The organism is Arenibacter arenosicollis (assembly GCF_014397245.1).
In the GTDB taxonomy this organism is placed as follows: domain Bacteria; phylum Bacteroidota; class Bacteroidia; order Flavobacteriales; family Flavobacteriaceae; genus Arenibacter; species Arenibacter arenosicollis.
Genome location: NZ_JACLHY010000018.1, coordinates 1 through 57,671, shown reverse-complemented (window position 1 = coordinate 57,671; position 57,671 = coordinate 1). Strand labels below are relative to the sequence as shown.

Annotated in this window: 60 protein-coding genes (1 of these 60 running past the window's edge); 33 read left to right on the top strand and 27 right to left on the bottom strand. The window is 38.7% G+C overall.

Annotated features, from left to right (window positions below; all coding sequences use genetic code 11):
• On the bottom strand, nt 1-117 hold the 5' portion of the coding sequence (locus H4O18_RS15890; protein WP_187586340.1) for a DUF6503 family protein. 630 nt of this gene lie to the left of the window's left edge; the window shows 117 of its 747 coding nt (coding positions 1-117); its start codon is at nt 115-117; its stop codon lies beyond the left edge, outside the window.
• Between the two features lie 137 nt (nt 118-254).
• Between H4O18_RS15890 and smpB the strand changes: the two genes are divergently transcribed.
• Entirely contained in the window at nt 255-716 is a 462-nt protein-coding gene (gene smpB / locus H4O18_RS15885; protein WP_187586338.1) for an SsrA-binding protein SmpB, read from the top strand.
• An 8-nt stretch (nt 717-724) separates the two neighbouring features.
• Here smpB and H4O18_RS15880 read toward each other — a convergent pair whose 3' ends face one another.
• A complete protein-coding gene (locus tag H4O18_RS15880) occupies nt 725-1,366 on the bottom strand; it encodes a protein-L-isoaspartate(D-aspartate) O-methyltransferase (RefSeq protein WP_187586336.1) in 642 nt (213 codons plus the stop codon).
• A 282-nt stretch (nt 1,367-1,648) separates the two neighbouring features.
• Here H4O18_RS15880 and H4O18_RS15875 point away from each other — a divergent pair, with 282 nt between their 5' ends.
• The 7 genes from H4O18_RS15875 (at nt 1,649) to H4O18_RS15845 (ending at nt 8,013) form a co-directional block, all read left to right on the top strand.
• Nucleotides 1,649-2,617: a Gfo/Idh/MocA family protein gene (locus H4O18_RS15875; protein WP_187586334.1), complete on the top strand. Its 969-nt coding sequence runs from the start codon at nt 1,649-1,651 to the stop codon at nt 2,615-2,617.
• A gap of 78 nt (nt 2,618-2,695) precedes the next feature.
• Nucleotides 2,696-3,583, top strand: coding sequence for a 3-hydroxybutyryl-CoA dehydrogenase (locus tag H4O18_RS15870; protein ID WP_187586332.1), 888 nt, complete (start codon nt 2,696-2,698; stop codon nt 3,581-3,583).
• Between the two features lie 83 nt (nt 3,584-3,666).
• Nucleotides 3,667-4,320: a YggS family pyridoxal phosphate-dependent enzyme gene (locus tag H4O18_RS15865; protein WP_187586330.1), complete on the top strand. Its 654-nt coding sequence runs from the start codon at nt 3,667-3,669 to the stop codon at nt 4,318-4,320.
• Between the two features lie 71 nt (nt 4,321-4,391).
• Entirely contained in the window at nt 4,392-5,759 is a 1,368-nt protein-coding gene (locus H4O18_RS15860; protein ID WP_187586328.1) for an exonuclease domain-containing protein, read from the top strand.
• A gap of 3 nt (nt 5,760-5,762) precedes the next feature.
• Complete coding sequence (locus tag H4O18_RS15855) at nt 5,763-6,590, top strand: ion transporter (RefSeq protein WP_187586326.1); 828 nt, start codon at nt 5,763-5,765, stop codon at nt 6,588-6,590.
• On the top strand, nt 6,590-7,504 hold the full coding sequence (gene miaA, locus H4O18_RS15850; protein ID WP_187586324.1) for a tRNA (adenosine(37)-N6)-dimethylallyltransferase MiaA: 915 nt from the start codon (nt 6,590-6,592) through the stop codon (nt 7,502-7,504). The genes H4O18_RS15855 and miaA overlap by 1 nt, the downstream gene beginning before the upstream one ends.
• A complete protein-coding gene (locus tag H4O18_RS15845) occupies nt 7,501-8,013 on the top strand; it encodes a gluconokinase (RefSeq protein ID WP_187586323.1) in 513 nt (170 codons plus the stop codon). The genes miaA and H4O18_RS15845 overlap by 4 nt, the downstream gene beginning before the upstream one ends.
• Before the next feature lie 196 nt (nt 8,014-8,209).
• Here H4O18_RS15845 and H4O18_RS15840 read toward each other — a convergent pair whose 3' ends face one another.
• The 13 genes from H4O18_RS15840 to H4O18_RS15780 all read right to left on the bottom strand — a co-directional run bounded on the left by H4O18_RS15840 (nt 8,210) and on the right by H4O18_RS15780 (nt 20,930).
• Nucleotides 8,210-8,917, bottom strand: a complete 708-nt coding sequence (locus tag H4O18_RS15840; RefSeq protein ID WP_187586321.1) for a response regulator transcription factor — start codon at nt 8,915-8,917, stop codon at nt 8,210-8,212.
• 7 nt (nt 8,918-8,924) lie between these two features.
• Nucleotides 8,925-10,499, bottom strand: a complete 1,575-nt coding sequence (locus H4O18_RS15835) for a sensor histidine kinase (protein ID WP_187586319.1) — start codon at nt 10,497-10,499, stop codon at nt 8,925-8,927.
• 80 nt (nt 10,500-10,579) lie between these two features.
• Complete coding sequence (coaE, locus tag H4O18_RS15830) at nt 10,580-11,167, bottom strand: dephospho-CoA kinase (RefSeq protein WP_187586317.1); 588 nt, start codon at nt 11,165-11,167, stop codon at nt 10,580-10,582.
• Nucleotides 11,164-12,120 (bottom strand): CdaR family protein, encoded by a 957-nt coding sequence (locus H4O18_RS15825; RefSeq protein WP_187586315.1) that lies wholly within the window; start codon nt 12,118-12,120, stop codon nt 11,164-11,166. Before H4O18_RS15825 ends, coaE begins: the two co-directional genes overlap by 4 nt.
• A gap of 2 nt (nt 12,121-12,122) precedes the next feature.
• Nucleotides 12,123-13,130, bottom strand: a complete 1,008-nt coding sequence (locus H4O18_RS15820; protein WP_187586313.1) for a glycosyltransferase family 2 protein — start codon at nt 13,128-13,130, stop codon at nt 12,123-12,125.
• A gap of 160 nt (nt 13,131-13,290) precedes the next feature.
• The gene (locus tag H4O18_RS15815) at nt 13,291-14,103 is read right to left on the bottom strand and encodes an enoyl-ACP reductase FabI (protein ID WP_187586311.1); all 813 of its coding nucleotides are present in this window, start codon (nt 14,101-14,103) and stop codon (nt 13,291-13,293) included.
• Nucleotides 14,104-14,316: 213 nt separating this feature from the next.
• Nucleotides 14,317-15,969 (bottom strand): DNA repair protein RecN, encoded by a 1,653-nt coding sequence (gene recN, locus H4O18_RS15810; protein WP_187586309.1) that lies wholly within the window; start codon nt 15,967-15,969, stop codon nt 14,317-14,319.
• A 130-nt stretch (nt 15,970-16,099) separates the two neighbouring features.
• Nucleotides 16,100-16,990, bottom strand: coding sequence for a type IX secretion system protein PorD (porD, locus tag H4O18_RS15805; RefSeq protein WP_187586415.1), 891 nt, complete (start codon nt 16,988-16,990; stop codon nt 16,100-16,102).
• Entirely contained in the window at nt 16,983-18,188 is a 1,206-nt protein-coding gene (gene coaBC / locus H4O18_RS15800; RefSeq protein ID WP_187586307.1) for a bifunctional phosphopantothenoylcysteine decarboxylase/phosphopantothenate--cysteine ligase CoaBC, read from the bottom strand. The genes porD and coaBC overlap by 8 nt, the downstream gene beginning before the upstream one ends.
• 3 nt (nt 18,189-18,191) lie before the next feature.
• Complete coding sequence (locus tag H4O18_RS15795) at nt 18,192-18,524, bottom strand: DNA-directed RNA polymerase subunit omega (protein WP_103441015.1); 333 nt, start codon at nt 18,522-18,524, stop codon at nt 18,192-18,194.
• Between the two features lie 15 nt (nt 18,525-18,539).
• Nucleotides 18,540-19,361, bottom strand: coding sequence for an outer membrane protein assembly factor BamD (locus H4O18_RS15790; protein WP_187586305.1), 822 nt, complete (start codon nt 19,359-19,361; stop codon nt 18,540-18,542).
• Between the two features lie 142 nt (nt 19,362-19,503).
• Nucleotides 19,504-20,394, bottom strand: coding sequence for a 4-hydroxy-tetrahydrodipicolinate synthase (gene dapA / locus H4O18_RS15785; RefSeq protein ID WP_187586303.1), 891 nt, complete (start codon nt 20,392-20,394; stop codon nt 19,504-19,506).
• Nucleotides 20,394-20,930 (bottom strand): DUF6913 domain-containing protein, encoded by a 537-nt coding sequence (locus H4O18_RS15780; protein WP_187586301.1) that lies wholly within the window; start codon nt 20,928-20,930, stop codon nt 20,394-20,396. Before H4O18_RS15780 ends, dapA begins: the two co-directional genes overlap by 1 nt.
• A gap of 71 nt (nt 20,931-21,001) precedes the next feature.
• Here H4O18_RS15780 and H4O18_RS15775 point away from each other — a divergent pair, with 71 nt between their 5' ends.
• From H4O18_RS15775 to H4O18_RS15745, 7 genes are all read left to right on the top strand, one after another.
• A complete protein-coding gene (locus H4O18_RS15775; protein ID WP_187586299.1) occupies nt 21,002-21,766 on the top strand; it encodes a 5'-nucleotidase C-terminal domain-containing protein in 765 nt (254 codons plus the stop codon).
• Nucleotides 21,767-21,768: 2 nt separating this feature from the next.
• A complete protein-coding gene (locus tag H4O18_RS15770; RefSeq protein WP_187586297.1) occupies nt 21,769-22,680 on the top strand; it encodes a bifunctional metallophosphatase/5'-nucleotidase in 912 nt (303 codons plus the stop codon).
• 10 nt (nt 22,681-22,690) lie between these two features.
• Nucleotides 22,691-23,524 (top strand): formate dehydrogenase accessory sulfurtransferase FdhD, encoded by an 834-nt coding sequence (fdhD, locus tag H4O18_RS15765; protein ID WP_187586295.1) that lies wholly within the window; start codon nt 22,691-22,693, stop codon nt 23,522-23,524.
• Between the two features lie 68 nt (nt 23,525-23,592).
• A complete protein-coding gene (locus H4O18_RS15760; protein WP_187586293.1) occupies nt 23,593-23,967 on the top strand; it encodes a DUF7009 family protein in 375 nt (124 codons plus the stop codon).
• Entirely contained in the window at nt 23,967-26,276 is a 2,310-nt protein-coding gene (locus tag H4O18_RS15755; protein ID WP_187586291.1) for an FdhF/YdeP family oxidoreductase, read from the top strand. Before H4O18_RS15760 ends, H4O18_RS15755 begins: the two co-directional genes overlap by 1 nt.
• 58 nt (nt 26,277-26,334) lie before the next feature.
• A complete protein-coding gene (locus tag H4O18_RS15750; RefSeq protein ID WP_187586289.1) occupies nt 26,335-26,784 on the top strand; it encodes a GNAT family N-acetyltransferase in 450 nt (149 codons plus the stop codon).
• A 68-nt stretch (nt 26,785-26,852) separates the two neighbouring features.
• Entirely contained in the window at nt 26,853-27,629 is a 777-nt protein-coding gene (locus tag H4O18_RS15745) for an NIPSNAP family protein (RefSeq protein ID WP_187586287.1), read from the top strand.
• Nucleotides 27,630-27,789: 160 nt separating this feature from the next.
• On the opposite strand, the gene H4O18_RS15740 is transcribed toward H4O18_RS15745, so the two are convergent.
• The 7 genes from H4O18_RS15740 to H4O18_RS15710 form a co-directional block, all read right to left on the bottom strand.
• Nucleotides 27,790-28,092, bottom strand: coding sequence for a hypothetical protein (locus tag H4O18_RS15740; RefSeq protein WP_187586285.1), 303 nt, complete (start codon nt 28,090-28,092; stop codon nt 27,790-27,792).
• A gap of 23 nt (nt 28,093-28,115) precedes the next feature.
• Nucleotides 28,116-28,949, bottom strand: coding sequence for a fumarylacetoacetate hydrolase family protein (locus tag H4O18_RS15735; RefSeq protein ID WP_187586284.1), 834 nt, complete (start codon nt 28,947-28,949; stop codon nt 28,116-28,118).
• A 10-nt stretch (nt 28,950-28,959) separates the two neighbouring features.
• Nucleotides 28,960-30,294 carry a GntP family permease gene (locus tag H4O18_RS15730; RefSeq protein WP_187586282.1) on the bottom strand — a complete coding sequence of 445 codons (1,335 nt, stop codon included), beginning with the start codon at nt 30,292-30,294 and terminating at the stop codon, nt 28,960-28,962.
• Between the two features lie 94 nt (nt 30,295-30,388).
• Nucleotides 30,389-32,383 carry an NAD-dependent DNA ligase LigA gene (gene ligA, locus H4O18_RS15725; protein ID WP_187586280.1) on the bottom strand — a complete coding sequence of 665 codons (1,995 nt, stop codon included), beginning with the start codon at nt 32,381-32,383 and terminating at the stop codon, nt 30,389-30,391.
• A complete protein-coding gene (locus H4O18_RS15720; RefSeq protein ID WP_187586277.1) occupies nt 32,384-32,965 on the bottom strand; it encodes an LOG family protein in 582 nt (193 codons plus the stop codon).
• A 100-nt stretch (nt 32,966-33,065) separates the two neighbouring features.
• Nucleotides 33,066-33,926 carry a peptide chain release factor N(5)-glutamine methyltransferase gene (gene prmC / locus H4O18_RS15715; RefSeq protein ID WP_187586275.1) on the bottom strand — a complete coding sequence of 287 codons (861 nt, stop codon included), beginning with the start codon at nt 33,924-33,926 and terminating at the stop codon, nt 33,066-33,068.
• A 68-nt stretch (nt 33,927-33,994) separates the two neighbouring features.
• Complete coding sequence (locus H4O18_RS15710; protein ID WP_187586273.1) at nt 33,995-34,480, bottom strand: GNAT family N-acetyltransferase; 486 nt, start codon at nt 34,478-34,480, stop codon at nt 33,995-33,997.
• 42 nt (nt 34,481-34,522) lie between these two features.
• Between H4O18_RS15710 and ribD the strand changes: the two genes are divergently transcribed.
• The 4 genes from ribD to H4O18_RS15690 are packed head-to-tail and all read left to right on the top strand — an operon-like array spanning nt 34,523 to nt 37,653.
• A complete protein-coding gene (gene ribD, locus H4O18_RS15705) occupies nt 34,523-35,632 on the top strand; it encodes a bifunctional diaminohydroxyphosphoribosylaminopyrimidine deaminase/5-amino-6-(5-phosphoribosylamino)uracil reductase RibD (protein ID WP_187586413.1) in 1,110 nt (369 codons plus the stop codon).
• On the top strand, nt 35,565-36,167 hold the full coding sequence (locus H4O18_RS15700; RefSeq protein WP_187586271.1) for an HAD family hydrolase: 603 nt from the start codon (nt 35,565-35,567) through the stop codon (nt 36,165-36,167). The genes ribD and H4O18_RS15700 overlap by 68 nt, the downstream gene beginning before the upstream one ends.
• Before the next feature lies 1 nt (nt 36,168).
• The gene (locus H4O18_RS15695; RefSeq protein WP_187586268.1) at nt 36,169-37,032 is read left to right on the top strand and encodes a DMT family transporter; all 864 of its coding nucleotides are present in this window, start codon (nt 36,169-36,171) and stop codon (nt 37,030-37,032) included.
• Nucleotides 37,033-37,041: 9 nt separating this feature from the next.
• Nucleotides 37,042-37,653 (top strand): IMPACT family protein, encoded by a 612-nt coding sequence (locus H4O18_RS15690; RefSeq protein ID WP_187586266.1) that lies wholly within the window; start codon nt 37,042-37,044, stop codon nt 37,651-37,653.
• On the opposite strand, the gene H4O18_RS15685 is transcribed toward H4O18_RS15690, so the two are convergent.
• The gene (locus tag H4O18_RS15685) at nt 37,642-38,040 is read right to left on the bottom strand and encodes an acyl-CoA thioesterase (RefSeq protein WP_187586264.1); all 399 of its coding nucleotides are present in this window, start codon (nt 38,038-38,040) and stop codon (nt 37,642-37,644) included. The genes H4O18_RS15690 and H4O18_RS15685 overlap by 12 nt on opposite strands.
• A 199-nt stretch (nt 38,041-38,239) precedes the next feature.
• Here H4O18_RS15685 and dnaA point away from each other — a divergent pair, with 199 nt between their 5' ends.
• The 3 genes from dnaA to H4O18_RS15670 are packed head-to-tail and all read left to right on the top strand — an operon-like array spanning nt 38,240 to nt 40,871.
• Entirely contained in the window at nt 38,240-39,664 is a 1,425-nt protein-coding gene (dnaA, locus tag H4O18_RS15680; protein ID WP_103440993.1) for a chromosomal replication initiator protein DnaA, read from the top strand.
• A gap of 15 nt (nt 39,665-39,679) precedes the next feature.
• Nucleotides 39,680-40,138, top strand: a complete 459-nt coding sequence (locus tag H4O18_RS15675) for a low molecular weight protein-tyrosine-phosphatase (RefSeq protein ID WP_187586262.1) — start codon at nt 39,680-39,682, stop codon at nt 40,136-40,138.
• A gap of 10 nt (nt 40,139-40,148) precedes the next feature.
• Nucleotides 40,149-40,871, top strand: coding sequence for an SAM-dependent methyltransferase (locus tag H4O18_RS15670; RefSeq protein ID WP_187586260.1), 723 nt, complete (start codon nt 40,149-40,151; stop codon nt 40,869-40,871).
• A 53-nt stretch (nt 40,872-40,924) separates the two neighbouring features.
• Here the strand turns inward: H4O18_RS15670 and H4O18_RS15665 are convergent, their stop codons facing one another.
• The 4 genes from H4O18_RS15665 to dapF all read right to left on the bottom strand — a co-directional run bounded on the left by H4O18_RS15665 (nt 40,925) and on the right by dapF (nt 44,048).
• On the bottom strand, nt 40,925-41,554 hold the full coding sequence (locus tag H4O18_RS15665) for a hypothetical protein (RefSeq protein WP_187586258.1): 630 nt from the start codon (nt 41,552-41,554) through the stop codon (nt 40,925-40,927).
• 157 nt (nt 41,555-41,711) lie between these two features.
• Nucleotides 41,712-42,755, bottom strand: coding sequence for an endolytic transglycosylase MltG (gene mltG, locus H4O18_RS15660; RefSeq protein ID WP_187586256.1), 1,044 nt, complete (start codon nt 42,753-42,755; stop codon nt 41,712-41,714).
• Complete coding sequence (locus tag H4O18_RS15655) at nt 42,755-43,279, bottom strand: GNAT family N-acetyltransferase (protein ID WP_187586254.1); 525 nt, start codon at nt 43,277-43,279, stop codon at nt 42,755-42,757. The genes mltG and H4O18_RS15655 overlap by 1 nt, the downstream gene beginning before the upstream one ends.
• Nucleotides 43,266-44,048, bottom strand: coding sequence for a diaminopimelate epimerase (gene dapF, locus H4O18_RS15650; RefSeq protein WP_187586252.1), 783 nt, complete (start codon nt 44,046-44,048; stop codon nt 43,266-43,268). The genes H4O18_RS15655 and dapF overlap by 14 nt, the downstream gene beginning before the upstream one ends.
• 126 nt (nt 44,049-44,174) lie before the next feature.
• Between dapF and H4O18_RS15645 the strand changes: the two genes are divergently transcribed.
• The 11 genes from H4O18_RS15645 to H4O18_RS15595 all read left to right on the top strand — a co-directional run.
• Complete coding sequence (locus H4O18_RS15645) at nt 44,175-45,569, top strand: S1C family serine protease (RefSeq protein ID WP_187586250.1); 1,395 nt, start codon at nt 44,175-44,177, stop codon at nt 45,567-45,569.
• A gap of 115 nt (nt 45,570-45,684) precedes the next feature.
• A complete protein-coding gene (locus H4O18_RS15640) occupies nt 45,685-47,133 on the top strand; it encodes a glyceraldehyde-3-phosphate dehydrogenase (RefSeq protein ID WP_187586248.1) in 1,449 nt (482 codons plus the stop codon).
• A gap of 145 nt (nt 47,134-47,278) precedes the next feature.
• Nucleotides 47,279-47,899, top strand: a complete 621-nt coding sequence (locus tag H4O18_RS15635; protein WP_187586247.1) for a tRNA (guanine-N1)-methyltransferase — start codon at nt 47,279-47,281, stop codon at nt 47,897-47,899.
• A 346-nt stretch (nt 47,900-48,245) separates the two neighbouring features.
• Nucleotides 48,246-48,923 carry a tRNA (guanosine(37)-N1)-methyltransferase TrmD gene (gene trmD, locus H4O18_RS15630; RefSeq protein ID WP_187586245.1) on the top strand — a complete coding sequence of 226 codons (678 nt, stop codon included), beginning with the start codon at nt 48,246-48,248 and terminating at the stop codon, nt 48,921-48,923.
• Between the two features lie 232 nt (nt 48,924-49,155).
• Nucleotides 49,156-49,506, top strand: a complete 351-nt coding sequence (gene rplS, locus H4O18_RS15625) for a 50S ribosomal protein L19 (RefSeq protein ID WP_103440983.1) — start codon at nt 49,156-49,158, stop codon at nt 49,504-49,506.
• Between the two features lie 687 nt (nt 49,507-50,193).
• The gene (locus H4O18_RS15620) at nt 50,194-52,413 is read left to right on the top strand and encodes an NADP-dependent isocitrate dehydrogenase (protein ID WP_187586243.1); all 2,220 of its coding nucleotides are present in this window, start codon (nt 50,194-50,196) and stop codon (nt 52,411-52,413) included.
• A gap of 121 nt (nt 52,414-52,534) precedes the next feature.
• Entirely contained in the window at nt 52,535-54,910 is a 2,376-nt protein-coding gene (locus H4O18_RS15615) for a TonB-dependent receptor (RefSeq protein ID WP_187586241.1), read from the top strand.
• 4 nt (nt 54,911-54,914) lie between these two features.
• A complete protein-coding gene (locus H4O18_RS15610) occupies nt 54,915-55,748 on the top strand; it encodes a DUF4249 family protein (protein ID WP_187586239.1) in 834 nt (277 codons plus the stop codon).
• A gap of 36 nt (nt 55,749-55,784) precedes the next feature.
• Nucleotides 55,785-56,021 (top strand): DUF6095 family protein, encoded by a 237-nt coding sequence (locus tag H4O18_RS15605; RefSeq protein ID WP_187586237.1) that lies wholly within the window; start codon nt 55,785-55,787, stop codon nt 56,019-56,021.
• A 199-nt stretch (nt 56,022-56,220) separates the two neighbouring features.
• Nucleotides 56,221-56,742 (top strand): 5' nucleotidase, NT5C type, encoded by a 522-nt coding sequence (locus H4O18_RS15600; RefSeq protein WP_187586235.1) that lies wholly within the window; start codon nt 56,221-56,223, stop codon nt 56,740-56,742.
• A 139-nt stretch (nt 56,743-56,881) separates the two neighbouring features.
• A partial coding sequence (locus H4O18_RS15595; protein ID WP_187586233.1) for a hypothetical protein occupies nt 56,882-57,671 on the top strand: 790 nt, incomplete at its 3' end.

Sequence of the window (57,671 nt, the reverse complement as noted above, 5' to 3'; positions counted from 1 at the left end):
CCCGCCACTTGCCAAAATTGACCTATCAACTATTTCCTGGGCAGTTATAGAAGTTTTCGTTTTCTCCTTACACGAAATAATTAATAAAATCAAAACCAAAGGGTATACTATTCTCATCTCAATAATTTTTAAGATTAATCGCAAAGAGGTTACATTCATTACAAAAAATCAACCATGTATCCGATCACAAACGCAAAATCTCTGTGTAAGCGTTAATTGCCAATCGGATAATTGTTGTTATTTTTGTCAAACATATGCAGAAAAAAATAAACATAAAAAATAAAAGGGCTAGGTTCGATTACGAGTTGTTGGACACCTATACAGCAGGTATAGTTTTATCCGGAACCGAAATTAAATCGATTCGGGAGAGTAAGGCTTCCATTTCGGAAAGTTTTTGTGAATTTAATGATCTAGGCGAATTATTTGTCATTAACATGCAGGTTGATGAATATTCCCATGGAACCCATTATAACCATTTGCCAAAAGCAGAACGAAAACTTTTATTGAACCGTGGTGAGCTTAAAAAACTGGAAAAAGAAGTAAAAAATTCGGGCCTTACCATAATCCCTTTAAACCTTTTCCTGAATGACAGGGGTTTGGCCAAAATAAACATAGCACTGGCAAAGGGTAAAAAACTTTATGATAAGCGCGAATCCATCAAGGACCGTGACAACAAGAAAAACCTGGACAGAATTAAAAAAAGTTTTAATAATTAGTAATTTAACTAATTTTTATCCTCCAACAAGGGCACAAATCTAAAAGATCCCAATTCCTTTTTCTCAAATTCCTTGGCCGACTTCCTAACAAACAAAGTCATTATTTGTTCATCCAGCCCCACAGGTATCACCAACCTGCCTCCAACCTTAAGTTGCGCCAACAAAGGATTGGGCACAAATGGAGCCCCGGCAGTTACTATGATACTATCAAAAGGCGCCTCTTCTGGCAACCCCTTATAGCCATCCCCGAAAATTACTTTTTTGGGTCTATACCCCATTTTTTTAAAAAAGAGATTCGTCTTTTTAAATAGCTCCAATTGGCGCTCAATGGTGTATACTTTGGCCATAAGCTTTAACAAAACCGCGGTTTGGTACCCACTACCCGTCCCTATTTCCAAGATTTTATGATTTGGTTTTACCTGTAAAAGTTCTGACTGGAAGGCCACTGTATAGGGCTGGGAGATAGTTTGCTCCGCTCCAATTGGAAAAGCTTTATCCTGGTAAGCGTGGTCTTCAAAACTACTATCCAAAAACAGGTGTCTGGGCACTTCGCGGATGGCATTTAGGACGGCATTATCGGCAATTCCCTTTTCTGCAAGAATGTCCGCCAATTTGTTGCGCATTCCCCGATGTTTTAATGTATCTTTCAATTGATTGGTTTTGGTCTGTAAAGTTAAAAAAACGAAAAACTTAAAATGGAAAAATTGGATAAATTACATACTGCAATCTAACTTATTCTGCTATCTGCTGTTAATTTAAACCCAGATTTATTTTTAATTTACCAAACCAAAGTGCCATTGTCCCCGAATAATTTTTCATCAATTTCCTTTGAAATATACGATCACATAAAAGAAGGTGTACAAAACCTAACTTTTAATTTTTAAGCCCTTAAACTTGCAAACTATCCTTATTTTTGAAGAAAATAAATAAATATGCTTAATGTTGGCGTCCTCGGAGCAGGACATTTAGGAAAAATTCATCTTAGATTACTCAATGAGTCCCAAAAATACAATTTAGTAGGATTTTACGACCCGGATGTTATCAATGGCAAAAAGGTGGAAGCGGAATTCGGATATACTTTTTACGAAAACATCAACAAACTAATAGATGCGGTTGATGTCATAGATATTGTTACCCCTACCCTTTCCCACTTTGATTGCGCCAAAAAGGCTATGAAAAAAGGTAAACATGTATTCATTGAGAAACCCATCACCAATACAATTGAAGAAGCTGACGAATTGTTGCTGTTGGAGAAAAAATATCAGGTAAAAGGACAGGTTGGCCATGTGGAGAGATTTAATCCTGCTTTTATGGCGGTAAAAGAGAACATTAATAACCCTATGTTCATTGAAACCCATAGATTGGCAGAATTTAACCCAAGAGGCACAGATGTACCAGTTGTTCTGGATTTGATGATCCATGATATCGATGCCATACTTAGTGTGGTAAAGTCCGAGGTTAAACAAATTAACGCCAGCGGTGTATCGGTTATCAGTAATTCCCCGGATATTGCAAATGCCAGAATCGAGTTTGAAAATGGCTGTGTAGCCAACCTTACAGCAAGTAGAATTTCCTTGAAAAACATGCGCAAGTCCCGTTTTTTCCAAAGGGATGCATATATCGCAGTGGATTTTCTGGAGAAAAAAGTGGAAGTGGTCAAAATGAAGGACGCCCCGGAAAAACCAGGAGATTTTGATATGATCTTGCAGAATGCCGAAGGCGTAAAAAAACAGATTTATTTTGAAAACCCCGACATAGCTTCAAACAATGCTATTCTTGACGAACTGGAAACCTTTGCCGATGCAATAAACCACAATACCGTCCCCGTAGTAACCTTGGAACAAGGCACCCGCGCATTAAGGGTTGCCTTGGAAGTCATTAAATCATTTCAAAAGAAATAGAAACACAGGTTAATTGTTATAAAACAAGGAGCGCTAGTAAGCAATAAAGGATAAAATCCTAGGTAAAAACACATACCAATGAAAAACATAGCAGTCATAGGAGCAGGAACAATGGGCAATGGTATTGCACATGTATTTGCACAAAATGGATACAAAACAAACCTTATAGATATCTCCCAAGATTCTTTGGACAAAGGCTTGGCCACCATTGGTAAAAACCTAGATCGAATGGTAGCCAAAGAGCTCATCACCGAGAATGACAAGAAATCCACCTTGGAAATCATAACTTCCTATACCAACCTAGCTGATGGGGTCAAAAAAGCCGACCTGGTAATAGAGGCCGCCACGGAAAACAGGGCCCTAAAGCTTAAAATTTTCAAAGAATTGGATACCATCTGCGAATCGGGCACCATTTTGGCAACCAACACCTCATCCATTTCCATAACACAGATAGCAGCCGCCACCAATAGGGCCGATAAGGTAATTGGAATGCATTTTATGAATCCCGTACCCATTATGCAGTTGGTAGAAGTTATCCGTGGTTACAGCACTTCAGATGCCGTGACAAAGATTATAATGGACCTTTCCATAGACCTTGGAAAAACCCCTACAGAAGTTAATGACTACCCGGGTTTTGTAGCCAACCGCATATTAATGCCAATGATCAATGAAGCCATAGAAACCCTGTACAATAAGGTTGCCGGGGTTGCTGAAATAGATACCGTCATGAAATTGGGTATGGCACACCCAATGGGTCCCTTACAACTGGCAGATTTTATTGGTTTGGATATCTGTCTGTCCATCCTAAATGTAATGTATGACGGATTTAAAAATCCTAAATATGCTCCTTGCCCCTTATTGGTAAATATGGTAACGGCAGGAAAATTAGGTGTTAAATCCGGTGAAGGGTTTTATGATTATTCCCAATCCCGAAAAGCCGAAACGGTTTCCAAACAGTTTAACTAGCAGTTAATTGAGTCGTTACATTTAAATTATAAGTTTTATCGTTTAAAATGCCCCACAAAAGATTAAAGCAAAAAAATAAGTGAATGTCCATTAAAGAAAATTTAAAGAAAATCAAGGAATCGCTTCCGTCCCACGTTAAACTGGTAGCGGTTTCCAAAACCAAACCTCTAGCCGACATTATGGATGCCTATGAGGCAGGACAAAGAATTTTTGGTGAAAACAAAATTCAGGAAATGACGCAGAAATGGGAAATTCTTCCTAAGGATATACAATGGCATATGATTGGTCATATACAGCGCAATAAAGTTAAGTATATGGCCGAGTATGTATCCTTGATCCATGGGGTGGACACCCTAAAGCTGCTGAAGGAAATAAATAAACAGGCCAAAAAGCACCAACGCATCATACCCTGCCTGCTACAAATTCACATCGCCGAGGAAGACACCAAATTTGGTTTTGATGAGAATGAGTTGAATGAAATAATTACCTCAAATGACATTCAACAACTAGCTAACATAAAGATAGTTGGTTTAATGGGGATGGCGACATTTACTAATGACATCCCGCAAATTAGAAAAGAATTTAAACAGCTTAAAAGTTTGTTTGAAAAGACCAAAACAGTACTCCCGGATCTATCGGAACTATCCATGGGAATGAGTGGCGATTACGAGATTGCCATAGCGGAAGGAAGTACTATGATACGAGTTGGAAGTAGCATTTTTGGAGCCAGAAATTAGCCGCTAATCTTGCTATTTCTTTGACAACAGAATATGTATCTTTGTTTACCAATCCGAATTAGAAATAATACATGTACGTCATATTAGATATTGAAACCACAGGAGGAAAATACAATGAAGAGGGGGTTACTGAAATTGCTATCCACAGGTTTGACGGGCATAAAGTGGTGGATCAATTTATCAGCCTGGTAAACCCGGAAAAGGAAATTCAGCCATTTGTAGTCAATCTTACGGGCATTAACAATAATATGTTACGTACAGCTCCGAAATTTTATGAGGTAGCCAAGCGCATAGTCGAAATTACGGAAGATGCTGTAATTGTAGCCCATAACGCCCAGTTCGACTACCGCATATTGCGAACCGAATTCAGGCGGTTGGGATTTAATTTTGAACGCAAGACACTATGCACCGTTGAACTCGCCAAGCAATTACTACCTGATGCCGAATCCTACAGTCTTGGCAAATTGGTTCGTTCCTTGGGAATCCCCGTAAGTGATCGCCATAGAGCTAATGGGGATGCACTTGCAACTTTACAGCTATTTAAACTATTACTTTCAAAAGACCTGGATAAAACCATTGTTAGAAGTGTTTTAAGAAGTGAAACGCAAGGTGAACTATCGCCCAGACAGCTGGATATGGTAGACGAATTACCTTCGGAAACAGGAGTCTATTATTTACACAATAAGGATGGAGATATTATTTTATTGGGCAAAAGCAGCAACATAAAAAAAAGGGTAAATCAGCATTTTACCAATAATAGTCCAAAGGCCAGAAAAATTCAAAAAGAGACTAAACGGGTTTCTTATGAAAAGACAGGCAATGAATTGGCAGCCCTATTAAAGGAAAATGCGGAATTATTACGGAACAAGCCCAAATACAATTCCTATTACAAAAGAAGGCTATTTTCCCATGGACTATACCAATCTGTTGACGGGAATGGATATATTGCACTGACCGCAGAGACCATTGACCCTAAAAAAAGACCGGTGGCCACTTTCAACAGCCTTCAAGGTGCCGAGAATTTTCTACATAAAATTAGAGAGGAGTTTCAATTGTGCAATAAAATAAATGGGCTCTCTCAAGCAAAAACGCACTGTTCCCATTACGAGGACAACAGTTGCCTTGGAGGCTGCATTAAACAAGAGCCTACAGAAGCCTATAATGAAAGAGCCAGGCAGGCAATTGAAAAATACAGTTTTTCAAAAAAGAGCATTCTGATCATGGACAAGGGTAGGGAAATTGGCGAACGTTGCGGAATCGAAATCAAAGACGGTGTTTTTAAAGGCTTTGGATATTTTAATTTAAACCATCAGATAAATAATATTCATATCTTGGAATCCATAATAACACCTATGGAAGGAAATGAAAACACGACCCACATCATTTCTTCCTATCTAAGAAAAAAAAAGGTCTTAAAAATTCTAGAACTAAAACACTAAACTTTGAAAGTTAACAAAAGTTGGAGACATAAGATTCACGAAATAATTTACGGGACCCATACTCCCGCTGGAAAATTTTTCGACATCATATTACTTGTAGTAATCGTCTATAGTGTAATAATCGTAATGCTCGAGAGCATACCTACCTTCGATGAAAAGCACCATAAATTTTTAAACTATTCGGAATGGACGGTCACAATACTTTTTTCCATTGAATACATTTTGAGAATAGTTTCCATCAACCGGCCCAAAAAGTATATTTTTAGTTTCTTTGGTATTGTTGATCTACTATCCACTATTCCCAAATACCTTTCGCTATTTCTGATTGGTTCGCAATACCTTACGGCTTTTCGGATTTTAAGACTATTAAGGGTTTTTAGAATATTAAAGTTGGTGCGCTTTGTAGGGGAGTCCAACAACCTGGTCAGGGCACTGCATGCCAGCAGAACTAAAATATTTGTTTTCGTTTTCTTTATCATAATCATATCCGTTTTATTGGGAACAGTAATGTATATCGTTGAAGGGCCCTCCCACGGCTTCACCAGTATCCCCCACAGCGTTTATTGGACCATTGTTACCCTAACTACCGTTGGATATGGGGATATCTCCCCTGAAACCCCCTTGGGACAATTTCTCGCTACAGTAATTATGATTATTGGTTATGGGGTAATTGCAGTACCCACGGGTATTGTCTCTGCCGAATATGCTTCAGGAATATCTAAAAAGACTACTGAAAATCCCGGAAAAGCCTGCCCGGACTGTGGCACGGAGATTATGCGCGTAGATGCCCATTACTGCAGGCAATGCGGACATAGATTAAGTGAAGATTAATGAAGGAAAAATCTCTTATTACCGTTGTTGGACCAACTGCAATCGGAAAAACATCCTTGGCCATTGCCATTGCCAAACATTACAATACCGAGATCATTTCCGCCGATTCACGTCAGTTTTACAAAGAAATGTCTATTGGAACCGCGGTTCCATCCCCAGACGAATTGGCTGCAGTTCCACATCATTTTATTCAACACAAAAGTATATTTGACGAATATACCGTTGGGGATTTTGAACGGGAGGCTATTACAAAGCTGGAAACACTCTTCACCCAACACGATATAGTTGTAATGGTGGGTGGTAGCGGATTGTACGTTGATGCCATTAAATACGGACTGGATAATTTCCCCACAATAGACCCGGAAGTGCGTGAAACGTTAAACAGCACTTTGATAAATGAAGGTATTTTAAGCCTTCAGGAGAAACTTAAATCTTTGGATAGGGAATATTACAATAAAGTGGACCTAAACAACCCACATAGGCTAATTAGAGCTCTGGAAGTTTGTATTGGCTCTGGCCTCCCCTACAGCTCTTTCCTCAACCAGAAAAAAGCGGATAGAAATTTCAACACGATAACCCTAGGCATTACTGCGGAAAGGAAGACTATCTACGACCGTATAAACCAGAGAGTAGATATAATGTTGGAACAAGGATTGTTGGAAGAGGTACAATCCTTAAAAAGACAACAGAACCTAAATGCACTGCAAACCGTAGGTTATAGGGAACTATTTAGTTATTATGACGGAGAATACGATTTGGATACCGCTATTGCCGAAATAAAGAAAAACACCAGAAGGTTTGCAAAACGTCAATTAACATGGTTGCGAAAAAAAGAGGATATCCTGTGGGTCGACTATAAATACGACCTGGAAGTACTTCTAAAAAAAGTTGAACATGAAAGAAATAGCAAATGACGGACGGTAAAAAAAATATTCTTTTTGTAATTGGCGTTTCCGGAACCGGTAAATCGACCATCGGGAAGTTACTTGCGGAAAAATTAAACCTAGCTTTTTATGATGGGGACGATTTTCACTCGGCATCCAATATAGAAAAAATGGCCAATAAAAATCCCTTGACCGACGAGGACCGACATGACTGGCTGCTAACGCTGAACCAATTGGCCATTGACAACAAAGAGAAAGGCGCCGTTATTGTCTGTTCCGCATTAAAGGAATCCTATAGGAAATTACTGCAAAGCAAAATTGAGGACAAGGTAATATGGATCTCCCTGGAAGGTTCTTTTGAATTGTTATTGGACCGATTACAAAAACGGAAGGACCACTTTATGCCCGCCGATTTACTACGGTCCCAACTGGACACCTTTGAACCTCCTAGCAGGGCCATAAAAATTTCCATTGAGCCCAGTCCCGAAGAAATTATAGATATAATATTAAGGGAATATACCAAAGCTGTACGAAATTAAACTCTAGGGCACTCCAAGCGCACTTAAGGAAGAAGACCCAAGGAGAAGCGCATAAAACCAGAAAAACCCGCCAAAAAGGCGGGAATGTTTCCATTGTCGTATTTCCATGAGACTGCAGCCTTTGAAATGCGGGTCCCACGAATAAAAAACACCAAGGTTTCCCTTGGTGTTTTTAAAATATTGATATAGTAAAGGCTTATTCGGTTTTAATCACCAATCTAAACCCTTCTCCGTGGATATTTAAAATCTCCACATTTTCATCTTTTTTAAGGTATTTACGCAATTTTGCAATATATACGTCCATACTTCGAGAAGTGAAATAATTATCATCCCTCCAAATTTTGGTCAAGGCCAATTCCCTTGGCATTAAATCGTTCTCATGCAAAGCCAAAAGTCTAAGAAGCTCATTTTCCTTAGGAGACAATTTAATAGCCTCTTCATCCTTAAATTTTAGGAAGCGGAGCTTGGAATTCAGTTGAAAACCACCAATGGTAAATTCAAATTGCTTACTATCCGCAAGGGAATTGGAAGACTTCCTTTGAATTATGGCTTTAAGTTTCATCAGTAAGACTTCAGAATCAAAAGGTTTATTCAAATAATCGTCCGCGCCAGCCTTATATCCTTTAAGTACATCTTCTTTCATAGTCTTGGCGGTAAGAAAAACGATTGGTACGTTTTCGTTCTTTTCCCTGATTTCCTTTGCAAGGGTAAAACCATCCTTGTAAGGCATCATTACATCCAAGATACAGACGTCAAAATTGTCTTTCTTAAATTTTTCAAATCCTTCCATTCCGTTTTTTGCCAACGTAACGTCAAAATCGTTCATTGCCAAGTAATCTTTGAGTACAATACCAAAATTGGGATCATCCTCTACGAGTAATATTTTCTTATCTGCTGTTTCCATTATTGTTTTAAATTAAAGGCAGTTTTATATAGAAAGTGCTTCCTTTACCTTTTTCACTTTCTGCATAAACCTCACCTTGGTGATCGTCAACTATTTTTTTAACGTAAGCGAGCCCTAACCCGTGCCCCTTAACATTGTGTATATCTCCTGTGTGTTCTCTATAGAACTTTTCAAAAACCTTTTTAAGTACTACTTTGCTCATTCCAGCGCCCTGATCCTGAATTTTAATAATGATAGAATTACCGACCACTTCAGTAAAAACATCGATCTTTGGCACCTCTGGCGAATACTTCACCGCATTATCCAATATATTCACTATAACATTGGTAAAATGCATCTCATTGGCCAATACTTCCGAACGTTCTGCTTTTAGATGGGGCTTTATATATCCTCCCCTATCCGCAACAATTAACTCTACATGAGTAATAGCATCCTCTATTATGTCGTGCACATCTGCCCTATCCTTACTAATATCTAGCTGGTTTTTTTCCAACTTTGATATTCGCAACACATTTTCCACCTGCGCATGCATTCTTTTATTTTCATCCCGGATCATTTGCAAATAGCGCAGCACCTTCTCCTTATCATCTATAATCTTAGGATTTTTTATAGCTTCCACGGCTAAATTTATCGTTGCAATCGGAGTTTTAAACTCATGCGTCATATTATTTATGAAGTCCGATTTTATCTCCGAAATCTGCTTTTGTCTGATCAACTGATAAATGGCACTGGAATATGCCACTACAATTACCAAGGTAAATGTCAATGACAAAATTGCCATTCCAAGAATAGATTGAATTAGGAACCTTTTCTTTTTAGGAAAAGTGAGTAATAAGGAAAAATTGGTATTCCCCTCACTATCCTTAAATAATGGTGCCTTATAAAGTGTTGTTTGTGTAAACTTGAATTTTTTTGACTTAACTTTTGTAGGCAGTCCTTTGCTATAGACTCCATATTCGTAGTCTATATCTATGCCCCTATTTTTAAGTTCCCTGCCAAGGAACAATTCTATTTCCTGTTTGGATACGCGTTTGTGGATAGACCTGGATTTTGCCTGTTCCCTAAAAACATCGTCCAATGCAGCTTTGTCAACAGATGAAAGACCTCCGATTTTCTCGAGCTTTTGGACCGGTGTCAAGGAATATTGCCTCCCGTCCAGACCAAAATCTTCTTTATAAATTTCGGTTTTTCTAGTACTGGTAATATTTCTAAAGGTTGTTGTGTCCAAGCCTATATCAAAGAACGTAGATGCCATATTGTAATCCTCCTCCAAAATACCGTGTGTATAAAACCGTATTTCATTGGAATTGATATCGCGATCAAAAAAAAAGAAATTCTTAAGATGTGTAGCTTTTGGCTTACCAATACTATCCTTTAGCTTGTAAAACTCGTTAAGATAATCCTGCACTTCCCGTTTTTCAATATTCTCTACAACCCTACTTAAAATTTGGTTGACGGTATTTGAAAATTGTTCCTCCTTGTCTTCTACGGACTTATTTATCCAATAGCTCTGAACAAAGATGATCCCAATCAGGGAAAGGCTCATTAAGACTACCAAAAGACCAAATAACCTCTTATTCATTTATTAACAAAATTATAAATTTAACATTTAGCGGATTGTACGTTTAACCTAACCTTAACAAAAATGTTAAAATTCCGTCCTTAAGTACTTATTTTAAGAAGTTTATGATGAATCTCAGCCACTTCCCTTTCGGTATTTTCAAGGCTAATATTTTCAATTACGAAATCTGAAAGCCTCTCCTTTTGGCTATCGGGCCATTGATGATTTATACGTTCCTTTACCTTGGGAGCATCAACTCCATCCCTATCAACGACCCTTTGTATTCTAATGTCGGGCGGGGCGGTCACTAAAACTATCTTATCGTAGAAGTCGTTGTTTCCATTTTCAAAAATAATGGCAGCTTCCTGTATTACATATGGTGCATCCTGTTGTTTTGACCAACTTATAAAATGCCTTCTTACAGCAGGATGCACTATGTTATTCAAATCCTGTAATAACTTTTTATCCTTGAAGACAGCTTTTGCTATATATTCCCTGTTAAGCTCGCCATCCAAATAACTCTGCTTGCCCAGCAAAGCTTCAATGTTTTTTTTAATCTCTTTGGAACTGGACATTAATTTCTTGGCCTCAATGTCGGAATTATATATTGGCACCCCCAATTTCTGGAACATTCTTCCAACCGTAGATTTTCCACTACCAATTCCACCGGTCAACCCTACGATCATCATTGCCTCTTAAGTATAAATTCCACTTTATTCTCCCTTAACTGCACCATGTTGAGACTATCCGGCTTTTTTGCCAATTTCAATTCCAAGATATTTTCGCTTTTATCCCTTAGGCTCGAATAGTCGGCCGTTACTACAAAGTCCGTAACCGACAATTCCTTTATGGCACTTGAACGCCCCCTACATAGAACAGAGGCCATTTCCGGAAAGGTCCTAATCTCTACACCCTCAGGTACGTTGACCACCTCGACCGGAACCTTGAAAACCTTTTCGGAAAATCTAAATATTTTGGCCGATATGGTAACGCTCCGTTCGGAGTACTTGGTATTCTTTAAGTTACCCGGAAGATCAAGTTTTAATTTCTTGGAAACGTCAGTGGTCGTATGCGGTAAGACTAAAGCTTGTGTAGATATACCCTTCAAAGTATCTATTTCCTTTTTAGGCCCTATTACCGTAATGGAGTCGGGAAGCAGGGTATAGCTTTTATCCATTAAATAATTTTGATCTAAATCAATGGTCACTTTAGGAATTACGGGCACCTTTTTTCTATAAAGTTTTTGAAAATTAAAAAATAAGGTATCCCTGTCCATATCCACAACCGTGATAAATTTGGACAGTTGATTTTCTATCTGACTTCTGTAAGTTAATGGGGAAACAAAATACTTGGACCCTCTCCTTTCAAGCTCGGATAAGTCTACAACCACTGTTTTATTTTTAAAACCGAACATTAAAAACTGAAAACCACTTGCCCTAAGCCTAACCTTGATGTTCCTTTTTGAAACACTATTTAATAATAAGCTATCAGGGGTGCTACCGTAATAGATATCAAAGGTGGCATTATTGGTATATTGCTCGCCCAAATTGCTTACAAACCATGCAAGACTTGAACATAATAGAAAGACCAGAAACAGCTTAACCTTTCTTTTGTTGAGTCCGTTTTTTATTTTATCTATCAATTTTACAATGTTTTAAAGAAAAGCTTAGGGAATAACTCCTCAGGTTTCTTATTGCTAATCGCTATTAGAATTGAATTTTTCAAGAATCCAAAACCATATCCCACAAATTGGATCACCACTGCGATCAAGGATAGAAAAGCGACCTTAAAATTTTTGTTGACCATCAAGGAATGTACAAAAAGCAAACCAAAGTAAAGAACATAAACAACCAATGGCCATAAAACCCCTAATAACATCAATACAAATGCTATAACCAATCCCATGCAGAACAAGGTTGGAAACCAATAGGTGATTTTTGCTGTCCCTGGATGCCAATGATTCAATATAGGTCTTACCATGCCAAATTTTTTGACCTGTATATAAAATTTGTTCCAATCTATCCTACGTTTATGGTAAACATAGGCATCTTCAATCAATTTTGTTTCAAAACCGGCTTCCCATATCCTAAAAGTAAGATCCGGGTCTTCCCCAGGATGAATATTCCCGTACCCATGAGTTTTCCCAAAAGCTTCTTTTGATATCCCCATATTAAAACTCCTAGGTTGAAATTTCCCTACTGCCGCCCTGTTACCTCTTATTCCTCCCGTGGTAAACACAGAAGTCATGGAATAATTAATGGCCTTTTGCACATTGGTAAAGGAATGATGTGCTGCATCGGGTCCCCCAAAACAATCCACATAATTATTGGTCAAAGATTTTTCCACAACGGACAAATATTGCGAAGGAATAATGCAATCGGAATCCAGCACAATAAAATAATTGCCCTTAGCACGGTTCATTCCATAATTACGTGAATCCCCCGGCCCCGAGTTGCTCTTCTTTAAATAAGTGATCGATAATTTATCTTTAAACTTTTCCACAATACTCTCCGAACTTTCTGTAGAACCGTCCTCCACTATGACCACCTCAAAGGATTTGCCGTAATCCTGTAATGAAAGGCTTTCCAGCAACTCATTGATCTCATTGGGTCTGTTATAAACGGGTACTATAAAAGAAAAGAATAAATTCATTATCGTTTGGTGTAAAAAAAGGAGGAACAAAAGTATTGGTTTGCTTATTACAAAGGAGCAATTGCCCCATATAAATTAAAATTGTGCAAACCTAAAAGGCTCAACCCATTGTTAAAGCGTATTATCCCTTAAAAGGCAACTTTTAAACAAAACTAAAGCACTATTCCGAAAACCGGTCTATTACCTCCTGACTTACCCCTGTATTGGAAAAACCACCATCATGAAACAAATTTTGCATTGTAACCTTTCTGGTCAAATCCGAAAATAGGGTAACGGTATAATCCGCACAATCCTGAGCGGTGGCATTCCCCAATGGCGACATCTTATCTGCATAAGAAATAAAGTTGTCAAAACCTTTAACTCCTTGCCCTGCTGTAGTAGGTGTTGGGGATTGGGAAATGGTATTCACCCTCACCTTCTTCTCCTTCCCAAAAAAGTATCCAAAACTACGTGCCACCGATTCCAAATAAGCTTTGTTGTCTGCCATATCATTATAATCCGGAAAGGTGCGTTGTGCTGCCATATAGGTCAAAGCTACAATACTACCCCACTCGTTCATAGCATCGGCCTTATATAGACTTTGCATAACCTTGTGAAAAGAAAGCGCAGATACATCCCAGCCTTTTGTCGTAAAATCATATTTCTCATCCACATAGGCCCGACCTTTTCTTACGTTGACAGACATTCCTATGGCGTGCAATACAAAATCTATTTTTCCCCCAAGAATCTCCATGGATTTTGATACCAGATTATCCAAGTCCTCTTCGCTAGTGGCATCAGCTGGAACAATCTCCGAACCCGTCTTTTTGGCAAGCTCATCTATTTGCCCCATACGCATTGCTATAGGTGCATTGGTAAGAACAAAGGTACCGCCTTCGGCATGTATGGTTTCTGCAGTTTTCCATGCAATTGAATTAGCATCCAGTGCCCCAAAAATAATTCCTTTCTTTCCTTTTAATAAATTGAACGACATAGTCTATTTTCTTTGTGAATTTTAGATCGTCAAAGATATTAAAAATTAGTGGGTAGACCGCAGAAAGAAGAAGGCGGAAAAGTTAGCTAGCTATGGATAGTGCTTTATGTTATAAGGATTCCAGACACAAAGGTATTAATGTTGCTGCACCTTAAAATGCCAGTAAACTATACCTAATGGGATTCGGGATTTCCCTATCCAAACAAGCAACGGTTAATCCAGTAACTGCCTGGCATGGGCCAAAGCGGAATCGGATAAGGTTTTACCCCCCAACATTTCGGCTAGTTCCACAATTCGTTCTTCCGCAGAAAGTTTTTTCATTTTAGTATTGGTCCCCATAAGTTCCTCTTCCTTATAGACCTTAAAATGATGCACCCCTTTGGCTGCAACCTGCGGTAAATGGGTAATGGAAAATATTTGCATGCTATTGCTCATAGCCTGCATAATGTCTCCCATCTTATTGGATATCTCTCCAGAAACACCAGTATCTATTTCATCGAACATCATTGTGGGCAGTTGTTCATATTTGGCCAAAATTGCCTTAATGGTCAACATAATCCTGGATAACTCACCGCCCGAAGCCACTTTTTTAAGGTCGCCATAAGAAGAACCCTTGTTCGCTGAAAACAAAAAGGTTAGATCGTCCTTGCCTGTCGGCTTAAATTCCTTGGAAGGATTTAATTCTATTTTAAAGGTAGCACTCGCCATCCCTAAGTCGATCAAGGTATCTTCCAGTTGTTTTTTCAAATTTGGAATAACCGACTTTCTTTTCTTACTTAAATTGGATGCCTCAGTATTCAAGGCTGCTTCCAGAAGCTTCAACTCCTTCTTTTTACGGTCAATATCCACGGCCACATTCTCAGTAGCACTCACCTTTTCATCCAGCTTATTCCTTATCTCCAGCAATTCCGTAATAGTCTGTACCTTATGTTTCTTTTGAAGGTCATACAGCAATTGCAACTTGGTATTTACCTGCTCCAACATTTGCGGATCGGCCTCTACCTTTTCGTTAAGTAAGTTGAGTTCATTGGAGATATCATCCAACTCTATAAACACTGATTTAATGCGCTCATTTATATCGGAATACTGATGACCAAAACCGGCCAGTTTATTGGACACCTGTTTCAACTCCGCAAGTAGGTTCACCACCCCTATCTGCTCCTCGTTTAACAACTGTTGCCCATGGGACAATTGTTCCAAAATAATCTCTACATTGTTCAGCTGCTCATATTGTTCCTCCAATTCTTCCAATATTCCCTCTTTTAACGGGGCCGAAATTAATTCTTGCAATAAAAAGCTGTTATACTCGTGCTCCTTGGTGGCGCTATTCTGAAAATCTTCTAGATTTTGTAATTCCTTTAATGTCGACTGATATAATAATAACTTGGACGCATACTCCTTTAGACCTTTTCCATTATCTGCCAAGGCATCTATCACCTTCAGTTGAAAATCGTTATCTGCAAGGCGTAAAGTTTGATGCTGTGAGTGTACGTCTATCAATTGATCTCCCAATTGGGAAAGGATGTCCAAGGTTACAGGAGAATCATTGATAAAGGCCCTAGATTTACCACTAGGCAAAATCTCCCTTCTTATAATGGTCTTTTTCTCATAATCCAGATCATTTTCGTCGAAAAAAGCTTCCAGACCATATTTGGAAATTTCAAATTCCGCCTCCACAATGCATTTATTATCCTTCTCCCTAAGCGAGGAAAGATCTGCTCTTTTACCCAGTACCAGGGATAATCCACCCAGTAAAATGGATTTACCGGCACCTGTTTCACCGGTTATTACTGTAAAACCATTGGTGAACTTAACGTTCAAATGGTCTATTAAAGCGTAATTTTTTATGGAGAGATTTGTCAGCAATGTTTATGTTCTAATATTGCCGTAAAGATAATTTATATTGCCTTGGAAAAAAATGTGGGATAGAAAATTTCTTAACACCAATTCCCTAATAATTATAAGCAGACTAAAACAATAGCCGAAGGGAACCCTATTAATATTTTATTTCATTCCAAGTGGAAGAATAAAGCGGAGCTATTTTATTCAAGGTCTGCTTTAGTTGCACAATATCCACTTTAGGACCATCGGAAAATACATTTTGTATTTCTTCCGACTTTGCGTCAAAAAAAGTTTGAATTAAAAAGGCATTGGGATGTCTGCCCACCATGGTTTCGAACAAACGCATGGTACCGGCAACCACCTGTTTACCTGTACTATTATTATCTGCCAAGACATCCAATCCTTTTCTATGGTAATTGTACATGGCTATTCTATATTCCCTGTAGGAGTTGGACATTAGATTGTCTACCAACTCGAACCTACTTCTGTCCCCTGAGGTTTGTGCCCATCCCGAAAAACCTGCACTTTGAGCCAAAGTAACAATCTGCTGGGCTTTTTTATAAAATTCACTTCCGCCTTCTAAAGAAAACGTATCGGCATCCAATCCCAAAATTATATAAGAGTAGAAAGCTAATACCCCCACCAGATTGGAATCTATATTGTTCTCATTGAAAACCAAAGGCTGAAACTCAATGTAATTAAAACTCAACTGATTGTCCTTATAATTAAATATTGGACTTATATAGGAAGTATTAAAAACCGGTCTTGAAGATTGAATCTGAATATTCCCTTTAAACCTATTGGACTCATACTCGGTTATGGTAATAAACATTTGGGCATTTACCCTTTCATTTTCCTTATAAACCCTATTGGACCATCTATTCTTATTGACAAAATCGTTCAAGGAACGCTCCAATGTCTTGAAAATTTGCTGATTGGTCTGTCCCACCTGATCCGAATTTATGGTAACAGCACAATTTAATTCCTGAGCTTCGACGGATATGGAAGCTAGAGTACAAATTATGATAAAGAATAGATTACGCATGGATCCTGTTGGTGATTTCATTTAAAATATCCAAGGCTACCTCTGCCTTGGTTTTTAACTCAAACGTTTTTATATCCAAATTCTTATCTATGAACGCTACTTTATTGGTGATTTTTCCAAAACCCGCACCTTTATCGTTTAGTGAATTCAAAACAATGGCGTCCAAATTTTTCCTTTTTAATTTTCCAATGGCGTTTTCCACTTCATTCTCCGTTTCCAGGGCAAATCCCACCAAAAACTGATTTTTCTTCATTTCCCCCAAAGAAAATAAGATGTCCTTGTTTTTAACCAGGTCAATACTAAACTCTTCAGAAGTTTTCTTAATTTTTTGTTCTGCCACAGATTTTGGTCTGTAATCCGCTACGGCTGCCGCACAAATAACCACATCCATATCTTTGAACAAAGAAGTGGTTTCCTTAAACATTTCATCGGCAGAAGTTACTTTGACAAGATGAATGTTCGAGTGCTGAACGGTCAGATGCGAAGGCCCCGAGACCAAATATACCATAGCCCCAAGTTTAGCTGCATTTCTTGCCAATTCGTACCCCATCAATCCAGTGGAATGATTGCCTATAAACCTAACCGGATCAATGGCCTCATAGGTGGGCCCGGCAGTAATCAATACCTTTTTACCACTTAGCGGCAGTCCTTTGCCAAGGTGATCATTCAGAAAATCAACTATATCTTCGGGTTCGGCCATACGTCCCTCCCCTATCAATCCACTGGCAAGCTCGCCGGAAGTTGCCGGAATCATAATATTTCCAAACGACAATAGCTTTTTAAAGGTGGCTGTTGTGGAAGGATGTTTAAACATATCCAAATCCATTGCTGGAGCAAAGTAAACAGGACACTTAGCAGATAAATATGTTGCCATCAATAAATTATCGCAAGTACCATTGGCCATTTTGGACAAGGTATTGGCCGTAGCAGGAGCAATCAGAACAATATCTGCCCAAAGTCCCAATTCTACATGATTGTTCCAGGAAACACTGCCATCTTCCTCATTTACAAACGAAGAAAGTACCGCATTTTTGGACAAGGTAGCCAAGGATAAGGGGGTAACAAAAGAGCTGGCGCTTTCCGTTAAAACAACTTTAACGTTAGCGCCAGCTTTTATAAGTAAACGGACCAGAAAGGTAGTTTTATATGCAGCTATACCCCCAGTAATTCCTAAAAGTATATTCTTACCGCTCAACATCCTTTAAGCGTCTTTCTCTGTATTCCTATGATAAATTTTATCATCTAACCACTCCTTTACGGCCAATGCATGTGGTTTAGGCAATTTTTCGTAGAATTTGGAAACCTCGATCTGTTCTTTGTTTTCAAATACTTCCTCAAGACTATCACTATAGGTAGCAAATTCCTCCAACTTCTCCAAAAGCTCTTTTTTAATTTCAGAATTTATCTGAACAGCTCTTTTGGCAGTTATGGAAATTGCCTCATAGATATTCCCAGTTCTGGCATCAAAATCATTTTTGTTGATAGTTACCGTGGAAACAGGAGCTTTCGAGTTTTTTAAATCGTTCATATTCATATCAAAAAGGTATTTTTATTTGGAATAAACTTCTAATTCTTTTTCAACTTTTTCCAAAGTCTTATTGGCATCCTTAAGATACTTGGACTCCGGAAAAGATTTTTTAAAAGCCAGATAAGCGGCTTTAGCATCGTTCAAACGTTCTTTTTTAAGGTAATCGAAACTATTCATCGCCAAATTAGTGGATGCATCAAATTTATAATAAAGAGCATCCTCACGATATACAGAACCCGGATTATCGGATATAAAGTTATCAAAGGCGGTCACAGCTGGAGTTAAAAAGGTATAATCAAATTCTCCTATGGTATTGAACTGCTTTGCTATCTCATAAGATTTGCGTTCCTTCTTTGTCGTCAATTCCTTTGCCATTATATTGGCCTCTACCAAATATTCCGATTCCGGGTAAGCATTGATGAAATTTTGCAATTTTATCAAGGCCTTATCGGTATCTGTTTGATCTAAAGAATATTTCGGTGATAATTTATAGTAACTTTTTGCACCATAAAATCCTGCTTCTGCAGCTTTATCGCTTTTCGGGTACGACTTTAAAAACCTTTCAAACTGGTAGCCAGCCATATTGTAATCCTTAGTTTGGAAATAAGAATCAGCAAGAAAGAACATAACCCGTTCCCCCTGTGGCTTACCTATATACTTTGGGGCAATCTGTTCCAATAAACGGTTTGCCCTTTTAAAATCACCTGCATCATAAAATTTTTCAGCCATGTCATATTTGGCCTTAACATCTTCATTTTTAAGCACCTTTTGGTACTCACTACAAGAGCTAAGGAAGGCAACCAATAATAAAAAGGAAAATAAACGCTTCATTTTTAAAAACATTTTGCAAAATTAAGGATTCTAAACGGATATAAAAAACATTTTTATATCGCTAAAATAGCCCGCAGCTTTACCACCGACAACATTTTTGTGCAAGTTTTAACTTTGTGGGCATAAAATCCTAAAGTAAGTTAACTGTATTTTACTATACAGTCGTCTTGAGCAAGGTATTTAAAAAGCTCTTAATAGTTTTTTTAAGAGTTCCCGTAGCCTCTACCAATGGCAATCTAACAACTGCTGTACCTAAACCAACAGCCTCCAATAATGCCTTTATCCCGGCGGGATTTCCCTCTTTAAAAATTAAATCCATACCATCTTGGAGGGCGTAATGCAGGTTAAAGGCTTCCTTAACGTTACCTGCCAATCCAAAACGTATCATTTGGGAAAATTCTGAAGGCACTCCCTGTCCCAATACAGATATTACCCCTGAACCACCGGCCAATACCGTGGAAAGTGCAGTAAAATCATCACCGGATATCACCATGAAGTCTGCAGGCTTACCCTTAATGGTGCGCATTATCTGAACCATATCGCCGCAAGCCTCCTTAATACCGATAATATTATTAAAATCGTTGGCCAACCTCAAAACCGTTTCAGGAAGCATGTTGCTCCCAGTCCTTCCCGGCACATTGTACAATATAATTGGCTTGGAAGACACCAAGGAAATAGCTTTGAAATGTTGATAAATACCCTCTTGGGTTGGTCTGTTATAATAAGGTGAGACCGATAAAATTGCCGCAAAATCGTTTAGACCGGTTTCTTGAAGCTCTTCCACTACGGCTGCCGTGTTATTACCCCCTACTCCCAATACCAAGGGAAGCCTTCCGGCATTGGCATCAACAATAGTATCTATAACAAGTTGCTTTTCTTTTTTTGTTAGCACAACAGACTCTCCAGTTGTACCTAGAACAACCAAATAATCTATTCCACCATCCACACAATAATTTACGATTTTTGTCAATGCAATCGTATCTATAGAAAAATCCTCCTTAAAAGGAGTCACCAAAGCAACACCTGTGCCAACTAACTGTTCCATTACTTAATCTCATTTAAAACCCTTAAATATTTCCGCAATTCCTTTTTAAAGGTCTGAAAATCCTTAATAGGGGTATTCAATATCAAATCATTTAAATTTTTGTCCACATTACCAAAGCCCACTTTTAATCTTGCCCTGGTCTTTAAAGTCATTAATTGTAATAATAATTTTTCATCTGTATAATAATTTACCAATAAATCATATTCCCTGTTTAAAAACTCCAAGGCATAACTGTTTTCAATATTTGCCTTCCATCCCAAATCCTTATCTGAAAAAACTGGCGTTGAATAAGGAGAATTTCTATCATAATACTTCTTGTAACCAATTATTTTTACCGAATTTGGCCTTAAAGAAAATTCATCCACAAACTCATAAAAGGCATTGGCATTTTCAAACTCATCCAAATCCACAATACAACCTACAGAACTTATACCTTTTTCCCGATTTACCACCTCCGAAGGGGCATTCAATCCCCGCTGTAAAAACTTTTTACCGGCCCTAAATTTAATTTTTTCCTTAAGCGCTTTTAAAAACATGTATTTTTACATTTTCAAGAATGTAAATGTAAATATTATCAACGCAATATTTGCACGAAGGTAAGAAGTATATGGATTTAAAAAACAAACATTTTGTTATAATTGTAACATGTGTAATCTTCCTCGCGTGCAAAGAATCTGTCCCCAAACTAAGAGACATTGAGGGACAAAGGGTTCAAGTGAATTACTCCGCCACTCCAAAAGATTCCATTGAAAATTTTATCGCCCCTTATCGCAACAGGATCAACCAGGTGTTGGACAGCGTTTTAGCCTTCGCCCCAAAGGCCATATCCAAAACGGACGGCTCACTGAATACTACCGCAGGCAATTTAATGTCGGACATTGTAATGCAGGAAGTAAACCCCGTTTTTAACGCTAGAACAGGAAAGAAAATAGATTTTGTACTTCTTAATTTTGGAAGTATCCGGTCTGTAATTTCTGCAGGGAATATTACAGAGCGTACTGCCTATGAGGTAATGCCTTTTGAAAATTCGGTAGTTGTCGCCGAATTGGATGGAAAAGCTATTAGAGCTATGGTATCTTTCCTAATAAAGTCTACCGTTGCACATCCTATTTCAGGAATTCAAATAATTGTGGATAAAAATAAAAGTTTGCAAGCGGTCAACATACAAGGACAACCTTTTGATGAGAACAGGACCTATTTTGTTGCTACATCCGACTATTTGGTGACTGGAGGGGATAAGATGGATTTTTTTAAAGATTATATCTCACTGACCGATTCGGATTACTTGATCAGAAATACCATGGTAGATTATTTTAAGAAAATGGATACTATAACCGCATTTGAAGATGATCGATTTATAACAGTTGATTAATTATGGATCGTAGAAAATTTATTTCCCGGACTGCAGCTTCCTCCGCATTTGTTGGCTTAGGTGGGCTATCGATGAATTCTTGCCATAATTCGTCCAGTAAACATATCACCATCTTGCACACCAATGATGTACATAGCCATATAGACCCTTTTCCAACCAACCATTCCGCTTATCCCAATTTGGGTGGTCTGGCAAGGAGAGCAACTATGGTAGATCAAATAAGAAAAGAAAATCCAAATACACTTTTGTTCGATGCCGGAGATATTTTTCAAGGAACTCCCTACTTCAATTTTTATGGGGGCGAATTAGAATTTAAACTAATGAGCATTTTAAAATATGATGCCGCCACCATTGGCAATCACGATTTTGACAATGGTCTTGATGGTCTTGCCGCTCAACTTCCTTATGCGAAATTTGATTTTTTATCAGCCAATTATGACTTCACCAATACCTTAATGGAAGGTCATGTGAAACCTTATAAAGTTTATCATGTAAACGGAATCAAGGTTGGAGTTTTTGGATTGGGAATAGAACTTGCCGGTCTGGTCACCAAAAGATTATACCAAGAAACCGTTTATTTGGACCCTATAGAAATTGCCCAGGAAATAAGCCTTACATTAAAGGAAGAAGAGAAATGTGATTTAATTATCTGTCTTTCCCATTTAGGTTACCAATACCAAAATCCACTAAAACCGGACGACCTAAAACTTGCCGCCAGCACAGAAAATATAGACTTGATTATTGGTGGCCATACACATACCTTTTTAGATCGACCAACAATAACAAACAATAGAAAAAACCAACAAATGCTGGTAAACCAGGTAGGTTGTTTTGGCATTAATTTAGGCCGAATCGATTTTTATTTTGACGATGGAAAGCAAAGTGCTTCCGAGGGAGTGTCCATCAAGGTATAAACACAAAATTATGATTCAGGAAAAAGTCAAATCTATAGTCTCAAAAAAAATTATTAAAATACTGGGAGACGACCTTGTGGAACACACGGATGCCATAGCTGTTGAAGAACCCCTGGAAATTAGCATCAGCGTTTTAAATGCAGATTCACCCATTACCAATAAAAGTATTTCCATAACCATGAGGACCCCCGGCCACGATCGGGATCTTGCCCTAGGATTTCTTTTTACCGAGGGAATAATTATTGCCTCCCATCAAATTTCAAGGGTTATTCTTGATGAAAACAGCATAAATGTCCAACTAAACAATTCAGAAGAAATAGATCTCAGCAAATTGGAAAGACATTTTTACACCAGTAGTAGTTGTGGTGTTTGTGGCAAAGCTAGTATTGAAGCCTTAAAAACAGTCTGTCGCCTGCCCTCCTCTCCATCGGACTTTCTAATTGAGAAAAACCTCATTAAATCCTTTCCCGGAATTCTTCAGCAACAACAGAATATTTTTAACAACACGGGTGGGATTCACGCAGCAGCTCTATTCAATACCCAAGGACAACTAATTAATGTCCGGGAAGATGTTGGTAGGCATAATGCCTTGGACAAACTCATAGGCCATAGTCTTCAACAAGAGCAATTGCCCTTGAATCGACATCTATTATTTCTAAGTGGTCGCGCTAGCTTCGAATTGATACAAAAGGCTGCCATGGCTGGAATTCATTTTATTATGGCAGTGGGAGCACCATCCAGCTTGGCCGTGGAATTGGCTTTGGATCATGATATTACCCTAATAGGCTTTCTAAGTGAAACCCGTTACAACATCTATACCGGAGCAAACCGTATTAAAATATAGGTGCCTAAACTTTGAAGCTGATTGTGTAATCCATAACTTTATATACTCAGATATAAAATTTGGATTGAATGAAAATTAGGATACAAGGAAATTCCATACGCTACAGACTCACCCGTTCCGAAGTAACTGCACTACAGGTAAAAGGTTCCTTTGAAGAGCACACGGCATTTAATGGAAAAAACTTTGGCTATCGAGTAATGGCCAAAGAGGGGATAAATGCCCTAGAAGCGGATTTTCAAGAAGATACCATAACCTTATTTCTTCCCAAACTTGAAAGTGAAAAATGGCCGGATATAGATCGAGTAGGATATTCGAATGATATGATCTTGGACAATGGACAAACTTTACGCCTTCTATTGGAAAAAGATTTTGTTTGTTTGGATGAGCGTGTTGAAGATCAATCGGATAATTACCCCAATCCCGAGGCAACAACCGAAAAATAATGGCCAAAAAATCAGAAAAACCTAGTCCAAGTCCAACAGCTCCTGCAAAATTAACAGGTCTAAAAACCACGGAACCCAAAAAAGTGGCTGCCGGTATTCCAGCAGTTATTTCTTCAGCCAAACATGTTTTTGGAGAAATGGGACTCGGCCGTGGGTTAAAAGCACTTGCCAACCTCAACCAAAAAGGCGGAATTGACTGTCCAGGCTGTGCTTGGCCAGACCCGGACGATGAGCGAAGCTCTATAGCAGAATATTGCGAAAATGGCGCAAAGGCCATTGCCGAAGAGGCCACTACCAAAAAATTGGACGCCAAATTTTTTAAAGAAAATAGTGTTTCCCAACTTTCCATGCTTTCCGATTACGAAATAGGCAAAAAAGGGAGGTTGGCACAGCCCATGTTCCTGCCCGAAGGGTCCGACTTTTATCAGGAAATAACATGGAAAAGGGCTTTTAAAAAAATAGCAGAGCACCTCAATAACTTAAATAGTCCTGACGAGGCTATATTTTACACCTCGGGTAGAACTAGTAACGAGGCCGCTTTCCTATACCAACTTTTTGTTAGGGAATACGGCACCAATAATATGCCGGACTGTAGCAATATGTGCCACGAAAGTAGTGGGGTGGCTCTTACGGACACCCTCGGTATAGGCAAGGGCTCGGTAAAACTAGAAGATTTTTACAACACCGAAGTTATACTTATCCTTGGCCAAAACCCTGGAACCAATCACCCCAGAATGCTTAGCGCCCTTAAAAAGGCTAAAGAAAATGGCGCCACTATTATTTCCATAAACCCGATTATTGAGACCGGTCTCCTTAACTTTAACAATCCCCAAGAAATAAAGGGAGCATTGGGGATAAAAACCAAATTAACCGATATATATCTCCAAGTAAAAATAAATGGGGATATGGCACTTCTTCAGGCATTGGTAAAACTTATGCTAGTTGAAGAAGACAAGCGTCCAGGTACTGTTTTTGACATTTCCTTTATTAATGAAAAAACCCAGGGATTTGAAAATTACCTGACCCACATAAGAACCCTTGATATAAATAAACTTGTAGCCGAATCCGGAATACCCCTTGAAACCTTAGAAACTGTTGCCCGCATCCTAAGTGCCAAAAACAAAATTATTGCCTGTTGGGCCATGGGGCTTACACAACACAAAAATTCCGTAAACACGATAAAAGAAATTGTCAACCTTTTGCTGTTAAAGGGAAGCATAGGAAAACCTGGTGCCGGCACCTGTCCTGTTCGTGGCCACAGTAATGTCCAGGGAGACCGAACCATGGGAATTTACGAAAAGCCTCCAAAATCATTGCTGGACAGCCTTGAAAAAGTATTCCAATTTAAGCCACCCCGTAAACATGGATTTGACACTGTAGAAGGTATTAAAGCCATGCATTCCGGCAATGCCAGCGTCTTTTTTGCAATGGGAGGTAATTTTTTATCGGCCACCCCAGATACCTTATATACGGCAGAAGCTCTTCAGAAATGTGACCTTACCGTTCAGGTATCTACCAAACTCAACCGCAGTCATCTTATCCATGGAAGGGAAGCCATCATCCTACCCTGTTTGGGAAGGACGGATAAAGATATTATTGATGGGGAATTACAATTTGTGAGTGTAGAAAATTCTATGGGAGTTGTACATAGCTCCAAAGGAAGTCTAAAACCCATATCCGCCCAATTGCTAAGTGAACCTGACATTGTTTGCCATTTGGCCATGGCCACCTTGAAAAACTCCAAAGTGGACTGGGGGAAATATCTGCAGCATTACGACCACATCAGGGACAGTATCCAAAAATGTATTCCAGGATTTGAGAACTACAACCAAAGGGTGAGACAGCCTTCCGGCTTTTATTTACCTAACGGGGCACGGGACAATTCCTATAATACCACGACCGGAAAGGCCAATTTCAGTATATCCAATACTGATGCCGTTATTTTGCAATCGGATGACCTTTTAATGATGACCATACGTAGCCATGATCAGTTTAACACCACCATTTATGGGCTAAATGATCGTTATAGAGGTATTTTTAATGAACGAAGGATTATATTGATGAATCCCAAAGATATGGAAGAGCATCAACTTAACGAACGGGATTTGGTAGACCTCTTTAATTATCACGACAATAAGAAAAGGGTAGCCCAAAAGTTCATTGCTTTGCCTTACGATATCCCTCAACAATGCTGTGCAACCTACTTTCCTGAGGCCAATGTTCTGGTTCCTTTAAGCAGTACGGCCGACCAAAGCAATACTCCTACTTCCAAATCTGTGGTTATTAAAGTTAAAAAACATGCCGCCTAGACTTTCAAGAATCAAAGTCCAGGCCTATTGAGCCATACTAAAAGAAAATCATATTATTATGGTTACCATAAAAAGAAGCACTTCCAAAAATTTGGATTTTATAGCCCTGGTTAAATTACTCGATGCCGATTTGAAGCTTCGGGATGGGGATGACCATGACTTCTATGCCCAATTTAATGGCATTGTAAACCTACCCTATGTAGTTTTGGCTTATTGGAAAAATAAACCGGTAGGTTGTGGTGCAATAAAGGAACACAATTCCACTACCATGGAGATAAAAAGAATGTTTGTAGCCCCAAACGAATGCGGAAAGGGAATTGCTTCAATGATTTTAAAGGAGTTGGAAAAATGGGCGGCGGAAAAGAATTATAGTTCCTGTATTTTGGAAACAGGACTTAGACAGCCAGAGGCAATTGCACTCTATAAAAAAAATGGTTATCTCTCTATTCCCAATTACGGACAATACAAAGGAATGTCCAATAGTGTTTGCTTTATTAAAAAACTATGACATTATTATCAAAAACACTACCTTACCAATCACTTATAAAATCAATTATTAATCCTAATCCAAACATAATGCACAAAGCCTTATATCTTCCTTTTCTTTTGTTTTTATTCACTGTCAGCACTTGGGGACAAGCCCAGCAACGTGAATATTACCAACTTAAAACCTACCTCTTGGACACCGAAGAACAGGAAAAAAGTACCGACAAATACCTGAGCGAAGCCTTATTGCCAGCGCTTAAAAAACTGAATATAAAAAAAGTTGGCGTTTTTAAACCAAGGACCATCGACTCTTTAAATCCAAGAAGTATTAAGGTGTTAATCCCAATGAAAGGTATTTCCGAGTTGGAAACATTGGAGGCCAAACTCCAAAAGGACAAAGTTTATATGGCATCTGCCAAGGATTTTTTGGATGCACCCTATAAAAACCCTCCTTTCAGCAGGGTTGAATCTGTCCTTTTAAAGGCATTTGTAGATATGCCCAAGATGAAGCCTTCACCTTTAAGTGGACCCCGTAAAGACCGTATTTATGAATTAAGAAGCTATGAATCGGCGACTGAAGCCAAGTATATCAACAAAGTAGAAATGTTCAACAAAGGTGGTGAGGTTACACTTTTCGACAATTTAGGCTTTAATGCCGTTTTCTATGGAGAAGTACTTTCAGGGGCCAATATGCCCAACCTCATGTATATGACCACCTTCGAAAATCAGGCCAGTAGGGATGCCCATTGGAAATCATTTTCCGATTCACCCGTATGGAATAAATTAAAAGCGGACCCAAGGTACCAAAACAACGTTTCCAAAAACGTCACCCGCTTTTTCTATCCTACAGAATATTCTGATTATTGATCACAACTCCCCATTGTTTGCATACCTTGGAAATAAAGGAGAAAAACCATGTTGGGGATAAAAAACTTTTATTACAAAACAGGCCGTGAAACTATTTCACGGCCTTTTTCATTTAATTAATAACGACTAAACTTTTAGCCCGAAACAATCGTTGATAGTGCTATTCCGCTAAAAAATACTCCACCAATTGCCGTTGTTCATCCTCCAAGTTCATGCTAGGAAATGTTTTCCCTGCCATTCTATACCAATAACCCGCATTATATTTATCCCCTTCTTTTCTATGCAAATAAGCATGGATCCAGCTCCCATGGTTATCATACATGTCCTGAGCAATATTATGGGACGACTCCCAATCTCCCTTAACATCGAACCACATAGCCTTCAAAGCTCCGGACCAAGTAGGCGGTGGCGAGTGTTGCGCAAGGGTTTCTTCAAATTCCTTATAACTTTTTGGAAAGGACATTGTTCATTTATTAAATTATCAATCTATGCTACAGTATTGGATAAGGTCCCTATTGAATCTACTGTAATGTTAATAACATCACCGTGATCAAGGGTAAAGGAATCGGGCGGCACCACTCCGGTCCCGGTCATTAAAAGACTGCCATAAGGAAAAGACATTTCACGATACAGGTAGTGAACAAGATCGGTAAGTTTTCTTTTCATTTGTCCCACCTCGGTCTCACCCTCGAATACGGTATTACCTTTACGAACAATTTGAATTTTAATCTTGGTATCCATGGAAATGGGTTCCTTGGTCAGCCAAATACAGGGCCCTATAGCCGCTGCTCCATCATAGCTCTTTGCCTGTGGGAGATATAAGGGATTCTCCCCTTCAATATCCCTAGAGCTCATATCGTTACCTATAGTATACCCTATTATTTTTGCATTGGGAGTTATTACCAATGTCAATTCCGGCTCCGGAACGTTCCATTTGGAATCCTTTCTGATCCGAACATCCTGCTTATGCCCCACAGCCCGGCTTGCAGTACTTTTAAAAAACAATTCCGGCCTTTCAGCATTATATACCCGGTCATAAAAATCGCCTCCCCCAGCATCTTTGGATTCTTCAATACGCGCCTCCCTACTGCTGTAATAAGTTACCCCGGAAGCCCAAATTTCTTGACGCCCTACAGGAGGCATTATACTGCCATTCAATAATGGTTCACTATTCCCAATAGGATCTAATTTGGAAATTAAGGTCAGGGTATTGGTATAAATGTCATCATCCGTAATAAACGAATCCCAATCCAAATCCGTTAGATAAAATTTATGGTTATTTTCGATTAGAACACCTTGGTTGGTCTTAAAAACTTTCATCCTTTTTAAATTATATTAATAAACTAATTATGGTTAGAACTATCATTGCTGAAAAGCCCAAAATGGCAGTCCCTAAACTATGTGTCCTATATCCTTGATTCACCTTCATATCACTCATTTGGGTTACTACCCAAAAGAAGCTATCATTGGCATGTGAGACCAAGGATGCACCTGCGCCAATAGCAATGACCGCCAAAGCTTTTGAAACCTCGGTATCAAATCCCATTGCAGGCATCAAAGGGGCAATAATGGAAGCTGTTGTAATTATGGCTACTGTAGAGGAGCCCTGTGCGGTCTTAATACCTGCAGCAATTAAGAATGGTAGCCATATCCCCAAATTTCCATTGGAAATACTGTTCTCCAACAAGGAACTAATGTCCGAAGTCTGTAGAACTTTTCCAAATGCTCCGCCGGCTCCAGTTATTAATATAATAATGGCTGCGGAAGTTAGTGCCTCCCCTATCCAGCCCGAGGTGCTTAACATTTCCTTATCCAATTTCTTCGGCAGGGTAAATGACAGAACCATTCCGATCAACAAGGCCACCACTGGGTTGCCCACAAATCCTATGGCGTACTTAAAAGTTCCGTCACCAAACGGCATAGTGGGGTATTCGGCAAAAGACCTCAACACAATAAGAATAATTGGAACGACTATAGGTATAAAGGATTTAAAAACAGATGGGGCATTTCCCAGCTGGGAATTGATCTGCTCCTCCGTTAGTTTTGGCGCGGGATCAATGAAAATTTTGGATCCTATTTTTTTGGCAAACAAAATACAGACCAACAGGGCCGGTATACTGGTCATTAGGCCAAAGAGGATAACCTGACCCAAATCTGCACCTAAGATTCCTGCAGCAGCAATGGGTCCAGGAGTTGGGGGCACCATAGTGTGGGAAGCCATTAACCCTAGTGACAAGGCCACTGCTGTTCCCGCCAAGGACAATTTTGCCTTTTTGGTAAGTGCCCTATTCAATGGGGAGACAATAATAAAACCGCTATCGGCAAATACTGGTATGGATACAAAATAACCAATAAAACCCATCGCCATATGTACCCGCTTGGGACCAATGATTTTTAAGACAAGGTTAGCCAAGGTATAGGCTCCGCCCGATTTTTCCAGAAAAGTCCCTATAATTAAACCCGCGATAATAATGATACCGATACCACCTATGGTTGCACCAAACCCCTCGTTAATAGTTCTTATGAGCTCATCCAATGGGAGCCCTGAAAAAATACCGAATAACAGGCTGGCGGCCAATAATGCCAAAAATGGGTGAAGCTTAAAACGAGTGGAAGCTACAATAATGAAAACAATACAGATTAGCAGTAGCAGGATGGTATACATAATTCTTATTTAGCGTAGCACTTTTTAAACTTCATAATCTTCCTAAACCATCTGTGGCATAAATTGATAATCATCATTCTTCATAATAGGCAAATTATAGCATACCTATAAAATCGGTTTCCGAAATAATGGACACTCCCAAGCTTTCTGCTTTTGTTCTTTTACTGGGACCCATCTTATCTCCTGCCACAAGATAAGAAGTTTTTGAAGAAATACTCGACCCCACTTTTCCTCCGTTGTCTTCGATTAATTTTTTAAGTTCATCCCTACTGAGCTTTTCAAAAACACCTGACACAACAAAGGTCTGCCCCTTCAAAAGATCCGTCTGATTTTGAAGCTTTTCGGCTGAGACTTCAAATTGCACTCCGTATTCCCTTAGTCTAGCTATGATATCCAAATTGATTTCGTTCTTAAAAAATAATACCACACTTTCCGCAATACGTTGCCCAATCTCGTCTACCCCCATCAATTCTTCTGCAGAAGCCATCATAAGGGCGTCTATATTTTTATAGGCCTTTGCCAGTTTCTTGGCCACTGTTTCGCCAACAAACCTGATTCCCAAGGCAAACAATACCCGCTCGAAAGGAATTTTGACCGATTCAGCGACTCCATTTACCAAATTTTCGGCCGACTTTTCGGCCATGCGTTCCAATGGTATCAGTTGTTCCTTGGTAAGTAAATAGAGGTCCGCATAGTTTTTAATAAGTCCTTCCTTAAAAAGAAGTTCAACAGTTTCTCCTCCAAGACCTTCTATATCCATAGCCTTCCGGGAAATATAATGTTGAATACGGCCTGTAATCTGTGGAGGACAGCCATATTCATTAGGACAATAGTGTTTGGCATCTCCCTCGGTACGTTCCAATTGGGTATTACACTCTGGACAATGATCGATATAGTTGGTAGGATGCGAATCCAAAGTTCTTTGGCTGAAATCCACCCCCACAATTTTTGGGATTATTTCTCCTCCTTTTTCCACAAAAACGGTATCCCCCACCCTAATGTCCAACTTTTCTATTTGGTCGGCATTATGGAGAGAAGCTCTTTTTACGGTAGTACCTGCCAAAAGTACAGGCTCCAAATTGGCTACTGGAGTTATAGCCCCTGTACGCCCAACTTGGTATGTAATCTCATTCAAAATCGTAGAAACCTGCTCCGCTTTAAATTTATAGGCCATAGCCCAACGTGGAGATTTGGAGGTATACCCCAATTCTTCTTGATGCTGTATACTATTCACTTTAATAACCACCCCATCGGTCTCATAGGGCAATTCATGCCTATGTTTGTCCCAATACTCTATAAACTCCAGAACCTCATCTGTGGTTTTACATAATTTGGCCGCTTTTGGAACTTTAAACCCCCAGTCTCTAGCTTTCCCCAACATTTGCCATTGGGATTCCAATTTTAAATTTACGCCAACAATACTGTACAGCAAGCAATCCAAGGGTCTTTCTGCTACCAAGGCACTGTCCTGCAATTTTAAACTGCCAGAAGCTGTATTTCTAGGGTTCATATAAGGCTCTTCCCCATTCTCTATCCTTTCTTGGTTCATTTTGGCAAAGCCTTCAAAAGGCAATACAATTTCCCCACGAATATCAAATTTGGGTGGGTAATCCCCTTTCAATTGTAAGGGTACCGATCTAATGGTCTTTATATTATTGGTAACGTCATCGCCCTGAAAACCATCACCGCGTGTCAGTCCACGTACCAGCCTGCCATCCTCGTACGTTAAACTGATGGAAGCCCCATCGTATTTAAGTTCACAGGTAAATTCAACCGGCGCGTCTCCCAATATTTTTTGAATGCGTTTTTCCCAATCCTCCAGATCTTCTTTGGAATAGGAATTGTCCAAGGAATACATGCGATGTTCGTGTACCAAGGTTTCAAAATTCTTGGTGATGGCCCCACCTACCCTTAAGGTTGGGGAACCAGCATCATAAAATTCAGGATATTTTTCTTCCAAAGCCTGCAGCTCCTTTAGTTTCATATCGAACTCATAATCGGAAATGATGGCATTGTCCAGGACATAATAATTATAATTATGCTCCCTAAGCTCAGTTCTAAGGTTTTCTATCTTCTTTTTGATCTCCATTTATAGCTGTTCCTTTTTAATCCACTTTGGCAATGGCAAAGGTTGGTAGTTTTTCATTTTATTTAAAAGTCCTTCAATAGAATTATCTATTAATAATATATCGTAGTATTCCTGTTTTAAGAAGCCCTTACTTACCATAGTACGCAACATGGCAAGCAATTCATCATAAAATCCATTGACATATAAAAGCCCAATAGGTTTTTGATGGAGGCCAAGTTGTGCCCAGGTAATCATCTCGAATAATTCCTCCATGGTACCATATCCGCCTGGGAGTGTAATAATTCCATCGGAAAGGTCGTGCATCCTTAATTTGCGTTTATGCATGTTCGTGGTAATGATTAGTTGGGTAAGTCCAGAATGGAACACTTCCTTTAATTTTAGAAAATCCGGGATAACACCAATAACCTTACCTTCGTGGTCAAGGGCCCCTTGCGCCAATTTACCCATAATGCCTATTTTTGCGGCACCATAGACCAAGGTAATTCCTTCACTGGCCAATCTTGCCCCCAATTGATAGGCGCATTCCACTATTTCCGGGTCATTGCCCTCACTACTTCCACAAAACACAACTACGCTTTTCATAATTTACACAACTTACTTATACGTAAATCCTAGATTGTTTAATTCGAAATTATGTTCCCGCTAAACACGTATTGGCCCTTCACCCATAACAATAAAGACCTCAAGCATTGAGCATTCCTTTCAACATCCTATCATTCCCAAACATATCTTTTCTGAGTTCAATTTCCGAAAATTTTCCATTTCCCAAAAGTTCTTTTGTCTCCTCACCTAAATATTGATTGATTTCAAAGTACAAAACACCCTTTTTCTTAAGATGATCTACGCCAAATTGAACAATTTTTTTGTAGAAAATTAAAGGATCCCTGTCCGAAACAAAAAGTGCCGATTCAGGTTCATGGTCCAGTACATTATTTTTCATTTCAACTTTTTCCAATTCCCTGACATAAGGGGGATTAGACACTATTACGTCAAATTTACCTTCAAAATCCAATATGGATAGGATATCCCCTTCAACAAACTCTATGTCCACATTATTTTTCTTGGCATTCCGTTCTGCCACCTGAATGGCTTTTTTTGAAATATCCATAGCAACCACTTTGGCATTGGAGAGATTTTTGGCCAGGGAAATGCCAATACAGCCACTTCCTGTTCCAATATCCAATATTTTTATCTCTTTTGTGGAATCCTGCCTTTGTAGCTCTTCCAGTATCCAATACACCAATTCTTCAGTTTCCGGCCGAGGAATCAAAACATTTTGGTCCACATAAAACTCTAGTTCACAAAAATGGGCTTTCCCCAATATATGTTGAATGGGACGTTCTTCTTTTAATTGACTTAGTACATAAAACAAGGGTTCCTCATTTTCCTTGGACACTACCAAATTAGGTTCCATGACCAAAACAAATCTTTCCAAACCCAAATAATGCTCTATTACCAAATAAAAAAAGCTATCTACCTCTCCTTTTGGAAAAACTGGATCTAGCTCTAAATGGTAAATTCTTTTAATCTCTTTTAATAACATTCCCAACTTTTTGCAAACAGTATAAACCACCAGTAACTCAACAGTATCCCTTAGGCTGCAACTGTTCTCTACAAACTTTTAAGCATCCAAACAGGACATGAATAATGACCGGTATTGCCCATAGGCTCATTTATATAATGAAATCCGGACTTTAAATATAGTTTTTGGGCATCCTTCATATAGGGCATGGTTTCCAAGTAGCATTGTTCATATCCATATTCAATAGCTTTATTTACACAAACATTGATCATTTTAAGACCCAATCCCCTGCCCCTTGCTTCTTCTAGAAAGTACATTTTCTGCAATTCACAAACGTTCCCATCATAATTTTCCAATTGGGCAATTCCTGCACATCCTAAAATACGGCCATTTTCCTCGGCCACAAAATAAGCCGCCCTTGGAACATCATAATTCCCATACATCCTATCCAAGGCTTTATCGGCATACGCGGTCCCTACTTTGGGAACACCCAAATCCTCTAAAACTTTCCTTATCACCCTTGCAACCTCCTCATTGTCACCAGGCTGAATTTCTCTTATAATAGTGACTAACATATGTTTATCAATAATATACCTATATTGTTCTATTTTTACGAAGTGAAGATACACGAAAAATATATTTCAAGATGTATACAGCTCGCCAAAAATGGATTGGGATCTACCTATCCCAACCCCATGGTGGGCAGTATTATTGTTCATGGCGACACTATTATAGGAGAAGGCTACACTAGTCCCTATGGTGGGCCCCATGCCGAGGTTAATGCCATAAATTCCGTTAAGGACAAAGCGCTATTAAAAGAAGCTACTTTGTACGTAACCCTGGAACCATGTTCCCATTATGGCAAAACCCCTCCTTGTGCTGACCTAATTATAAAGCATGGGATTCCCAAGGTAATTATAGGCCTAATGGACCCTCACGAAAAAGTAGCCGGTAAAGGCATTGAAAAGCTTAGGGCTGCGGGCTGCCAGGTGAGGGTTGGTGTTCTTGAAAAAGAGTGCCGTGAGCACCATAGGCGATTTCTGACCTATCATACCAAAATGAGGCCGTATATTATTTTAAAATGGGCAGAAACGGCAGATGGCTATATAGCGCCAGCACAAGAAAAAAGAAGTAGCAATCTTGAACCTTTTTGGATTACCAACCCGCATTCGCAGCAATTGGTGCATCAATGGCGAAGTCAAGAACAGGCCATTTTAGTGGGGACCAACACCGTATTGGCCGATAACCCAAAGCTAAACGTTCGCCATTGGAAAGGTAAGGATCCAATTAGAATTGTTTTGGACAGGAAGTTGAAAATAAGCGGTAAATACCACGTAATGGATGGCAGTGTAACAACCATCATTCTTAGTGACCCTGGACCTAAAAAGCCTAAAGACGGAATAATATATGAGGAAATTGATTTTGAAAAAAAATTGGCATCCCAAATATGCGCTATCCTATATAAACATCAAATATTAAGTGTTATTATTGAAGGCGGAGCCAAAACACTACAAAGCTTTATAGATGCAGAACATTGGGATGAAGCTAGAATATTTAAGGGCAAAAATGTATTTGGGAAAGGCCTGATAGCTCCTGAAATTCACGGTATTACCATCAGCGAAAAGCAAATAGAAACAGATACACTAACACTCTTAAAGCATGATCAAGAACATTATATTCGATTTTGGGGATATATTTATCAACCTGGACAAACAGGTAGTTTTTAAAGCGTTGAAAAACACAAACGTCCAAGAATTTCTACCTAAATATCATTCCATAAATGAGGATTTTGAAGTTGGCAATATCAGCTCAATGGAGTTTGTAGCTCTACTTCGACCGGATTTCCCCGACCTTACCAAAGAGGAAATCATTAATGTTTGGAATTCCATGTTGCTGGATTTTCCGGATCACCGTCTTAGGTTTTTGGAAGGCTTGGCAAAAGAGAAAAAGTATAGACTATTTCTTTTAAGCAACACCAATGCATTTCACATCCCCCACGTGAGACAGATTATGGGTGCCGAAAATTACGGGCGGTTTAAAAACTCTTTTGAACAGTTTTATCTATCGCATGAAATTAAATTAAGAAAACCAAATGATGAAATATTTCAATTTGTATTGGAGCAAAATAATCTGAGCCCAGAGGACACCCTTTTTATTGACGACACCAAAGAAAATACGGATGCCGCCAAAAAATTGGGAATAAAAACGTGGAACCTTTTGGTTGGCAAAGAAGATGTTGTTCAATTAAAGGAAAGACTGTAGCATGTTGGACCTAGGTTTAAGCGTACTGTTTTCCAGTTTAATTTTTGTTGTTTTCAAACTGTTTGACACTTATAAGGTAGAAACCTTATATGCCATCATAATTAATTATGTGGTTGCCTCTACGGTTGGAATGATATTGTATGAAAAAAATATTGTTCTATTGGAAATACCTACAAAACCATGGTTCCTGGGTACTCTGGTTTTGGGCATATTGTTTATTCTCGTGTTTAATCTCATGGCCGCTACCTCTCAAAAAAGTGGGGTATCCGTGGCTTCGGTAGCTACAAAAATGTCGCTTGTAATTCCAGTTATCTTTGGCATGTTGGTATATGATGAAAAACTAGGGGCCTTAAAATCCATAGGCATTTTTTTGGCCCTGGCCGCAGTATATTTCGCTTCTGTAAAAGAAAGGAATATACTGATAAAGAAGAATGTCCTGATACTCCCCGTCTTGGTGTTTATTGGTTCGGGCATTATAGATACCAGTATTAAATATCTGGAAGAAACACTTGTCCCTAAAGAGGAGTTTCCCCTGTTTTCCGCAGTTGTTTTTGGCTCTGCCGCGATAACTGGTATTATTTTTATCGGCATAAAATCCTTTAGGACACGTTCTACACCGAGTATCACAACTGCTCTCGGCGGAATTGGACTGGGCATTCTTAATTATTTTTCTATATATTACCTGTTGCGTGCACTACAGCACGAAAACCTTAACAGTGCATCTGTTTTTACTATAAATAATGTAGCCATCGTAATGTTCTCTACGCTTTTAGGGGTTATACTGTTCAAGGAGCGTATCAGCATCAAAAATTGGATGGGAATTACATTAGCGGTCATCAGTATATTCCTGGTCGCTTTTTTTTAATGGAACATTATGGAGTCTGATACCTACAAAACCTTGGAATCGCCCTCTAAGGAAATATTATTCAAAGAACGCAAAAGCAAATTTTTCGGATATGCCTTCCCAATAAGGGACGAGGAAGATGTAAAGCCTATAATTGAGGAATTAAGGAAACTGCACCACACTGCCAATCATGTTTGTTACGCTTGGCAATTAGGGTTTAAGGATGTCAACTATAGGGCGAATGATGACGGTGAACCCAACAACTCGGCAGGAATGCCAATCTATGGCCAAATACAGTCGTTTGAAGTCACAAATGTCCTTGTTGCCGTGGCACGTATTTTTGGCGGTACCAAGTTAGGGGTCGGAGGATTAATATCCGCATATAGAACAGCAGCCCAAATGGCTCTCGATTCTGCTCATATAATAGAAAAGACATTGCAGCAAAGATATTTGCTTTCTTTTGAATATTCCGATATGGACAAGGTTATGAGAACCATCAAACAACATCAAATGGAAATAACAGCTCAAAAAATGGAAATGGATTGTGCAATTGAAATATCCGTTAGAAAAAACGACGCTGATCTTACCGAAAATATTTTTGCTGCAATGTATCCTGTAAAAATAAAAAAACTAGATATTTAGATTATCCAGGATATAGCTCGGACATTTAATGGGCTTATTCGTTTTCATGTCTATAAATGCCAAAACGGTATTAGCCTCTATCAACAATTCATTAGCCTCATTGCGTATCTCATAGTCAAATTCTATTCTAACCATTGGCCTCTTTCGAATAAATGTCTTAACCGTCAAAAGGTCATCATAAACTGCTGATTTCCTGTATGTAATATTTAAGGAAATTACAGGCAACATTATTCCGTTTTCCTCCATCGTTTTGTAGGAAATGCCCATGGACCTTAGCCACTCCACCCGTCCCATCTCTAGGTATTGCGGGTAATTACCATGATAAACTACCCCCATTTGATCTGTTTCGCCGTATCTAACCCTAAAAGAAAATTCATTAAAATCCATGTTATTCCGTGTAAAACCTTTATATTTAAAAGTGTGAAAATATTGTGGTACAACATGAGGAAAAAAAAGGGAAAATTCAACCTCTTTGGATTTTTTTTTTAGAATATTTGTTCACATATTTGCCTACTTGATAATCCCAATTAACCTGGCTGAATATCATCAGTAATTTACACTAACCAAAAAAAAGAAAACATTAAAAATGAGTGTTACTGCAACGTCCGTATGGAACCATTGTTTGGGCTTTATTAAAGACAATATCCAACCGCAGGCATTCAAAACTTGGTTCGAGCCAATAAAACCTGTTAAACTTTCCGATAATGCCCTGAGCATTCAAGTTCCTAGTAAATTCTTTTATGAATGGCTGGAAGAACACTACGTTAAACTATTAAAAGTAGCACTTACCAAAGAATTGGGTGAGACCGCCAAATTGGTGTACATCATTAAAATGGAAAACACCTATGGCAATCGTGAACCTTTTACAGAAAAAATACCGAGTTCCAATAGGTCTCATGTTGAGCCCCAAGAATTGGACGTCGCCATAAAATCCAAAAACCCGGAATTAAAGAATCCATTTGTAATTCCAGGGATAAGAAACATTAAAATTGAATCCCAATTAAATCCGAGTTACAATTTCGACAATTTCTTGGAAGGTGATTCCAATAGATTGGCCAGATCAGCGGGCATGGCCGTTGCCAACAAACCAGGCGGAACCTCTTTTAACCCTTTATTGGTTTTTGGCGGTGTTGGTTTGGGAAAAACACATTTGGCACATGCAATTGGTGTTGAGATAAAGGATAAATACCCAGAAAGGACGGTACTGTATATCTCCGCCGAAAAATTTACCCAACAATATATTGAATCGGTTAAGAAGAATACTAGAAACGATTTTATTCATTTCTATCAATTGATCGATGTGCTTATTATTGATGACGTGCAATTTTTGTCAGGAAAGTCTGGTACCCAGGATGTTTTCTTCCACATTTTTAATCATTTGCACCAGAATGGCAAGCAGGTAATCCTAACTTCGGACAAGGCCCCTGTAGATATGCAGGATATAGAACAGCGTTTGTTATCCCGTTTTAAATGGGGATTATCCGCAGAGCTACAGACACCAGATTACGAAACAAGGATATCGATCCTAAAAAATAAATTGTATCGCGATGGCGTAGAAATGCCCGAGGATATTATAGACTACGTTGCCAAACACATAAAAACCAATATTCGGGAATTGGAAGGGGCCATAATTTCACTAATTGCCCAATCTTCCTTTAACAAGAAAGAAGTTACTCTTGAATTAGCCCAATTGGTAGTGGAGAAATTCGTAAAGAATACCAAAAGGGAAGTATCCATAGATTATATTCAAAAAGTAGTTTCCGACTATTTCGAAATGGATGTGGCTACTTTACAGTCCAAAACCAGAAAAAGACATATTGTACAAGCAAGGCAATTGGCCATGTTCTTTGCTAAAAAATTCACCAAAGCATCTTTGGCAAGTATTGGGTCCCAAATTGGAAAAAGAGATCACGCTACAGTATTGCACGCTTGCAAAACTGTTGATAACCTAGCAGAAACAGACAAACAATTCCGGAAATACATAGACGACTTAACAAAGAAGTTTTCCTAATATTTATACATAAGCATGAGAACCAAAGTCCTTATGGTATGCTTAGGGAATATATGTAGGTCGCCCTTGGCCGAAGGTATTCTAAAAAGTAAGCTGGATGAGGCAACTTTTCATGTGGATTCAGCGGGTACCGCTAGCTATCATATTGGAAAAAAACCGGATAATCGCTCTATTTCAATAGCCAAAAGATACGGGATTGATATTAGCCAGCAACGTTGTAGACAATTCACGTACAAAGATTTTAGCGACTTTGATCTTATTTTTGCAATGGACAGAAGTAATTATGAAAACATAATTGCCCTAGCCAATAACAAGAATGAAATAGCAAAAGTGAATTTATTACTTCATAAATCGGATTCAACCAACAAAGAAGTGCCAGACCCCTATTATGGAGGTGATGACGGTTTTGAGGAAGTTTTTCATTTAATAGATTCGGCATGCAACATTATTGCCAAGGATTTAATGCATAAATAATGTAATACCTATGGACCATACAATGGGCAATATTGGAAAACTATATTTAATCCCAACCACTTTAGGCGACAATGAACCCTTGGAGGTATTGCCAATATCCATCAAAAGGACCATTGAACATATTGATCACTACATAGTTGAAAATGAAAAAACTGCTAGGCATTTTATAAAAAAAATAAGTTCTAAAAAATCCCAACCTAGTTTACATATTAACCTACTCAACAAATTTACCGAGCCAGAAATTCTTCCCACTTTTTTAGACCCTTGTTTTGAAGGATATAATGTAGGTATATTATCAGAAGCCGGATGCCCGGGAATAGCAGATCCCGGTGCCGACATTGTTCGTATTGCACATGAAAAGGGAATACAGGTAGTGCCTTTGGTGGGCCCCTCCTCTATTCTATTGGCCCTTATGGCCAGTGGTTTAAATGGCCAAAGCTTTGCCTTCAATGGATATCTGCCCATAGAGGCAGGAGAAAGAAAAAAATGCATCAAGAAGTTCGAGAAATTGTCCAGAGACCACGATCAATCTCAAATCTTCATTGAAACCCCCTATAGAAACGACAAATTGTTAGCCGAATTAATAAAAACCCTTTCCCCACAAACCTTGATCTGTATTGCCTGCGACATTACCTTGCCTACCGAATTTATCGCCACCAAAAAAGCGGCGGATTGGCAAAGAACTACCATTGACCTACATAAGAGACCCACTATTTTTATAATTCACGCATAAAAAAACCCTAACAATATTGCTAGGGCCTTTCCATTTTCATAATTATAAACTCTTTATATTCTTGGATTTCTTTTGGGTGTTACATGGGATATGTCGTAACCAGAGAATTTCTTAATGTAATATGAAACCGAAGACCCAAAGTCATCGTCCACATTTAATTCCCCATAAGACCGTAGGTACTTTTTTACATTCCCCGCTCCTGCCAAATGTGCAGCAGCCAATATACCCGATTCCGTAATCTCCTGGCCATTTATTACCACGCCAACAAAACGTTTAATATCCCTTCTCAAAATCCACTTGTTTCTGGAAAGATTGGTATGAAATACCCTTTCCTGCAAAACTGGATCGTTTAGAAATAATGTAGCGTTGTAAACACCTAGCAATTCCAGGGTACCAATACCAAATTGATACTTGCCTAAATAACCAAATGCGTTGGTAGTAAAATAATTTCCTTGAGATTCCTTAAAGGCTAATGCCTCTTTAAACCCGTTGTAGGATGTTCCTAAAAAAGGCGGCGCAACCATTGTCGTTTGTAAAAGAGTTTTGTGTTTGGGATACAAAACTTCGGTAGGTCCGTTTACTCTAAAAGCCTCGGGAATAACCATTTTAACTGGTTTAAACCCATAACTAATAAGAATAAAAATCATGATAACGGGGAACAAATAACTTGTCCACTTTCTCATATATTTGTTTTCTTAAGACTTACAACCAAAAAAAGGTTTGCTTAAATTTCACTTTACAAAGATATGCCCGATTTTTAAAAACAGACCCATTTTAACGTAACTTTGTACAAAATGTTATAAATATTGGATAAATAACACAGAAATAAGGACCATTGGCCTACCTGTTGATCTTTTGACTGTTTATCCACCGGACATACTGCTCTTTATTGCGGTTATGTTGCGCCAATGTCTTCGCAAACTTGTGATAACCAAAGTTTTCCACATTGGCAACAAAGTAAAAATATTCATGCTTTTCAGGATTTAAAACGGCATCAATGGCTGAAATATCAGGCATGGCTATAGGCCCAGGGGGCAAACCAGCAACCTTATAGGTATTATAAGGTGAGTCCAATTCCAAATCCTTGTACAACACCCTTTTTATGATGGTATCAAAATTACCTGTATGCCGTTTTATGGCATAGATTACGGTGGGATCTGCCTGAAGCATCATTCCCGTTCTCAATCGGTTAAGATACACTCCGGCCACCCTTGGTCTTTCATCTACCTTTGCGGTCTCCTTATGTACTATGGAAGCCAAAGTAATCACCTCAGAGGAAGTTAAACCTAAAGATTTCGCCTTATCTTGGCGATTATCGTTCCAAAACCTGGTATATTCCTTGAACATCCTTTCCCTAAATCCCTCAGCGGAAGTATCCCAAAAAAACTCATAACTGTTGGGGATATACATGGACAGTGCGGTCTTTTCGTTAAACCCCTTGGTACTTAAGAACTCTTGATCCATAAAGCTTTTTACCAATGCAGTACTATCCGCTTCAATCTGAAGAGATATCCTACCCGCCAAATCCGCCAAGGTTTCCTGATTGTTAAAAGCAACCTTGACAGGAATATTGCCACTTCGCAAGGAATTTACAATATCGTTATTGCTCATCCCCTTTTTTATGGCGTATTTCCCTGCCTTTACATTGGCACTATAGCCCTTTTTATCGGCAGCGGATTCAAAAGTTTTCAAATCCTTTAAAAGAGGCACCATGATTTCCTTTACTTGTTCAAAGTTTGAATCCGAAGGGATATAGACATAGGCCACCTCATTGCTAAATTGAGTATTTGGTATAAAAAAGGCGCTGTAAACCATATAGGCGAAGGCACCCCCAACCAACATTCCTGCAATAACAATAACCAGTAAAATTTTCTTTATATACATTAGCTATATATCTTTTGAAACAAGATTTCATTTTTAAAAGTACCGCCGGAATAAATCCAATCCCTTTTTATCCCTACTTTTTCGAATCCCAACTTAGAAAATAAATGTATACTGGGAGCATTATCCTCCAATACATTTGCGTAAATCTGTCTCATACCCAAAACTGAAAAAGTGTATTTGGAAAGTATATCTATGGCCTCAGCACCAATACCTTTGTTTCTATCACCTTTGCTACTCACAATGATTCCCATTCCGACCCTTAAATTCTTTGGATCAAAATCAAATAAATCAATTAAACCAAGTACAGTTCCTTTCAAATTGCAAATGCACAATCGCAATTGCTTTACCTCATAAATGTCTTTATGCACATTATCCAGATAAAGTTTTAACACATGTTTGGAATAAGGTGAAGTGGTCCCACTTATTTCCCAAATTTCAGGATCGTTCTCCAATTTATATAGAAAATCCAAATCTTCCGGCTCCAAGCCTCTTAAATATATATGTTCACCCTTAAGACTCAACATCTATCCCTCCTTTAAAGACAAGTTGCGCAGGACCGGTCAACCAAATCTTGTCATATCCATTTCCATTGTTTTGAAATTTCACTTCTAGGTTACCACCGGGCGTTACTATTTTCACAGTATTACTTTTGGTTTTACCAGAATGGTGCATTGCCAGGGCAACGGCCGTAACTCCCGTTCCACAGGAGAAGGTTTCATCCTCCACCCCACGTTCGTAAGTCCTAACATTAAAAGTATCCTCACCGGCCTGCCCTACAAAGTTAATATTACTGCCTTGCTCACCATATAACCCATAGCGCAGCTTTTCACCTTCCTTGCGAACATCAAAATCCTTAAGACCATCTACCAATTGCACGTGATGGGGAGAACCCGTATTTAAAAACAAAGAATTGGGTTTTTCCTTTATTTCATTTACATTCTGCATTTCCAGGCCAACAATTCCATTTTCTAAGGTTGCATGATGAAGTCCGTCAACCGCCATAAATGAGGTATTTTTATCAACTATCTCCAAATAATTGGCAAAGGCCACGATACACCGGCCCCCATTGCCGCACATAGTACTTTGCCTACCGTCTGAATTGTAGTAGACCATTTTAAAATCTGTTGTCTTATCATTCTCCAATAAAATAAGTCCATCGGCCCCTATGCCAAATCTTCTATCACATAAAAATGAGACCAGCTTAACATTGTCCTTTGGAAACACATCCTCGCGATTATCGATCATCACAAAGTCATTTCCCGTACCTTGGTATTTATAAAAATTCAATAGCATATCGTAAATTATAGGGCAAAGATATAATTTTATTAAGGTTTTATTATCAGTTAAAAACTCGTTAAAGCCAAATAATTGCTATGGAATTATGTTAATTTTACAAGAGCAAATTAAAAAAATGTTTTTATGAAGAAATTTGGAAGTTTATTATTGGTCTCTGTTTTTGCAGGTGCTATTACTTTAGGTGCTTACAAACTTTTTTTAGAGAAACCTAATTACGCAGTAATTCAGCCAGAGAACGGGGCAAAGATGATTACATCTAGCTACACGCCTACCTCTGCCAAGGGTTCAGGTATTAACGAGGTAGATTTTACCATGGCCGCCCAGAACACGGTGAATGCAGTGGTACACGTTAAAAACGTAGCCACCAGCAAAGGCCCGTCCAATATAATGGAATTTTTCTATGGCTATGGCGGGAGTCAAACACCTCAAGTGGGTACCGGTTCTGGAGTTATCATCTCGCAAGACGGGTATATTGTTACCAATAACCACGTAATTGCCAATGCCGACCAACTGCAGGTTACTTTAAATAATAATAAAACCTATAATGCAGAGCTTATAGGTACAGACCCTAATTCTGATATTGCCCTGATAAAGATCAATGTGGATCGACAATTGCCTTATTTGGCTTTTGGGGATTCGGACAATACAAAGGTAGGAGAATGGGTACTGGCCGTTGGAAATCCATTTAATTTAACCTCTACGGTTACGGCCGGTATCGTTAGCGCAAAAGCTAGGGCATTGGCCAGTCTAGACCAGTCGTTTATACAAACTGATGCCGCGGTAAACCCAGGTAACAGTGGCGGCGCCTTGGTAAACACCAATGGTGACCTTATTGGTATAAACACTGCAATCACCTCTCAAACAGGTTCCTATGTGGGATATTCCTTTGCCGTACCCAGTAATATTGCCAAAAAAGTGGTGGAGGACATTATGGAATATGGCAATGTACAGAAAGGTATTTTAGGTATTAATACCGTCCCTATGAACAGTCCTTATGCCGTGGAAAATGGCATTAACGAAATTGATGGGGTTTATATAGCCGGTATTGAGGAAGATTCAGGGGCATTTGATGCTGATTTAAAAGAAGGTGATATTATAAAGAACATCGACAATGTTGAAATTCACAAATTCGCAGACCTAATAGGTTATATATCCTCCAAAAGACCAGGAGACGAGCTTTTGGTTACCGTATTACGTGGTGAAGAGCGTTTGGACTTCCCTGTAATGCTTAAGGAAAGGCAAACCATAGTTATCCCAGTATTGGGCTTTGAGGTTAAAAACTTGACCGAGGATGAGAAAAAATCTTTTAAGACCAAGAAAGGCGTAAAAATTATTGGAGTCCCTGAAACATATAGAAATTATGGTTTTGAAGGAAAAGTTTTGCTTTCTTTTGGGGATGAGGAAATAAACAATATACAGGATGCCAAAAACAAGTTTGGCAAAATATCTAGGTATGATAGAGCAAGTATTACCATGTTGAACAAAAAAGGTGAAAAAGAGCGACTAATAATTCAATAATAATTACAGTTTAGAAGAGCGCCCCGATCGGGGCGCTTTTTTTATGCTTTTATTTTTTACGAAAACGTTTGAAATCTATAATTTTACCCAAAATCCAACAAATCCACAAAAACCTATGAGCCCTACAAAAATATATGAAAAGGAATTGGCCTTCCAAGCGGACAGACGAAAGGCTACCACCGAATTCATTAAAATTGCCAGTGATTTATGGTACGACAAATCCATTGAAATTGTACTATTTAAAAATCAGGTTATTGACAAGAACGTAAGCGACATTATAAACCTGCATGAGTATGCAGGCGAATTTGTCCAAAAACCAATTTCAATTTTCGATTCGGTCGAAATATTAAGAACTATTAATGATATACACCTACCCCCTTCCAAATTGGACATCGGAAAACTCACTTATGAATATCATTCTGAGGATAATATTTATAATGATGTAAAGGAATTTGTCATCGACAAGCTGAAAAGTGCCAATTCCAGGGAGGAAATAATACCCAAAAATGTGGTGTTATATGGTTTTGGAAGAATTGGCAGATTATTGGCGAGGGAATTAATGGCGAAAACAGGCAAAGGGAATCAATTGAGACTGAGAGCCATTGTTACACGCGGTGCCATCACACCGGAAATTTTGGAAAAGAGAGCAAATTTATTAAGGACCGATTCGGTGCATGGACAATTTATGGGAACTGTGGACGTGGACTATAAAAACAAAGCCATGTCCATTAACGGCACCACTGTCCATATAATTAATGCGGAATGTCCGGAGGAAATCGACTATACACAATACGGAATTACCAATGCCCTGATTATAGACAATACAGGGGCCTTTAGGGACAAAGAAGCCCTGAGTCGCCATCTAAAGTCCAAAGGGAGTGATCAAGTGCTACTTACTGCCCCCGGAAAGGAGATCCCCAATGTTGTTCATGGTGTTAACCACACGGAATTTGACCCGGACACTATAAAAATATTTTCTGCCGCCTCCTGTACCACAAATGCCATAACCCCTATATTGAAGGTAGTGGATGATTCTTTAGGCATAAAAAAAGGACATATTGAAACTATTCACGCTTATACCAATGACCAAAATTTGGTAGATAATATGCACGGAAAATACAGACGAGGTAGAGCGGCGGCACTCAATATGGTCATTACGGAAACAGGTGCCGGAAAAGCTGTTGCCAAGGCCCTTCCCCAGCTGGCCGGCAAGTTGACATCAAATGCCATTAGGGTACCAGTGCCCAATGGTTCTTTGGCGATTTTAAATTTGGAGATTATAAACAAAACCTCAAAAGCAGCATTGAACACCATAGTTAAAAAATATGCCCTGGAAGGCGATCTGGTGGAACAAATAAAATATTCCCTAAGCAACGAACTGGTTTCTACAGACATTGTTGGCACATCCGCACCCGCTATATATGACAGTACGGCAACCATTGTTTCGGAAGACGGAAAGAATTTAGTACTGTACATCTGGTATGATAATGAATTTGGATATTCACATCAAGTAATACGTCTTGCAAAGTACATAGCCAAAGTTCGCAGGTATACTTATTACTAAAATTTTAGGTGTACATAATAAATTGTAAAATAGTTGGTTATTCTAATTAGCTACTGGTACGTTCTAATCCATTTTTTTTTAATTATGGGAATATTGAATTACTTTAGCCCTCTCTAAATCATTATTAACAATAAGAATTACATAAATGAAAATTTCGAGAATACTCTTTATCGTAATGGCTCTATTGTCATTTAACCTACACTTTGCACAGGAATCCGAGGAGGACGACAAACTTTCCTTGGACGAAGGACCCATTAGCTCCCAATTTGAATATATCTCCAAGAAATCTGGCAATTATAGAGCCGATGGTGTTAGATATGAGGTCGTAAAAGAATTTAACCTGGGGAAATTAAGGCAGAACGTACTGGATTCCATCAATGCCTTCAATAAAAAGGTCAATGAACTTAACGGTACCATTGCAGGCCATGTTGAAACAATTGAATCGCTTAACAAAAAATTGGAAGAGACCACCAATAATCTATCTTCCGTGACTGAGGAAAAGGATAGCATGTCATTTTTAGGGATTCTGGTTGCCAAAAGCACTTACAATTTTATCCTTTGGACCATAATCGCTGGCTTACTACTGTTTTTGTTGTTTTTCATATACAAATTCAGAAATAGCAATATTCTTACCCAAGAAGCAAAATCAACACTTGCGGAGGTTGAAACTGAATATGAGGACCATCGAAGAAGAGCATTGGAAAGGGAGCAAAAAATTAGCAGGCAGCTCCAGGACGAAATCAATAAACACAAAAAATCCAAATAATATAAAAAGCTCCCAAAAGGGAGCTTTTTTATTAAAATAAAGCCTCCTAACGGAACACCAATGACCATACGGGCCCGTTGCAAAATATGTGGAAATGGATTTGTTCCACAATTTTGATCGACATTAAAGTTTAGTATTTACTTTTTTCGCAATTGGCAAACAATATCACCCTTTTCTATTGTCATAATTCGGTTGCTTCATGCGAATAATTCCTTCTATTATTATAAGGCCTTTGCCATAGTATCCAAAAAAGGATAGGTACATTTTATAAATGAATGGGATTGCGGCTAATTTTATTAATTTTGAACCCGCCCTGAAGAAATATTAATTGTTATTGATTTTACCCATGCGAATAGATATAATTACCGTATTACCAGAATTACTTAAGAGCCCATTTGAAGCCTCCATACTAAAAAGGGCCATAGAAAAAGGCATTGTTGAAGTACATATGCATAATTTAAGGGATTATACGGATAAAAGCTACAATCAGGTAGATGATTACCAGTTTGGGGGGGGTGCCGGCATGGTAATGATGATCGAGCCTATTGACAAATGCATTTCCACATTAAAAAGTCAGCGAGAATATGATGAAGTAATTTATATGACCCCGGACGGAAAAACTTTGAATCAAAAGATGGCCAATGGGTTGTCTTTGCTAAACAATGTCATTATTCTATGTGGCCATTACAAGGGAGTGGACCAACGGGTAAGGGATTTATATATTACCAAGGAAATATCTATTGGTGATTACGTATTGTCCGGGGGCGAATTGGGGGCGGCAGTATTATGCGATACGGTTATACGACTTATCCCGGGAGTATTGAACAACGAAACCTCCGCACTAACGGACACATTTCAGGATAATTTGCTTGCCCCACCTGTGTATACCAGACCAGCTGAATACAAGGGCTATAAAGTCCCCGATATTCTATTGAGCGGAAACTTTCCTAAAATAGAGAAGTGGCGTGAGGACGAGGCATATAAAAGAACAGAGAAGCTACGTCCAGATCTGCTAAAGGAATAGTTGTGCCTCTAAAATTATTGAGCAAGTTAGATATACAGGCTATATCAATGAACGTTTAAAAATTTTCAATTGCGCAGACGGTGAAAAGAGGTGACTATTTTCGTTGGAGATAAAAGATAAAAAATACATAATCACTTGTAGATTAATAATAATGTATTATTTTTGCACTCCATTAAATCAACCTCTGACGATAATCGTGAAAGTTGGTCTAAGTAAACAATAATTAAATACAATGGAAGAGTTATTAAAATTTGTAGAGAACGAATTTATTCCGAAAAAAGATTTTCCAAAATTTTCAGCAGGAGACACTATCACAGTGTACTATGAAATTAAGGAAGGTGAAAAAACAAGAACACAGTTTTTTAAAGGTGTTGTTATTCAAAGAAGAGGAACAGGTGCAACCGAAACTTTTACAATACGTAAAATGTCCGGTACCGTTGGTGTAGAGCGTATATTCCCAATTAATATGCCTGCTTTGCAAAAGATAGAGGTCAACAAAAAAGGTAAAGTACGTAGATCACGTATTTTCTACTTTAGAGGTCTTACTGGTAAAAAAGCTAGAATTAAAGAGGTTCGCTCTTAAAAAGCCTACTGAATATAGAAAAAGCACCCTTGCCTTTGGCATAGGGTGCTTTTTCATTTATAAACAATTGTTCAAAACAAAAGTTCACAAGGTGTTGATAATAAATTCGTTACAAAATTTGCTTATTAAATAAAATTTCTCTACTTTTAAAATGTGGCTGGTAATTCGTTACACGGATTAATGAATGTCACATAAAGTTTACGTTCTTTATCTCATTGTTATTAGTCCTTTTATAGTGTTTAACACTATAAATTGCAGTCAAACCATTTACTTGCAACAGTAAGTCAATGGGATTGTAAATATTTTGATATTGCTAATGTAAGATCTAGGTTGTACGTTAAGAATACCAAATATTTAAACATTGAGGAGAAACATCTTTGTCGCTTAGTCGAATGATTAAGTACGAAATGTTTCAAACGTTGAAATAGCGACGCAAATGCAATCAATGGTTGCCGTTTTGTAATAAGCAGAACAACAAGTTTGTAAACTATTTCTAGAAAGCCATATCAAGGTAATTTTACAATGATATGGCTTTTATTTTTGATATAATTTCAACTTCAATATATAGAATATTACCTTCTCTGCTTTTCTCCTTATCATTTAGGTAATATTAGAGCCCTTCCATGTTTATTTGGCATTTTTAAAATTGTATATTTGCTCCGCTTAAACTTAAAAATCTTAATTATAATGCCAAAAATTCTATATACCAAAACAGACGAAGCCCCTGCATTAGCAACACAATCATTTCTACCTATTATTAAGGCATTTACAAAAACAGCTGGAATAGATGTCCAACTTAAGGATATTTCCCTAGCAGGTAGAATAATTGCTGTGTTTCCAGAATACCTAAAAAAGGAACAGCAAATTTCGGACGATTTGGTAGAATTGGGAAATTTGGCAAAAATGCCTGAAACCAACATTATAAAACTTCCAAATGTAAGTGCATCCGCTCCTCAGTTAAACGAGGCCATAGCCGAATTACAAAGTAAGGGATATAACATTCCAAGCTATCCGGATAATCCAAAAAATGATGTTGAGAAGGATGTTAAATCCAGGTATGACAAAATAAAGGGAAGCGCAGTGAATCCTGTTTTACGGGAAGGTAACTCGGACCGTAGAGCACCAAGAGCGGTGAAGAATTATGCCAAGAAACACCCGCATTCCATGGGTGCATGGAGTGCAGATTCCAAAACACATGTGGCTACCATGACCCATGGCGATTTTAAATCCAACGAGAAATCTGTTACCCTTGACAAAGCTACCTCCGTAAATATAGAACTCAGTAAAGCCGATGGCTCAAAGACTTTGCTAAAGGAAAATATTAAACTTCTTGAAGGCGAAATAATAGATGCTACTGTATTGAGTAAAAATGCCCTAATAGCATTCCTAAAAGAGCAGGTAAAAGACGCCAATGAGAAAGGGGTTTTGTTTTCCTTGCATTTGAAAGCTACCATGATGAAGGTTTCAGATCCCATCATGTTCGGCCATGCCGTAAAAGTATTTTTTGCCGATGTATTCAAAAAACACAGCAGTACATTTGATAGAATTGGTATCAATGCCAATGATGGCCTAGAAAATTTACTAAAAAAAATAAAAACTCTTCCCGATTCCGAAAGACAGGAAATTGAATCGGATATAGAGAATACCATTAAAAAAGGTCCTGCATTGGCAATGGTTAATTCAGAAAAAGGAATTACCAACCTACATGTTCCCAGTGATATCATTATTGACGCTTCAATGCCGGCCATGATACGAAATTCTGGTAAAATGTGGAATTCCGATGGAAAAGCTCAAGATACCAAGGCCGTAATCCCGGATAGTAGTTATGCCGGAATTTATACCGAGACTATCAACTTCTGCAAAAAACATGGCGCCTTTGACCCTACAACCATGGGGACAGTACCCAATATAGGATTAATGGCCCAAAAAGCAGAGGAATATGGTTCCCATGACAAAACTTTTGAAATTAAAGCCAACGGTAAGGTTTCCGTAGTGGACACTAATTCCGGTGATGTTCTTATTGAGCACAATGTAGAGGATGGGGATATTTGGAGAATGTGCCAAGCAAAGGATGCACCTATCCAAGACTGGGTTAAACTTGCTGTATCCAGGGCCAGAGCTACCAATATACCCGCCATATTTTGGTTGGATGAGAACAGGGCTCATGATATTGAATTGATAAAAAAGGTAAATACTTATTTGGCCGATCATGACACTTCTGGATTGGATATAAGAATAATGTCTCCAGAAAAAGCGACGGTATTTACATTGAAAAGGTTAAAGGACGGTAAAGATACCATATCGGTTTCCGGTAATGTTTTAAGAGATTATTTAACCGATCTTTTCCCCATTTTAGAAGTAGGCACCAGTGCTAAAATGTTATCCATTGTACCTCTTATGAACGGTGGCGGACTTTTTGAAACAGGTGCTGGTGGCTCCGCTCCCAAGCATGTGGAACAGTTTTTATCCGAAGGCCACTTAAGATGGGACTCTTTAGGCGAATTTTTGGCCCTTGGAGTTTCTTTGGAATTTTTTGGAGAAAGAAACAACAATAAACAAGCAATGGTCCTGGCAGATGCGCTGGACAAGGCAACAGAACAGTTTTTGGAAAACGACAACTCCCCTTCTAGAAAAGTAGGCGAGCTGGACAATAGGGGTAGTCATTTTTATTTGGCGCTTTATTGGGCTAATGCCTTGGCCCAACAAAATAAAGACCAAGAACTTAAAACAATTTTCACCCCTATTGCTGAAAAACTTTCCAATGGAAAGGATGAAATATTGAAACAGTTGAATGACGCCCAAGGAGCACCGGTCAATATTGGAGGTTATTATTTGCCGGACACCGAGCTAATAAGTCGGGCCATGAGACCAAGTAAAACATTTAATTCCATTTTGGAGACCATATAAACATATATTTCCTTTATTCCCAAGGCCTTTTCAGAAATTGAAAAGGCCTTTTGGTTTTATGCAATTACAAACTTTTTTACATCAAGAAAATTATCGATACTTTTAGGGAAAATTGCTTTTAATGGGAAAGAATCTAAATCTACCTTTATATATTCTACTGATATTTTCCATAAATATATTTTCCCAGGAACGATTTACCCTCAGCGGTACGATCACTGAAATATCCAGTAACGAGACACTGATAGGCGTCACAGTTGCGGTGCCATCATTAAGTACCGGTGTTATAACCAATGAATACGGTTTCTATTCCATTACCCTACCCAAAGGAAATTATGAGGTTCAAATAAGCTCGTTGGGCTACCAGGATATTATCCAAAATATAGACCTATCCGTCAATCAGAAAATAAACTTTCAATTACTTGAAGTTGCTGAGCAATTGGAGGAAGTCATTGTAACGGAAGATGTGGAAAAATTAAATATTCGCAAACCCCAAATGAGCGTTAACTCCCTATCCATAGAAACCATAAAAAAAATACCGGTTATATTAGGAGAAGCAGATATTATCAAGTCCATCCTCCTTCTGCCAGGAGTAAGTAATGCTGGTGAAGGGGCGTCAGGTTTCAATGTTCGGGGAGGTGCCGTAGATCAAAATCTTATTCTCTTGGATGAGGCCACTATTTTCAATTCCTCCCATCTATTCGGTTTTTTCTCAGTTTTCAATCCGGACGCCATAAAGGACGTAAAGTTATTCAAAGGTGGTATCCCTTCACGTTATGGAGGTAGGCTTTCCTCGGTATTGGAGATTTTTCAAAAAGATGGGAACAGCAAAGAATTAAAAGTTAACGGTGGAATTGGTGCTGTGGCAAGTAGACTTTTGGTAGAGGGGCCCATAATTCAGGACCAAGCCGCGTTTCTTATCGGTGGCAGGGCATCCTACGCACATTTGTTCCTTCCGCTTTTCGATATAGATAATACGGCGTATTTCTACGACTTAAATACGAAATTAAACTTCAAATTTAATGAGCGCAACAATATTTATTTGTCTGGATATTTTGGTAGGGATGTCTTTAGCATAAGTGATAGCTTTGTGAATACCTATGGCAATGCCGTACTTAATTTCAGGTGGAACCATTTGTTCTCGGACAAACTGTTCTCTAATTTGTCTTTGATATATTCTGATTATTACTATGGTTTAAAACTGGATTTTGTTGGCTTTAAATGGAACTCAGGAATTCAAAACTTTAACCTGAAATACGATTTCAAACATTATTTGAGTAATAATTTCCAAATAAATTACGGAATCAATAATATATATTATCGCTTTAATCCAGGAAAGATTGAACCCAGTGATACGGAATCGGAAATTATTGAAAATCAGTTGATCCAAAAATATGCCAATGAATTTGCCATATATGTAGATATTGAACAGGATATTACTGAAAAATTAAGTTTACAATACGGATTACGTCTAAGTAATTTCATACGCTTCGGACAGGATGAGCTCAATGTATATGAAAATAACAATCCAGTTTTTTTTGACCCCTTCCTAGAAATTTATAAAGAAGCGGACCCAGTAAGCATTAGATATCCGAAACGCAGTGAGAAATTGGCAACCTTTACCAATTTGGAGCCCCGTTTAGCTTTGGCCTATACGCTTAATCCAGATAATTCCATAAAAGCTAGTTACACAAGATTGACACAGTATCTACACCTACTTTCCAATACCAGTTCCCCTACCCCTCTGGATGTTTGGACACCAAGCGGGCCCTTTGTAAAGCCCCAACTATTGGATCAATACGCATTGGGTTATTTCAAAAACTTAAAAAACGGGGATTATTCCTTGGAAACAGAAGTTTTTTATAAAGACATTCAAAATCGTATAGACTATATAGACGGCGCCAATTTAATTGCGAATGATGCAATAGAGCAGGTTATCCTCAACGGAGAAGCCAGGGCTTATGGATTAGAGTTGCTATTTAGAAAAAACCAAGATAAGTTCCAAGGTTGGTTGGCATACACCCTTTCCAGATCGGAACAAAGGACCCCAGGCAGAAATGTATTGGAAACTGGAATTAATTCAGGAAATTGGTACAATACTCCCTACGACAAAACCCACGACTTTTCTCTATTTGTAAATTATGAATTGAATGAAAAATGGAGTTTTAATAGTAATTTTGTATTTCAGACCGGCCAACCCACCAATTATCCCATTGGCCAATTCGAATTCCAAAATTTAGCTGTGCCTTATTACGGATTAAGAAATAAGCAGCGATTGCCCGCCTATCACAGAATAGATTTTTCGGCCACACTTACACCAAGGAAAAACAAGGGAAGAAAGCTTAAAGCCGAGTGGGTTTTTAGTATATACAACCTATACAATAGAAGAAATGCGGCTTCTATCGGATTTAGTCGCAATGGGGACACCGGGGTAAATGAAGCGGTCCGAACCTCAATTTTTGGCTTGGTACCTGCTGCCACCTATAACATCAAATTCTAGTAAAATGAAGAACATCTTATTTTTAATTGTTTGTTTTATGACTTATGGTTGTCAGGATGTAATCGAGGTAGACCTTCCTTCAGAGGAGCCAAGACTGGTAATTGATGCATTGATCAAATTGGAAGATATGGATAACCCATCGGTATTGGTCCAAATTAAGGCCAGTCTAACCAGTTCGTTCTTTGAAGAGGTACAACCAACCCAACTGCAAGAAATAACTCTAAGAAACACCGAATCTGGGGCCGAATTAATCTTAATAGAATCTATTCCAGGTACGGGTGTCTATGAAAATGAATGGGATTTGGATGAGTTGACCCAGGGCGATTTAGAACTTCGTATTAAGCACAACAGTCAAACCTATTTGGCCAAAACCAAATATGTGCCTGCCGTTCCAATAGAATCCTTGGAACAAGGAACCACTACCCTTTTTGGGGACGATGAAACAGAAGTAGTTGTTACCTTTACCGACAATGGTGAACGGGATGATTTTTATTTGTTCGATTTTGATTTTGGTGAGTATTTAGTTACCGAAGATGAATTTTATCAAGGGAAGCGATTTCAATTTTCGTTTTTTTATGACAGCAAGGTAGAGGACGAAAGGGAAGTCAAAATTAGTATATTAGGGATAGATAAGGATTTTTTTAATTATATGAATCAATTAATTTCTCAGAGTGGACCTGATACTGGACCCTTTAGTACTCCTGCCACGACGGTTAAGGGAAATATTATTAATATTACTGGCAGTAGTGACAGTTTTATTGGAAGTGAAATCCCTTTCGCATTGGGATATTTTGCAGTATGCCAGACTTTTTCGGATACCCTTTTAATAAAAAAATAATCGATCTATTTTTAGACTACCCCAAAAAACCAACCTATGAGAACAAACAAAACGCTATTATTAAAAGGCCTGAAATATATAGCCTATACCATTGCCCTCATGTTTACAGCGCCGGTAGTAATTTACCAAGCTTTTAAGAATCAAGGCCATCCACTATATTGGCCAGTTCTGATTATTGGTCTAATTTTGGCAATTGCTGCCATCAGCCTTGGTTTTTATAGTATGAAATTAATTATGGATGCCCTCTTCAACAAGGATAATAAGCAAGATTAATTTTTACTGACCCTTAATACCATCAGCCTTGCAGCTCCTTTTTTTGGCTAAATAAGTATAACGTTCAGTGTAAAAGTATTTCAATACCACCCTCATCGTTAATTAATCCCTTCCTTTTCTTTATCAAATTATAACCTAATCATAATCGTTCCGGTCATCCAAGGAAAATGGTTATTTTCGTATTTAAAAATTTAATTCAATGACCTTATTTGTAGATATGGACGAGGTGTTTGCCGATGCGTATAACGCACACATAACACTTTACAATGCGGAATTTAATGAAACCCTTACCGAATTGGATTGCATGGGCCGGGAGGTTTGGCAAAGTGTTCCCGAAGAACGACAACTTAGCGTAAGAAACCACGCTAGAACAGATGGTTTCTTCAGAACATTGGAGCCCATCAAGGACAGCAAAGAAGTTTTAAAGGAACTTTCTTTGAAATATGATCTCTACGTAGCCTCTGCCGCTATGGAATATCCCAATTCATTAAGGGAAAAGAGCGACTGGTTGGATGAACATTTTCCTTTTATACATTGGAGAAATCGCATTCTCTACGGTAGCAAGCATATTCTTTCCGGAGATATTTTAATTGATGATCGCAGTTACAACCTAGAACATTTTAAGGGAAGAAAAATATTGTTTACCTCCCCACATAATATACACACCACAGGATATGAACGTGCCGACAATTGGTTGGAGGTAGGAAATTTACTGTTGTAAGTGTTTAAATTGCCCGGGATAAAGGGAATCTAACAATTGTTTAATGTACCAATGAATCAATGCAACAATTGGTTAATTCGAAAATATAACAATTTGGTGATTTGGAAATGTAGCAATTGTTCAATGTACCGATTGCTTAATGAACCTATTAATGACCGTCCCTGGGTACAAACGCAGTGCAGTACAAAGGGATACGGGAATTAATCACGCAATAGGCGTGCATTCAATGACCGTCCCTGGGTACAAACGCAGTGCAGTACAAAGGGATACGGGAATTAATCACGCAAAAGGCGTGCATTCAATGACCGTCCCTGGGTACAAACGCAGTGCAGTACAAAGGGATACGGGAATTAATCACGCAATAGGCGTGCATTCAATGACCGTCCCTGGGTACAAACGCAGTGCAGTACAAAGGGATACGGGAATTAATCACGCAAAAGGCGTGCATTCAATGACCGTCCCTGGGTACAAACGCAGTGCAGTACAAAGGGATACGGGAATTAATCACGCAATAGGCGTGCATTCAATGACCGTCCCTGGGTACAAACGCAGTGAAGTACAAAGGGATACGGGAATTAATCACGCAAAAGGCGTGCATTCAATGACCGTCCCTGGGTACAAACGCAGTGAAGTACAAAGGGATACGGGAATTAATCACGCAATAGGCGTACATTCAATGACCGTCCCTGGGTACAAACGCAGTGCAGTACAAAGGGATACGGGAATTAATCACGCAAAAGGCGTGCATTCAATGACCGTCCCTGGGTACAAACGCAGTGCAGTACAAAGGGATACGGGAATTAATCACGCAAAAGGCGTGCATTCAATGACCGTCCCTGGGTACAAACGCAGTGCAGTACAAAGGGATACGGGAATTAATCACGCAATAGGCGTGCATTCAATGACCGTCCCTGGGTACAAACGCAGTG

Bases quoted from the DNA above. Each gene is read 5' to 3' on its own strand.
- H4O18_RS15735 (WP_187586284.1), bottom strand. From the start codon at position 28,949: ATGAAAGTTTTTAAGACCAACCAAGGTGTTCTAATCGAAAATAACCAT.
- H4O18_RS15860 (WP_187586328.1), top strand. From the start codon at position 4,392: ATGTACGTCATATTAGATATTGAAACCACAGGAGGAAAATACAATGAA.
- H4O18_RS15840 (WP_187586321.1), bottom strand. From the start codon at position 8,917: ATGGAAACAGCAGATAAGAAAATATTACTCGTAGAGGATGATCCCAAT.
- trmD (WP_187586245.1), top strand. From the start codon at position 48,246: ATGCGAATAGATATAATTACCGTATTACCAGAATTACTTAAGAGCCCA.
- smpB (WP_187586338.1), top strand. From the start codon at position 255: ATGCAGAAAAAAATAAACATAAAAAATAAAAGGGCTAGGTTCGATTAC.
- H4O18_RS15655 (WP_187586254.1), bottom strand. From the start codon at position 43,279: ATGTTGAGTCTTAAGGGTGAACATATATATTTAAGAGGCTTGGAGCCG.
- H4O18_RS15875 (WP_187586334.1), top strand. From the start codon at position 1,649: ATGCTTAATGTTGGCGTCCTCGGAGCAGGACATTTAGGAAAAATTCAT.
- H4O18_RS15835 (WP_187586319.1), bottom strand. From the start codon at position 10,499: ATGAATAAGAGGTTATTTGGTCTTTTGGTAGTCTTAATGAGCCTTTCC.
- H4O18_RS15865 (WP_187586330.1), top strand. From the start codon at position 3,667: ATGTCCATTAAAGAAAATTTAAAGAAAATCAAGGAATCGCTTCCGTCC.
- H4O18_RS15635 (WP_187586247.1), top strand. From the start codon at position 47,279: ATGAAAATTTCGAGAATACTCTTTATCGTAATGGCTCTATTGTCATTT.
- ligA (WP_187586280.1), bottom strand. From the start codon at position 32,383: ATGGAGATCAAAAAGAAGATAGAAAACCTTAGAACTGAGCTTAGGGAG.
- H4O18_RS15600 (WP_187586235.1), top strand. From the start codon at position 56,221: ATGACCTTATTTGTAGATATGGACGAGGTGTTTGCCGATGCGTATAAC.
- H4O18_RS15750 (WP_187586289.1), top strand. From the start codon at position 26,335: ATGGTTACCATAAAAAGAAGCACTTCCAAAAATTTGGATTTTATAGCC.
- H4O18_RS15845 (WP_187586323.1), top strand. From the start codon at position 7,501: ATGACGGACGGTAAAAAAAATATTCTTTTTGTAATTGGCGTTTCCGGA.
- H4O18_RS15695 (WP_187586268.1), top strand. From the start codon at position 36,169: ATGTTGGACCTAGGTTTAAGCGTACTGTTTTCCAGTTTAATTTTTGTT.
- H4O18_RS15775 (WP_187586299.1), top strand. From the start codon at position 21,002: ATGGATTTAAAAAACAAACATTTTGTTATAATTGTAACATGTGTAATC.
- rplS (WP_103440983.1), top strand. From the start codon at position 49,156: ATGGAAGAGTTATTAAAATTTGTAGAGAACGAATTTATTCCGAAAAAA.
- H4O18_RS15665 (WP_187586258.1), bottom strand. From the start codon at position 41,554: ATGAGAAAGTGGACAAGTTATTTGTTCCCCGTTATCATGATTTTTATT.
- dapA (WP_187586303.1), bottom strand. From the start codon at position 20,394: ATGGAACAGTTAGTTGGCACAGGTGTTGCTTTGGTGACTCCTTTTAAG.
- H4O18_RS15615 (WP_187586241.1), top strand. From the start codon at position 52,535: ATGGGAAAGAATCTAAATCTACCTTTATATATTCTACTGATATTTTCC.
- dapF (WP_187586252.1), bottom strand. From the start codon at position 44,048: ATGCTATTGAATTTTTATAAATACCAAGGTACGGGAAATGACTTTGTG.
- H4O18_RS15760 (WP_187586293.1), top strand. From the start codon at position 23,593: ATGAAAATTAGGATACAAGGAAATTCCATACGCTACAGACTCACCCGT.
- H4O18_RS15675 (WP_187586262.1), top strand. From the start codon at position 39,680: ATGAGAACCAAAGTCCTTATGGTATGCTTAGGGAATATATGTAGGTCG.
- prmC (WP_187586275.1), bottom strand. From the start codon at position 33,926: ATGTTATTAAAAGAGATTAAAAGAATTTACCATTTAGAGCTAGATCCA.
- H4O18_RS15815 (WP_187586311.1), bottom strand. From the start codon at position 14,103: ATGTCGTTCAATTTATTAAAAGGAAAGAAAGGAATTATTTTTGGGGCA.
- mltG (WP_187586256.1), bottom strand. From the start codon at position 42,755: ATGTATATAAAGAAAATTTTACTGGTTATTGTTATTGCAGGAATGTTG.
- H4O18_RS15670 (WP_187586260.1), top strand. From the start codon at position 40,149: ATGGACCATACAATGGGCAATATTGGAAAACTATATTTAATCCCAACC.
- coaBC (WP_187586307.1), bottom strand. From the start codon at position 18,188: ATGTTGAGCGGTAAGAATATACTTTTAGGAATTACTGGGGGTATAGCT.
- H4O18_RS15610 (WP_187586239.1), top strand. From the start codon at position 54,915: ATGAAGAACATCTTATTTTTAATTGTTTGTTTTATGACTTATGGTTGT.
- H4O18_RS15820 (WP_187586313.1), bottom strand. From the start codon at position 13,130: ATGAATTTATTCTTTTCTTTTATAGTACCCGTTTATAACAGACCCAAT.
- H4O18_RS15620 (WP_187586243.1), top strand. From the start codon at position 50,194: ATGCCAAAAATTCTATATACCAAAACAGACGAAGCCCCTGCATTAGCA.
- coaE (WP_187586317.1), bottom strand. From the start codon at position 11,167: ATGATGATCGTAGGGTTGACCGGTGGAATTGGTAGTGGAAAATCTACG.
- dnaA (WP_103440993.1), top strand. From the start codon at position 38,240: ATGAGTGTTACTGCAACGTCCGTATGGAACCATTGTTTGGGCTTTATT.
- H4O18_RS15755 (WP_187586291.1), top strand. From the start codon at position 23,967: ATGGCCAAAAAATCAGAAAAACCTAGTCCAAGTCCAACAGCTCCTGCA.
- porD (WP_187586415.1), bottom strand. From the start codon at position 16,990: ATGCGTAATCTATTCTTTATCATAATTTGTACTCTAGCTTCCATATCC.
- H4O18_RS15790 (WP_187586305.1), bottom strand. From the start codon at position 19,361: ATGTTTTTAAAAATGAAGCGTTTATTTTCCTTTTTATTATTGGTTGCC.
- H4O18_RS15685 (WP_187586264.1), bottom strand. From the start codon at position 38,040: ATGGATTTTAATGAATTTTCTTTTAGGGTTAGATACGGCGAAACAGAT.
- H4O18_RS15645 (WP_187586250.1), top strand. From the start codon at position 44,175: ATGAAGAAATTTGGAAGTTTATTATTGGTCTCTGTTTTTGCAGGTGCT.
- H4O18_RS15700 (WP_187586271.1), top strand. From the start codon at position 35,565: ATGATCAAGAACATTATATTCGATTTTGGGGATATATTTATCAACCTG.
- H4O18_RS15730 (WP_187586282.1), bottom strand. From the start codon at position 30,294: ATGTATACCATCCTGCTACTGCTAATCTGTATTGTTTTCATTATTGTA.
- H4O18_RS15640 (WP_187586248.1), top strand. From the start codon at position 45,685: ATGAGCCCTACAAAAATATATGAAAAGGAATTGGCCTTCCAAGCGGAC.
- H4O18_RS15770 (WP_187586297.1), top strand. From the start codon at position 21,769: ATGGATCGTAGAAAATTTATTTCCCGGACTGCAGCTTCCTCCGCATTT.
- fdhD (WP_187586295.1), top strand. From the start codon at position 22,691: ATGATTCAGGAAAAAGTCAAATCTATAGTCTCAAAAAAAATTATTAAA.
- H4O18_RS15690 (WP_187586266.1), top strand. From the start codon at position 37,042: ATGGAGTCTGATACCTACAAAACCTTGGAATCGCCCTCTAAGGAAATA.
- H4O18_RS15740 (WP_187586285.1), bottom strand. From the start codon at position 28,092: ATGTCCTTTCCAAAAAGTTATAAGGAATTTGAAGAAACCCTTGCGCAA.
- H4O18_RS15710 (WP_187586273.1), bottom strand. From the start codon at position 34,480: ATGTTAGTCACTATTATAAGAGAAATTCAGCCTGGTGACAATGAGGAG.
- miaA (WP_187586324.1), top strand. From the start codon at position 6,590: ATGAAGGAAAAATCTCTTATTACCGTTGTTGGACCAACTGCAATCGGA.
- H4O18_RS15870 (WP_187586332.1), top strand. From the start codon at position 2,696: ATGAAAAACATAGCAGTCATAGGAGCAGGAACAATGGGCAATGGTATT.
- H4O18_RS15780 (WP_187586301.1), bottom strand. From the start codon at position 20,930: ATGTTTTTAAAAGCGCTTAAGGAAAAAATTAAATTTAGGGCCGGTAAA.
- H4O18_RS15605 (WP_187586237.1), top strand. From the start codon at position 55,785: ATGAGAACAAACAAAACGCTATTATTAAAAGGCCTGAAATATATAGCC.
- H4O18_RS15720 (WP_187586277.1), bottom strand. From the start codon at position 32,965: ATGAAAAGCGTAGTTGTGTTTTGTGGAAGTAGTGAGGGCAATGACCCG.
- H4O18_RS15745 (WP_187586287.1), top strand. From the start codon at position 26,853: ATGCACAAAGCCTTATATCTTCCTTTTCTTTTGTTTTTATTCACTGTC.
- H4O18_RS15795 (WP_103441015.1), bottom strand. From the start codon at position 18,524: ATGAATATGAACGATTTAAAAAACTCGAAAGCTCCTGTTTCCACGGTA.